Annotated in this window: 45 protein-coding genes and 5 pseudogenes; 19 read left to right on the forward strand and 31 right to left on the reverse strand. The window is 52.9% G+C overall.

Going from position 1 to position 50,471, the window contains the following annotated elements; all coding sequences use genetic code 11:
• Positions 1–437 precede the first annotated feature (437 nt).
• The 8 genes and pseudogenes from IQ22_RS20150 to salA form a co-directional block, all read right to left on the reverse strand.
• The gene (locus IQ22_RS20150; RefSeq protein ID WP_145145368.1) at positions 438–1,775 is read right to left on the reverse strand and encodes an MFS transporter; all 1,338 of its coding nucleotides are present in this window, start codon (positions 1,773–1,775) and stop codon (positions 438–440) included.
• Positions 1,776–2,145: 370 nt separating this feature from the next.
• Positions 2,146–2,589, reverse strand: a pseudogene (locus IQ22_RS23655) (SUMF1/EgtB/PvdO family nonheme iron enzyme).
• A complete protein-coding gene (locus IQ22_RS23660) occupies positions 2,514–2,840 on the reverse strand; it encodes an SUMF1/EgtB/PvdO family nonheme iron enzyme (protein ID WP_244309316.1) in 327 nt (108 codons plus the stop codon). The pseudogene IQ22_RS23655 and the gene IQ22_RS23660 overlap by 76 nt, the downstream one beginning before the upstream one ends.
• Positions 2,821–3,189: a hypothetical protein gene (locus tag IQ22_RS20160; RefSeq protein WP_145145370.1), complete on the reverse strand. Its 369-nt coding sequence runs from the start codon at positions 3,187–3,189 to the stop codon at positions 2,821–2,823. Before IQ22_RS20160 ends, IQ22_RS23660 begins: the two co-directional genes overlap by 20 nt.
• Before the next feature lie 309 nt (positions 3,190–3,498).
• Positions 3,499–4,950, reverse strand: coding sequence for an aldehyde dehydrogenase (locus tag IQ22_RS20165; RefSeq protein WP_145145372.1), 1,452 nt, complete (start codon positions 4,948–4,950; stop codon positions 3,499–3,501).
• 28 nt (positions 4,951–4,978) lie between these two features.
• Entirely contained in the window at positions 4,979–6,127 is a 1,149-nt protein-coding gene (locus IQ22_RS20170) for an NAD(P)-dependent alcohol dehydrogenase (RefSeq protein WP_145145374.1), read from the reverse strand.
• A gap of 45 nt (positions 6,128–6,172) precedes the next feature.
• Positions 6,173–7,111: a catechol 1,2-dioxygenase gene (gene catA / locus IQ22_RS20175; protein WP_145145376.1), complete on the reverse strand. Its 939-nt coding sequence runs from the start codon at positions 7,109–7,111 to the stop codon at positions 6,173–6,175.
• 60 nt (positions 7,112–7,171) lie between these two features.
• The gene (salA, locus tag IQ22_RS20180) at positions 7,172–8,455 is read right to left on the reverse strand and encodes a salicylate 1-monooxygenase (RefSeq protein WP_145145378.1); all 1,284 of its coding nucleotides are present in this window, start codon (positions 8,453–8,455) and stop codon (positions 7,172–7,174) included.
• Positions 8,456–8,599: 144 nt separating this feature from the next.
• Between salA and IQ22_RS20185 the strand changes: the two genes are divergently transcribed.
• Positions 8,600–9,499 (forward strand): LysR family transcriptional regulator, encoded by a 900-nt coding sequence (locus tag IQ22_RS20185; protein ID WP_145145380.1) that lies wholly within the window; start codon positions 8,600–8,602, stop codon positions 9,497–9,499.
• Between the two features lie 58 nt (positions 9,500–9,557).
• Here IQ22_RS20185 and IQ22_RS20190 read toward each other — a convergent pair whose 3' ends face one another.
• The 3 genes from IQ22_RS20190 to IQ22_RS20200 all read right to left on the reverse strand — a co-directional run bounded on the left by IQ22_RS20190 (position 9,558) and on the right by IQ22_RS20200 (position 12,324).
• The gene (locus IQ22_RS20190; RefSeq protein ID WP_145145382.1) at positions 9,558–9,938 is read right to left on the reverse strand and encodes a cupin domain-containing protein; all 381 of its coding nucleotides are present in this window, start codon (positions 9,936–9,938) and stop codon (positions 9,558–9,560) included.
• A 73-nt stretch (positions 9,939–10,011) separates the two neighbouring features.
• Positions 10,012–11,382: an MFS transporter gene (locus tag IQ22_RS20195; RefSeq protein ID WP_145145385.1), complete on the reverse strand. Its 1,371-nt coding sequence runs from the start codon at positions 11,380–11,382 to the stop codon at positions 10,012–10,014.
• 39 nt (positions 11,383–11,421) lie between these two features.
• Positions 11,422–12,324 carry a LysR family transcriptional regulator gene (locus IQ22_RS20200; RefSeq protein ID WP_145145386.1) on the reverse strand — a complete coding sequence of 301 codons (903 nt, stop codon included), beginning with the start codon at positions 12,322–12,324 and terminating at the stop codon, positions 11,422–11,424.
• Positions 12,325–12,543: 219 nt separating this feature from the next.
• Between IQ22_RS20200 and IQ22_RS20205 the strand changes: the two genes are divergently transcribed.
• The 5 genes and pseudogenes from IQ22_RS20205 to IQ22_RS23665 form a co-directional block, all read left to right on the forward strand.
• Entirely contained in the window at positions 12,544–12,741 is a 198-nt protein-coding gene (locus tag IQ22_RS20205) for a tautomerase family protein (RefSeq protein ID WP_145145388.1), read from the forward strand.
• A 69-nt stretch (positions 12,742–12,810) separates the two neighbouring features.
• The gene (locus IQ22_RS20210; RefSeq protein WP_167654196.1) at positions 12,811–13,164 is read left to right on the forward strand and encodes a putative quinol monooxygenase; all 354 of its coding nucleotides are present in this window, start codon (positions 12,811–12,813) and stop codon (positions 13,162–13,164) included.
• Between the two features lie 81 nt (positions 13,165–13,245).
• Positions 13,246–13,860: a nitroreductase family protein gene (locus IQ22_RS20215; RefSeq protein WP_145145392.1), complete on the forward strand. Its 615-nt coding sequence runs from the start codon at positions 13,246–13,248 to the stop codon at positions 13,858–13,860.
• 77 nt (positions 13,861–13,937) lie between these two features.
• On the forward strand, positions 13,938–14,732 hold the full coding sequence (locus IQ22_RS20220) for an SDR family NAD(P)-dependent oxidoreductase (protein ID WP_145145394.1): 795 nt from the start codon (positions 13,938–13,940) through the stop codon (positions 14,730–14,732).
• Positions 14,733–14,781: 49 nt separating this feature from the next.
• Positions 14,782–15,043: pseudogene (locus tag IQ22_RS23665) on the forward strand (alpha/beta fold hydrolase); the annotation flags it as partial.
• Positions 15,044–15,148: 105 nt separating this feature from the next.
• Here IQ22_RS23665 and IQ22_RS20230 read toward each other — a convergent pair.
• Entirely contained in the window at positions 15,149–16,048 is a 900-nt protein-coding gene (locus IQ22_RS20230) for a LysR family transcriptional regulator (RefSeq protein WP_145145396.1), read from the reverse strand.
• Between the two features lie 108 nt (positions 16,049–16,156).
• Between IQ22_RS20230 and IQ22_RS20235 the strand changes: the two genes are divergently transcribed.
• Genes IQ22_RS20235 through IQ22_RS20250 form a run of 4 tightly spaced genes read left to right on the forward strand, consistent with a single transcriptional unit; the run spans position 16,157 to position 18,732 of the window.
• Positions 16,157–16,786, forward strand: coding sequence for an NADPH-dependent F420 reductase (locus tag IQ22_RS20235; RefSeq protein ID WP_145145398.1), 630 nt, complete (start codon positions 16,157–16,159; stop codon positions 16,784–16,786).
• Between the two features lie 20 nt (positions 16,787–16,806).
• Positions 16,807–17,640 (forward strand): DODA-type extradiol aromatic ring-opening family dioxygenase, encoded by an 834-nt coding sequence (locus IQ22_RS20240; protein ID WP_145145400.1) that lies wholly within the window; start codon positions 16,807–16,809, stop codon positions 17,638–17,640.
• Between the two features lie 2 nt (positions 17,641–17,642).
• Positions 17,643–18,314, forward strand: coding sequence for an alpha/beta hydrolase (locus IQ22_RS20245; RefSeq protein ID WP_145145402.1), 672 nt, complete (start codon positions 17,643–17,645; stop codon positions 18,312–18,314).
• A gap of 16 nt (positions 18,315–18,330) precedes the next feature.
• Complete coding sequence (locus IQ22_RS20250; RefSeq protein ID WP_145145404.1) at positions 18,331–18,732, forward strand: DoxX family protein; 402 nt, start codon at positions 18,331–18,333, stop codon at positions 18,730–18,732.
• 50 nt (positions 18,733–18,782) lie between these two features.
• Here IQ22_RS20250 and IQ22_RS20255 read toward each other — a convergent pair whose 3' ends face one another.
• Positions 18,783–19,664: a LysR family transcriptional regulator gene (locus IQ22_RS20255; protein WP_145145406.1), complete on the reverse strand. Its 882-nt coding sequence runs from the start codon at positions 19,662–19,664 to the stop codon at positions 18,783–18,785.
• Positions 19,665–19,810: 146 nt separating this feature from the next.
• Between IQ22_RS20255 and IQ22_RS20260 the strand changes: the two genes are divergently transcribed.
• The 5 genes from IQ22_RS20260 to IQ22_RS24175 all read left to right on the forward strand — a co-directional run bounded on the left by IQ22_RS20260 (position 19,811) and on the right by IQ22_RS24175 (position 23,901).
• Positions 19,811–20,827: an LLM class oxidoreductase gene (locus tag IQ22_RS20260; protein WP_145145408.1), complete on the forward strand. Its 1,017-nt coding sequence runs from the start codon at positions 19,811–19,813 to the stop codon at positions 20,825–20,827.
• On the forward strand, positions 20,824–21,624 hold the full coding sequence (locus IQ22_RS20265) for a TIM barrel protein (RefSeq protein WP_145145410.1): 801 nt from the start codon (positions 20,824–20,826) through the stop codon (positions 21,622–21,624). The genes IQ22_RS20260 and IQ22_RS20265 overlap by 4 nt, the downstream gene beginning before the upstream one ends.
• Positions 21,625–21,641: 17 nt before the next feature.
• Entirely contained in the window at positions 21,642–22,442 is an 801-nt protein-coding gene (locus IQ22_RS20270) for a sugar phosphate isomerase/epimerase family protein (RefSeq protein ID WP_145145412.1), read from the forward strand.
• Between the two features lie 45 nt (positions 22,443–22,487).
• Complete coding sequence (locus IQ22_RS20275) at positions 22,488–23,471, forward strand: LLM class flavin-dependent oxidoreductase (protein ID WP_145145414.1); 984 nt, start codon at positions 22,488–22,490, stop codon at positions 23,469–23,471.
• A 229-nt stretch (positions 23,472–23,700) separates the two neighbouring features.
• Positions 23,701–23,901 (forward strand): ArsR/SmtB family transcription factor, encoded by a 201-nt coding sequence (locus IQ22_RS24175; RefSeq protein WP_425298885.1) that lies wholly within the window; start codon positions 23,701–23,703, stop codon positions 23,899–23,901.
• Between the two features lie 74 nt (positions 23,902–23,975).
• On the opposite strand, the pseudogene IQ22_RS20285 reads toward IQ22_RS24175, so the two are convergent.
• The 4 genes and pseudogenes from IQ22_RS20285 to IQ22_RS20300 form a co-directional block, all read right to left on the reverse strand.
• Positions 23,976–24,714 (reverse strand): annotated as a pseudogene (locus tag IQ22_RS20285) (IS5 family transposase).
• A gap of 59 nt (positions 24,715–24,773) precedes the next feature.
• Positions 24,774–25,718 (reverse strand): cation diffusion facilitator family transporter, encoded by a 945-nt coding sequence (locus tag IQ22_RS20290; protein ID WP_145145416.1) that lies wholly within the window; start codon positions 25,716–25,718, stop codon positions 24,774–24,776.
• A 44-nt stretch (positions 25,719–25,762) separates the two neighbouring features.
• On the reverse strand, positions 25,763–27,196 hold the full coding sequence (locus tag IQ22_RS20295; RefSeq protein ID WP_145145418.1) for a heavy metal sensor histidine kinase: 1,434 nt from the start codon (positions 27,194–27,196) through the stop codon (positions 25,763–25,765).
• Positions 27,193–27,867, reverse strand: a complete 675-nt coding sequence (locus tag IQ22_RS20300) for a heavy metal response regulator transcription factor (RefSeq protein WP_145145420.1) — start codon at positions 27,865–27,867, stop codon at positions 27,193–27,195. The genes IQ22_RS20295 and IQ22_RS20300 overlap by 4 nt, the downstream gene beginning before the upstream one ends.
• A 593-nt stretch (positions 27,868–28,460) precedes the next feature.
• On the opposite strand from IQ22_RS20300, the gene IQ22_RS20305 reads away from it, so the two are divergent.
• From IQ22_RS20305 to IQ22_RS20315, 3 genes are read left to right on the forward strand one after another with little or no spacing between them, the layout of a single operon-like run.
• Entirely contained in the window at positions 28,461–29,699 is a 1,239-nt protein-coding gene (locus tag IQ22_RS20305) for a TolC family protein (RefSeq protein ID WP_145145422.1), read from the forward strand.
• Positions 29,700–29,746: 47 nt separating this feature from the next.
• On the forward strand, positions 29,747–31,042 hold the full coding sequence (locus tag IQ22_RS20310; protein WP_145145424.1) for an efflux RND transporter periplasmic adaptor subunit: 1,296 nt from the start codon (positions 29,747–29,749) through the stop codon (positions 31,040–31,042).
• 24 nt (positions 31,043–31,066) lie between these two features.
• Entirely contained in the window at positions 31,067–34,213 is a 3,147-nt protein-coding gene (locus tag IQ22_RS20315; RefSeq protein ID WP_145145426.1) for a CusA/CzcA family heavy metal efflux RND transporter, read from the forward strand.
• Between the two features lie 208 nt (positions 34,214–34,421).
• Here IQ22_RS20315 and IQ22_RS20320 read toward each other — a convergent pair whose 3' ends face one another.
• The 10 genes and pseudogenes from IQ22_RS20320 to IQ22_RS20360 all read right to left on the reverse strand — a co-directional run bounded on the left by IQ22_RS20320 (position 34,422) and on the right by IQ22_RS20360 (position 44,452).
• Complete coding sequence (locus IQ22_RS20320) at positions 34,422–35,159, reverse strand: S-4TM family putative pore-forming effector (protein WP_158635468.1); 738 nt, start codon at positions 35,157–35,159, stop codon at positions 34,422–34,424.
• Between the two features lie 350 nt (positions 35,160–35,509).
• A complete protein-coding gene (locus IQ22_RS20325; RefSeq protein WP_145145430.1) occupies positions 35,510–35,707 on the reverse strand; it encodes a DUF2790 domain-containing protein in 198 nt (65 codons plus the stop codon).
• Between the two features lie 187 nt (positions 35,708–35,894).
• Positions 35,895–36,810: pseudogene (locus IQ22_RS20330) on the reverse strand (OprD family outer membrane porin); the annotation flags it as partial.
• A complete protein-coding gene (locus IQ22_RS23670) occupies positions 36,810–37,241 on the reverse strand; it encodes a dehydroquinate synthase/iron-containing alcohol dehydrogenase family protein (protein WP_244309319.1) in 432 nt (143 codons plus the stop codon). The pseudogene IQ22_RS20330 and the gene IQ22_RS23670, both read right to left, overlap by 1 nt.
• A 123-nt stretch (positions 37,242–37,364) precedes the next feature.
• Positions 37,365–37,868 carry an iron-containing alcohol dehydrogenase gene (locus IQ22_RS23675; RefSeq protein WP_244309321.1) on the reverse strand — a complete coding sequence of 168 codons (504 nt, stop codon included), beginning with the start codon at positions 37,866–37,868 and terminating at the stop codon, positions 37,365–37,367.
• Positions 37,869–37,930: 62 nt separating this feature from the next.
• On the reverse strand, positions 37,931–38,713 hold the full coding sequence (locus IQ22_RS20340) for a (S)-acetoin forming diacetyl reductase (protein WP_145145432.1): 783 nt from the start codon (positions 38,711–38,713) through the stop codon (positions 37,931–37,933).
• Between the two features lie 114 nt (positions 38,714–38,827).
• Positions 38,828–40,159, reverse strand: a complete 1,332-nt coding sequence (locus IQ22_RS20345; protein WP_145145434.1) for a carbohydrate porin — start codon at positions 40,157–40,159, stop codon at positions 38,828–38,830.
• Between the two features lie 114 nt (positions 40,160–40,273).
• Complete coding sequence (gabD, locus tag IQ22_RS20350) at positions 40,274–41,722, reverse strand: NADP-dependent succinate-semialdehyde dehydrogenase (protein WP_145145436.1); 1,449 nt, start codon at positions 41,720–41,722, stop codon at positions 40,274–40,276.
• A 104-nt stretch (positions 41,723–41,826) separates the two neighbouring features.
• Positions 41,827–43,497 (reverse strand): flavin-containing monooxygenase, encoded by a 1,671-nt coding sequence (locus IQ22_RS20355; protein WP_145145438.1) that lies wholly within the window; start codon positions 43,495–43,497, stop codon positions 41,827–41,829.
• Between the two features lie 154 nt (positions 43,498–43,651).
• Positions 43,652–44,452 carry an SDR family NAD(P)-dependent oxidoreductase gene (locus IQ22_RS20360; RefSeq protein ID WP_145145440.1) on the reverse strand — a complete coding sequence of 267 codons (801 nt, stop codon included), beginning with the start codon at positions 44,450–44,452 and terminating at the stop codon, positions 43,652–43,654.
• A 317-nt stretch (positions 44,453–44,769) separates the two neighbouring features.
• On the opposite strand from IQ22_RS20360, the gene IQ22_RS20365 reads away from it, so the two are divergent.
• Positions 44,770–46,638 (forward strand): sigma-54-dependent Fis family transcriptional regulator, encoded by a 1,869-nt coding sequence (locus IQ22_RS20365; protein ID WP_145145442.1) that lies wholly within the window; start codon positions 44,770–44,772, stop codon positions 46,636–46,638.
• Positions 46,639–46,681: 43 nt separating this feature from the next.
• On the opposite strand, the pseudogene IQ22_RS20370 reads toward IQ22_RS20365, so the two are convergent.
• The 4 genes and pseudogenes from IQ22_RS20370 to IQ22_RS20385 form a co-directional block, all read right to left on the reverse strand.
• A pseudogene (locus IQ22_RS20370) lies at positions 46,682–47,626 on the reverse strand (electron transfer flavoprotein subunit alpha/FixB family protein).
• Positions 47,627–47,642: 16 nt separating this feature from the next.
• Positions 47,643–48,392 (reverse strand): electron transfer flavoprotein subunit beta/FixA family protein, encoded by a 750-nt coding sequence (locus tag IQ22_RS20375; protein WP_145145443.1) that lies wholly within the window; start codon positions 48,390–48,392, stop codon positions 47,643–47,645.
• A gap of 56 nt (positions 48,393–48,448) precedes the next feature.
• On the reverse strand, positions 48,449–49,687 hold the full coding sequence (locus IQ22_RS20380; RefSeq protein WP_145145445.1) for a CaiB/BaiF CoA transferase family protein: 1,239 nt from the start codon (positions 49,685–49,687) through the stop codon (positions 48,449–48,451).
• A 98-nt stretch (positions 49,688–49,785) separates the two neighbouring features.
• The coding region (locus IQ22_RS20385) for a 3-hydroxyacyl-CoA dehydrogenase family protein (protein WP_244309323.1) at positions 49,786–50,471 on the reverse strand (686 nt) is incomplete at its 5' end.

Below are 50,471 nucleotides of genomic sequence, written 5' to 3' on the forward strand. Positions count from 1 at the left end.
ATGTCTGTCTTTGTTGGTAGTCATAAACACGACCGTTTGCCTATCCCTTATGGTAAGGGGAAAACGGTGTCCGGTGTTTCAGGGGGCTTGTTCAGTCATGTATTACTACAACAGATTAGATAAGCCTAGTATCTGCCTCGATTCAACTCTTTTACCAGAAGATACAGGCTATACCAGACAGCATAACGACACCGGAACTCGCTTAAGCAGCACCTCTGTTCACGCTTTGCTATCACCGCCCAGTAATCAAGACGTTTAGTTAGAGTAAAAGTAGAATTATGCATAGCAGGGCACGCTTAGGACTGATTATTACTGCATTTCCCGGATGATTAACGCTGCGTTGCAATTGAATGATAGTAAAGACATCACAATTCCAAATATTGCTGAATGGCGTTGTACACCAAATGCAAGACCTAGCGATGCTAACAGGCCCGCCATTAGGAAGTTGCTTGCGCGCTCACCTGCAAGGACTGCTGCACCTTGCGGCGTCTTAAAAATACCAGGATCGCTGCTGCGCCAATGACACCGGGTACGGCAAAGACCAGAAAACTGGTCTGCAACGGTAAGCTGGATCCGTGCAAGACGCCTCCAAGCACTGGTCCGATAATTGCCCCAGTCCGGCCTATACCCATCGCCCACCCCAACCCTGTGGAGCGTACATGCGGCGGGTAATACTGCACAGCGCAAGCATTCGCCAGAATCTGGGTACCGATGGTGCAGGCCCCGGCAATGGCAATAAGCAGGTAAAGCACCGCTAACGGTGCCCTGATTGCCAGCAGGCTTAGAGACAACGCACCGCAGGCAAAGAACAACAGTAAGACCCTTGTGATGCCCACACGGTCGCCGAGCCAGCCACCTGCGATAGCGCCCACAATGGCTCCACAGTTGAGGACCATTAAAAACGCCAGGCTCGAATTAAGGCCGTAACCTGCGCTATACATGATCTTAGGCAGCCACGAACTCAATCCATACACCATCAACAAACAACAGAAGAACGCGACCCACAAAGCCAAGGTACTGACTAGGCGGCCATCACGAAAAAGCTCACTGATCGAAGCGGTTGAACCTCGCGAAACAGCGTGGGCCAGCTGGTCGTTTGCTTCGGGCAGGTACGTTGGCGTCGTTTGCGCCAGCAAGGATTTGGCTCGCTCGATTTTTCCGCTACGCAACAGATAGTCCATTGACTCCGGTAACTGCCGGATCAGCAGCGGGAGCAGCAGCAGCGGTATCAAGGCGACATAAAACACCGCCTGCCATCCCCATTGCGGGATGAACAGCATACCCAGACCTGCGGATAACATCCCACCCAGTGAATACCCGCTGAACATGATCGCAACCAAGGTGCTTCGGGATTTTCGTGGTGCGTACTCATTCATCAAAGCAACGACATTCGGCATCACGCCACCGATCCCAAGCCCCGCAACGAAGCGACACAGCGCAAAGACTTCAGGGCTGGATGCGAGGCCGTTCAATGCTGTGACGCCGCTAAACAGCAGTACGCACACCATAATGGTCTTGCGGCGGCCGATTCGGTCTGAAATCGACCCGAAAAACAAGGCGCCGAACATCATCCCGACCAGCGCACAGCTACCCAACGCACCCGCTTGCAATGCACTGAGACCCCATTCGGCCATTAACGACGGCAACACTACGCCGTAGATGACCAAGTCATAGCCGTCGAAGATTATGATAAGTGCGCACCAGGTCAGGACACGCGCATGAAAGGTATTAAAGCGGGCCTCGTCTATCAGGGCCGAAACATCGATTGTTCGCATGGCATCGCTCATTCTTGTAATTGTTATGGCCGGGGTTGCATACCCGCTTTTTCGCCCTCAGTTAGGATAATGACCGCCGGTCTGAGGTGCGCTCCATGTCATCATGACCAAGCCAACAAGCGCCTTACATGCCGTAAAACGAATAATTGGTATTTCCAGCCTGAATATTCATCATCGCCTTACACACCGGAAATTAACATGAGAATTTGTGGTGTTTGTCGATTGAGGTGACCGTGCCGGGGGCGCGGTATCGCCGACAGTAGTTGGGGCGCACAGGTGTGACCTTCATCTCTAACGAGTTATTAATGCTTAAGCAACATGATTTGTGAGAACTGGTGCGCGTGGGCTGGAAGACGGAGGTCATCCACTCTCAGACATTACCAATCATGTCGAACAAGCCATAACCATTCGCAGGAAAAGCCCTTACGGGTGAAGTGCGGCCATAACCATCGGTCTCCTGACTCTTAATAGGAAAGTTACCCTGCCAGGTATTGGCCATGTGTCTGCCATCAGGCACCAATCAATGCCCCCATACGAACTCACTGCCCTGGCGGCCACCCCACGATGCATATTCCCACTCCTGCTCGGTGGGTAAGTCACAGCCTGCCCATTGCACATAAGCCCTGGCATCCTCAAGGCCCACATGCATGACCGGATGGTGCTCCATGCATTGCTGATCCGACCCCGGTCCGAGCGGATGCTGCCAGTCAGCACTAGGAACTAATGACCACCACCGGCTTACATCATCCAACTGCAACGCACCCGAAGGAGGAGTGAAAGCCAGTAACGCACGCTGCAATTGAGCCAGTGCCACACCGGGGTAGTGCTCCGGCTCAGAGCGAGTTCGGCCTGCATGACGTAGCCTGTACAAGCCACGAATTCGGCAAACATGGCATTGGTTACAGGCGCATCCTGAATCCAGAGGCCGTCCACCTGCTCCCAACGAGCCGGGGCTTCCTCTGGAGAATGATCGCTTGATCCCATGAGAAACCGTCCAGGCTCGATCCTCACCCAGACGGCACTGCGCCGGCCTAGGTCAGGGTGGCTACTTGTCGGCAGTTTCATAGTACTTGACCTCGTTACCGAAACGGATTTTCTTAGCCAACTGCTCATCCCATTCAATGCCGTTGTGGGCTTGACACTCCTGCCAGTGCGCCAGCATGCGCTGGACGACCTTAGGATTCCGATCAGCCGTAGGGTCTTTACGAATATCCAACAGTAATGGACAGGGGAATGTAATGGATCGATCCGAAAAATCCTGGCGTTGAGCTTTCTTGTTCGCTAGGTATATCGGGTTGTCCATCCACGCAATAGTTGCAGTGGGAGATAGTTTCAGGTTTGCATCCTGAGCAGCTGCTATAGATATAGGACTGAGCGAGCACGAGTACAGCATAGGCTTGGAAGCAGTTTTCATATAAGGCCTTTCTTATTATTGTTTAAGCGGTTCAAAGCCGGTTATCCGCACCGTCCTTTGTATCGGTTTTTGGGAGATGGCAATGATTTTCCGTTCTTCTTTGCATCACTCCCGGTTAGGTGGTTCTCCGCCTCCATCAGATACAAAGAACTTCCTCTTTTATAGCCTGAACGCCTAGGAGGAGGGCTACCAAGGCAGCCCTCTCAGGGTGAACGATGATCTGGCGATAAAGCTGACTGGCTTACGGACTTTTTTATTATTCATTGTCGCAACCATTAAGTAGTTAAAGGCATGCAGACATTATGAGAGTTAGAACGGATAAGGCTGATCGGAAGGTTCGACTGTTACCCATTTCACCTCAGTGAACTCTTCGAGCACAGCGCTACCGTCAAAACGGCCATAACCACTGTTTTTCATACCGCCGTAGGGAGCCTGGGGTTCGTTTTGTACCGTGGCGCCGTTGATGTGCACACAACCGGCGTCTAGACGGCTGGCGAGATCCAACGCACGACTGACATCACGGCTGAAAATGGCGGAAGACAATCCATAAGCGGTGTCGTTGGCAACCTCGAGCGCTTGCTCGGCGCCCTTTACACGCACAATGGTGGTCACAGGACCAAAAGTTTCTTCGTCATAGATAGACATCTCGCGTGTCACCCGATCGACCAACGTCGGGGCCATCAACGCCCGATCACTCAAGCCACCGGCAACGATTTCAGCACCTTTGCCAATGGCGTCATCGAGCAGTTGGTTGATTCGCTGCACGGACCCTTGGGCAATCACTGGCCCGACGACGCACGACGGAGCATCAACGGGGTTGCCCTGCTCCAGCTTGCGAACACGATCTGCAAACTTGGCGACAAACGCATCGGCGATGGCCTCGTCCACAACGAAGCGCTCGGTCGACATACAGATCTGACCTTGATAGAGGAACGCACCGAAAATCGCCGCGTTGACCGCGCCATCCAAATCAGCGTCATCCAGCACCACGAAAGGCGCCTTACCACCTAATTCCAGTAAGCAGCGCTTGAGGTGCTTGGCACTGGTTTGCGCAATCATGCGGCCAACGTGAGTCGAGCCGGTGAAGTTCACGCGACGCACCGTATCATGGGCGATCAGGACTTCGGTAACTGCCGCCGCGTCTTCTGGCGCGGTGATCAGGAAATTCAGCACTCCCGCTGGCAGGCCCGCCTCGATAAAGGCCTCGGCGAGTAACTCATGGGTTCTCGGGCTGCTCTCTGAACCTTTGAAGATCACTGTGTTGCCGCAAGCCAGTGGATAGGCGATAGCGCGAGCGCCGAGTAGCACCGGACCGTTCCACGGTACGATACTGAGCACTGTGCCTACCGGCTGGCGAAGCGTCATTGACAAGGTGCCGGGTTTGTCGGTGGGAATGGTTTCACCTTTGATCTGGCTGGTCAGTCCGGCGGCTTCACGCAGTAGGTTCGCTGAGCCAGCAACATTGAACTGAGCCCAGAGTTGTGACGCGCCAATCTCCTCGGCCATCACGCTGCAGAATTGCGACATCTTGCTTTCGAGCACATCGGCGGCCGCTAACAAAAGGCGGCGCCTTTCAGTCGGGCCAGTCTTTGACCACTTTTTAAAAGCCTGCTGTGAGGATTGAGCAATTTTCAACGCATCCTCTAATGACGCGGCAGCACCGGTGGTGACTGTCTTGCCACTCAAAGAGTTATTACGTTGGTAGGTCTTGCCGTTTGATGCAGGTTGCTTGACGTTATCGATAAGCAGTTGAACATTCATGCTGATACCTTTGATTGAATCGCAAAAATCAGGCCTGGTCGGCCGAAACGGGCATACGCAAGATAGGCTTGATTGTGACACCGCTTTCGCTGTCGGCCATCGCTTCGTTTACCTGGTCGAACGAATAGAAGCGGCACAGCTTGTCAAAGGGAAAGCGGCCCTGCAGATACAGATTGACCAGGGTCGGAATAAATGCATTGGCGACCACGTCTCCCTGCACAATGCCCATGATGCGTTTGCCAGGAATCATGACGTCGTTGATGTTGAAAGCAGCCTCCGTGCCCATCTTTGTAGCACCTACTATGCCGCAGGTACCCAGTGTGGTAATGGCGTCGATGGCCTGGCGAAGCACCTGTGCGCGGCCCGAGCATTCGAGGCTGTAATTCGCCCCACCTGAGGTAATCTCACGTACACGTTGCACGGGATCCTCCTCGCGGCTGTTGATCACATGAGTAGCTCCAAGCTCTAACGCCAACGCCAAGCGACTAGGCGTGACGTCCACCGCGATGATGGTGGTCGCTCCAGCGACTTTCGCTGCCATCACGGCCGCCAGCCCTACCGCGCCGGCACCGAATGCGACGAAGCTGGCACCGGCCTCGACCTTCATGGCCTTGAGTACGGAACCTGCGCCGGTCTGAATGCCGCACCCCAAAGGACCTAGCAGCTCGAGGGGAGCACTTTTGGGAACCTTGACCACGTTGCGCTCATTAGCCACAACATAAGTCGAAAACGAAGACTGGCCAAAGAAGTGATCATGGATGGGCGTATTGTCTTCACAGCCACAGGTGGAGGTACTGCCGTCTAGGCGACTACCACCGAAGTTGAGTGGATGCATGTGTGAACAATGCGCAGGATGACCGGTTTCGCAAGGCAGGCAAAGGCCACAAGACATGTAGGTCATCACCACATGGTCGCCCGGCTCAATGGTGGTGACCGAGGCTCCTACCGCTTCCACTACCCCTGCGCCTTCATGGCCAAGGACGATAGGCATAGGAGTCGGAAACAGCTGATCGCGTACGACCATGTCGGTATGGCAAACGCCCGTTGCGACGATACGCACACGCACTTCATCAGGGCGAGGTGCACCAAGGGTGGCACGCTCAAGTCTCAACGGGGCACCAGCCTCGCGCAGTACAGCGGCGGTGATTTCGATAGGTCCAAGTTCAGTTACGGACATGCCATGATCCTCTTTATTGGTGATCTGCACTTAGTGAAATGCTGATCAGGCCTCCTGCAAGGCACGTGGGCGATTGCTACGATGCTGTGCCTTATCAGTGGCAGCCGGACGCAGATGAAAATCGAACGTCATCTTTGCAAAGCGGCCATTGATGCCATGCTCTGTTGCCGCAGTGGAATCCTCGATAAAATGTACATCGCCAATCAAACCGTCACGGGTCGCGAAAGCGAAGTCGTCCCACAGATAGGCGTCGTTTGAGAGATTAATCTGCGTTGTCAAATGCTCATATCCGGAGGCGGATACAAAAAAATGGATATGTGCTGGTCGCTGGCCATGACGGCCGAGTTGGTTCAGGCATTCCTGAGTAGGGCCGCTGGGGTTGCAGCCATAGCCGGAGGGTACGATACTGCGTACGCGATAGCGACCTTCTGCATCGGTTACGATCCGACGACGAAGGTTGAATTCTGACTGGCTAGGGTCGAAATGGGAGTAGTTACCCTTGCTATCAGCTTGCCACAAGTCTACCAGTGCGCCTGCTATGGGTTGACCTTCAAGGTCAAGGATTCGACCATCTAGAAACATCGGAGTAGCAATACCGTCCTCGCAGCCATCGTCCATACGGTCATAGCCGTCTCGCAGCGGTGCACCTGCAACATACAGCGGGCCTTCGATCGTACGCGGTGTGCCTCCTGTGTGGCCGTCTACGGCATGCTTGGCTTCATGCAGCAGATCCATAAAGTGTTCTACGCCCAGCCCCGCCACTAGCAATCCGGCCTCATTGTTTTTGCCGAGCCGATTGATGTACTCAACACCGGCCCAGAACTCATTGTCACTAATGTCCAGCTCTTCGATGAGCTTTACGGTTTCTTGCAGTATACGCAGCACGATCTGCTTGTGTCGTGGGTTGCCCTGCTCGCTGTTATAACCTGCTGCATCACGCAGTAACTCTTGAACTTCCAAAGAATTTGTAATTGTCACGTTCATGAGTAAACCCTTTTTATTGTTAGTTGCACGCAACAGCACCGGGCTGTTGTGAAATCCGACTTAAGCGGTTTCGGTCCAGCCGAGCCGAGTGTGGGCGTTGGCTAGGTCGGCAGTCATATCGTGGTTCCACAGCCAGTCGAAACGACTAGCTAAGGTGCTTGAGAGCAGCGCTTCATCGCTCCCAACCTGCTGGTCTCGATACTCGTAAAGTTCTCCGGCCTCGTATGAGGTCCGCTGCACTCGACAAGCCCGCGGGCGGCGAATCTCGTCATATACCTTAAGGACATCTGTTGGGCTGGCCTGGCTCACTCTGGGATCAGCCAGCAGTTGAGCCAACAGCCAGGCATCTTCGAGACCTTGGCCTGCGCCGGCTCCCTGGTGGGGGAGCATGGCGTGCGCGGCGTCGCCGATAAGCCCTACGCGGCCATGTACATAGCAGGGCAGCTCGTCCAGATAGTGAAGCGCCCAAAGCGTCGGAGCAGGAATACATTGGAGCAGGACACGTACCGCATCGCCCCAATGCGCAAAAGCCTCGAGCATCTCGGCCTGTGAGGTGTTTCTCACCCACGGTGCACCCTGTGGCCATACAGGATCTGGAACACTACGATCCGAAATGAAAGCGACCACATTGATCAGCCTGCCCTGCTTTACTGGGAAAGTCAGGATGTGAGCATCGAGGCCGAGGAACATTTGAGGAACGTTAATCAGGTGTTCGTCGATGCCAGCGGCCTGGTACGCCGCACGAAGCTGCTCGCTGTCGATCATCCCGCGGTAGGCACAAGTACCGCTGAATCGGGGGGCAGCCAGGGGTTGTCCTTGCCCTTCAAGCACATAGTCACGAATATTAGATTTGATACCGTCGGCTGCGATCAATAAGTCGCATTCATGCACAGTGCCATCCGCAAAGTGGACACGGACACGCTCGCCTTGTTCTTCTACACGGATGGCACGTTTGTCGAAGCTAGCAACGCCCCTGGGCAAGCGTGTGGCCAGCGCGTCCAGAAAGTCGGCACGATGAACAGATGATTGACCTACGCCTTTGGCTACACTGGCGCCTAGATAACTAGAGTCTATACCCCGGCGCCACTCGAACCAAATGTCTTGCCATGGCGCCGCAGTACGGTCGGCAATGAGTTCGTAGGGCTTACCTAGTCCAAGCCCTTCGATAGCCCGTACCGCGTTGGCACCAAAGGAAACACCTGCACCAACCTCGCCGAATGCAGGCGCAGCCTCGAACAATTGAACATCAAGATGAGAATGACGGCATAGATCAAGCGCCAGCGCGACACCAGCGATACCTCCGCCCACAATACCGACTTGCAGTTTGGAATAAGGGCTGCTCATGGGTAAACCTTATATGTTGTTTTTGGAATACCGCCGATGATGACTATTCATGACTAGTTGATAAATGGCCTTAACTCTATAGACACTATTACCAGCATGAATAAACCTATGTGTGGTCTTGTCCTATAACCTGAGAGAACTCCCATGCATTTACGCGAGCTAGATTTAAATTTGCTTGTGATCTTTCACCAGTTACTGATCGACCGGAGTGTGTCCAAAGCGGCTGAGAACCTAGGAATGGCACAACCGGCAGTAAGTAATGCACTAAAACGCCTGCGCAACGCACTTGCTGATGACCTGTTCGTGCGCACTTCGCTAGGCATGGACCCAACACCCTATGCAGTCCAGCTGGCCGAACCGGTGTCTCATGCAATTACCACATTGCATAGTGCCCTTAACCGACACGACCACTTTGATCCCGCCACAGCGCAAAAACGCTTTACGGTGGCAATGACCGACATCGGCGAGATCTATTTCATGCCGCGGCTGATCAAGCGGTTACTGGTCTCAGCTCCAGGTATTTCGGTCAGTACCTTGCGCAGTCATGCTAGCTTATCTGAGGGGCTAGCCAACGGCGATGTTGACCTTGCAGTAGGCCTGCTTCCAGACCTGCAGGCAGGATTCTATCAGCGACGGCTGTTCCATCATCGCTACGTTTGCCTTTGCCGCAAAGGGCATCCGATTACTCGCAGTGCCATGACTCAAGCACTTTTTTGCCAATATGGCCATGTAAGGATAGTGGCCGCCAGCACAGGGCATGGAGAAATAGACACATACATGCAGCGCGCCGGGCTTGTACGTGATATTCGGCTAGAAGTCCCACACTTCGTTGCTGTAGGCCATATACTGCAAAACACTGACCTGATCGCTACTGTACCCGAACGCTTCGCCCAGAGCTGCGTTGGTCCGTTCGGGTTGACTACCGTAGCATTGCCGTTGCCTCTGCCCGAAATAGCCATCAACATGTTCTGGCACATGCGATTCAATCGTGATCCGGCTAATATCTGGTTTCGCAACTTGATGTTCGAGCTGTTCAGCGATTAGTGGCCAGCGGCTGCACCAGCAACACTTGCGCAGCCTGTTTTATCGGTTGAGCTGTTGCTTAAACGTTATCGGCCGTTTGCACACTCAACGGCAGTCCAGCAACCGAGGCGTACGTGACAATAACAATGGTCTCTTCGTCACCAGTGGTGCCCCGGTGAGTATCATTCACCGACTCTGGGAACGCTTCCCCAGCCTTGATGGTTCTAGAGCGCCCGGTGGCAAGCTCCTCCACAGTCATCTGCCCAGAAAGGATATAGGCAGCATTTGGCATCGGATGAGTATGCCATGGCAGTGACGTATGTGCTGGAATGGTCATGCGTACTACGGTCAGTTGCGGAACGCCCTCTGGATATTTTTCATACCTTTTACCATTCCAGGACTCCTCACTCTGGACCAAGGTCTCAGCGTACGGAGCACATGCACAGCTGTGTTTAGTCATCTCAGTGTTTCTCCAGTCGGTAAATACAAGTCCCTGACGATAAGGCTCAGGCTATTAGCTGCAAACCTGCTCTTTATTGCGTTGCGACAAATGCTTGCTTTGCTGCAAAGAGATTCACACTAATACTGAGCAGTAGTGCCAGCACCGCGAGCAGCATTGCCTCGGACATACCTTTGGCAAATGCTGCCGGATCGGCATGTCCAATCAGGGCACCAAAGATCGCGACCCCCACCACCCCACCTAATTGCCTGGCCGATGCCATGAACCCGGAAGCAATACCTGCATCATGCTGGCTCACGGAAGACAACATGGAATTAGTGATCGACGGTACTGAACTGGCGCTACCGATACCAACTAACATGAGTGCGGCATTAAGCAGCCACGGGGAGGAGCTGTGCAGGTTCATCTGGGAAAGCGCCACGAAGCCCATGATCTGTAGGCTGAACCCCGTGGTGATGATGTGTAGAGCGCTTACACGTCGTGCTATTCGTGAGGACACCATGGTTGAAATCGTCAGCACTGCCGTCAATGGAATGAATGACAGGCCAGTGGTAAAGGCGTCGTAGTGAAGAATGTTCTGGAAATAAATACTGAAGACGAATACCGTGCCAAAAAAGGTGAAATTGATCACCGCGCCCGCCAGCGACATAGTCATTAACACCCTATTAGTTGCCAGCCTTGGTGGCAACATTGGATCCTTGACTCGACGCTCGATCCCCATAAATAGCCCGGCACAAATGATCGCTACGGTAATCGCTGACAACGTCTGTATATTCCAGCCCTGAGCACCCGATTCGGTCAATGCAAAGGTTAGGGTTGCCAGGCATATCACGATGCAGATCTGCCCTGCCACATCAAATTTCTTGTCGACGCGGGGCGAGGCCGGCGCGAAGCGCATAATCAGACCGATAGCAAGTAGCCCAAGCGGGACGTTGATCAAAAAGACACTGCGCCACCCCAAATATTGGATAAGCAAGCCGCCAAGGACTGGCCCCGCGGCCAAGGCAATCCCACCGCAGGCGCCCCACATGGCGACAGCCGACTTGCGTCTATCCGAATCTTGAAAGGATAAACGAATAAGAGTCAGGGATGTCGGGACCAATAGAGCAGCACCCGCCCCTTGAACGGCACGCATGGTGATCAGGGTCGTCATGTCGTTTGCCAAGCCGCATCCGACCGAGGCTGCGGTGAACACTGCAAATCCTGTAGCAAAGGTAGACTTGGCGCCGAACTTGTCACCAAAGGCACCGCCTAGTATTAACAACGCGGAAAAAACCAGGGCGTAACTATTGACCACCCATTCAAGGCCGGTCAGATCGGTATTGAAGGCTGTCTTGAGCGCCGCAAGGCCAACATTGACAACGCTTACGTCTAGCTGCACTACAAGAAATCCCATGCAGGTAGCCACTAGAATGGCAGGAAGTGAAGGACTGTTCTTGACCATCGGGGATTCACGAAAAATGTTTAGTAGGATTCATGCCTATCATGAGCAGTGCTGGCAAAGCTTGACTAGCTCATCGACCACATAGCGGACCTTGGGTCTTAAGTGCGAAACCTTCGGCCACACTGCATGCACATCCACCGCCTCTGGTTCAAAGCCCTGCAATACCTCTACCAGCCTACCGGCATTGATGTCCTCCTCGAGCAGGCTACGTGGCATCTGGCACAACCCTATTCCAGCTACAGCAGCTGTAATCATGACCTCACCGTCGCCGATCTGATGGGTCGAGGGCGGCGCATACCGCACCGTTTCGCCCTCAAGGTTTACTCGCCAGCTCAATGGCTGACCTCGTCTATGCCCGACAATGCAATGATGGTGGGCTAGATCCGTGAGGTTTTGCGGCTCCCCGGCCCGAGCCAGGTAACTAGGAGACGCACAGATCACCCAACGTTGGCGGGTCAGCAGACGTGCTACCAGACCACTGGTGTCCTTGAGTTCCCCAAAGCGCACCAGCAGGTCAATGCCCTCTTCGATCGGATCGACCAAGTGATCCGAAAAGGTAATGTTGAGTTGCAACGCTGGGTATTTATGAGCGATCTGGAACAACAGCGGCGCCCCCATACGACGACCAAAGGCCACTGGCATATCAACCCGTAATCGCCCGGACGGCTCGTGATCTCCTGGACCGAGTCCTCGTTCGGCAGCGCTGATCTCTTCGAGGCCTGCCGAACAAGCCGAGAAATAGGCCTCGCCGTCGGCGGTAAGACTGATGCGACGAGTTGAACGGTGAAAAAGCTGCGTGCCCAGACGCTCTTCCAGTCGCGCAATGGATTTGCCGACGGCTGATTTGGAAATACCAAGGCGCTCGGCAGCTTCGGTGAAACTGTGAGCTCGTGCAGCTACGACGAAGGTTAAAACACCTTGCAAGGTATCAGTGGGAAGCATGATGACAGGCTACTGTAGATATTAAGTCTACCCATATGAGAACTATAGGCTGTTTATCGATTAAGATTTCTACACTAGCATGAATTATTCTCGAAAGGGGCCCCACTTTTATAGGGCAACTCACTACGCAGTGCTTTGTTCACCTAGCAAGCGAGAAACCGAGCGAAAAGGCTACGGACTTCTCTACCCTTTTAAACCTTTATCAAAGAGGAATATTCCATGCCTGTAGTACGTGTCAGCTGGTTCGAAGGTAAAGAGCACGCCGCTAAAGAAGCCGTTGCTAAAGAAATCACCGAAAGCATCGTCAAGAACACCGGTACTGATGCAAATTATATCTATGTCATTTTTGAAGACATCGCGCCAGCCGACTGGGCAGGTGCTGGCAAGCTATTCGGTAGCGCACCCGACAAGCCCTGATTTATCTGTGCATCAGCTGATGCATCATCCCGCTCGTCTGCTGACGGCATCATCAAAGGAGACCTTCTTATGCATCCCTATATTTCCTGCTTGTTCACCCTTGCGGTAAAACCTGAGAAATTCGCAGAGTTCAAAGCCTTAATTGCTCAGATCGTTCCTGCCACACAAAGCGAGCCTGACACTCTGGTCTACGAGTACAGTGTCAATGAAGACAACAGTACGGTGCACATTCTGGAGCGCTACAAGGCCGATGCCATAGTGAGCCATGTCGACAATACCTTTGCCCCTTTCGGCAAGCGTTTCCTTGAACTGTGCACTATCACCAGCCTGACCGTTTATGGCACGCCCGACGCAGAAATCCGCAAACGCCTGGACCCGTTCGGTGCCGTGTACATGACGCCGTTCGACGGCTTCAGCCGCTAATAGCTGCAACGTGCGCAGACCCGAATCTACTCATCGGGCTGTGCCGAAGTCAGCTCTTCACCTGTTTTTCAAGAGATAGCTATGTCTGCCATTGCCGAAACCATCAAAACCCGAATTTCCGCCAACAGCTATGACCCGGAACGTACATTATCGGATAAGCAGATCGTTGAACTGATCGAGCTGGCCACTCACGCCCCGTCAGCGTTCAACCTGCAGAACTGGCGGTTCGTGGCCGTGCGTAGCCAGGCGGCCAAGGAGCGCCTGTTGCCTTTGGCATATGGCCAGCAGAAGGTTGTGGATGCAGCGGTCACCTTTATCGTCTGCGGCACTTTGAAGCCCCATGAAACCCTACCTGCCTCGCTCAAACCCTCTGTCGACGCTGGCATTCTCGACCAGCTCACCTACGATAGCTGGGTTGGTGCGGCGCACGGCATGTACAGTGAAAACCCAGTGCTGCAACGTGACGAAGCTATCCGCTCCGGTTCACTGGCCGCCATGACGTTGATGCTGGCTGCGGCAGGACAAGGCCTGGTCTCGACTCCAATGATTGGCTTTGACCAAGGCGCAGTGGCAGAAGCCTTCGGCCTGTCGGCGGATGAAGTCCCTGTGATGATGGTTACCATCGGCTACGCTGGCTCAGTCAACTGGCCGCAGAAGCCGCGTAAGGCTGTTCAAGACATACTTGAGTTCGTTTGATCACAGCTCAGGTCTGGAAGGAACGGCTAGTCTGAATAGGGCTCGAACCTTCTACATACGTTCTTGAAGGAGTCATAATGAAAATCGATTTGAGCGGTAAACGTGCGCTAGTTACCGCCTCAACCGGCGGTATTGGCTATTCCATTGCCAAAGGCCTCGCTAAGACCGGTGCAATGGTCATTATCAATGGCCGCAGCGACAAATCCGTCAATGACGCAGTTGTGCGCCTGCAGACAGAATTACCAGGTGCTTCGATCTCTGGCATCGCTGCTGATCTGGGCAGCGCACAAGGCGCAGCAGCCTTGGTCAGCAGTGCAGGTGAGATCGACGTCTTGGTCAACAACGCTGGCATTTATAGCACCCAGGACTTTTTCGAAACCAACGACGAGGTTTGGGACCAATACTGGGATACTAACGTAATGTCCGGCGTGCGCCTGAGTCGTGCGCTGTTGCCGGCCATGATAGAAAAAGGTTGGGGACGGGTCGTATTCGTCGCCTCCGAGTCGGCACGCAATATCCCTGCCGACATGATTCATTACGGCGTCTCGAAGACTGCTCAACTGGGTCTGGCCCGCGGCCTAGCCAAGCGGGTTGCGGGCAGCGGCGTGACCGTCAACAGTGTACTGCCGGGGCCGACTTTGTCTGACGGCGTGTCCAGAATGATGCAGGCCGAGGTCGAACGTACCGGCAAGTCATTAGAGGCTGTAGTGGTAGATTTCATCAAGGAGCACCGCCCTACCTCAATCATTCAGCGTGCGGCGACCACCGAAGAGGTGGCCAACCTGATCGTCTATGTCTGCTCGCCTCAGGCCAGCGCCACTACCGGCGCCTCGCTGCGGGTCGACGGTGGCGTGGTTGACGACATCGTCTGATGTGTCGGGGTAGCGTAGCCCGCCGCCCCGACCTTTTCTCAAGGGAATCCTGGCTCAGGCCGTAGTCGAGGACGATATGGCGTATGCTGCGCAGGTGCTTTTCGATCACGCCACCAATAACTGGCGAGATGTCATTTTACCAAGATTGATGTACCGACCTTTATCTTTACCGATGAGTACAGTAGCCAGCACTGGATGAACTCGGTCATCGTGCAATCCATGCCTACATCCATAGAAAGGCGATCACTTTTTGGCGTTCAAGAATCCAGAAATTTGCCGTCGACCTGAGCCGTTTTCTCGATAATGCCTGAGCGCATTCACCGATCAGGGAACGCTACGAATCCAACAGTTCCATAAACTCTTGCCCGGCCGACTGTTTCGCTCCTTCCTCGGTCGGGCTTTTTCCAGTATCCACATCACTGCCCCCAACTGGGACGTGCAAATCGCTCAGACAGAAAGTTAACCAACGCCCTTACCTTCGGTGGCAAATGTTTACGTGAGGGATAGACGATATAGACCCCCAGTTCGATCGAGCGAAACTCAGGCAGAATCTCCACTAGCGCTCCGGTGCGCAAGTCTTCAGCCACCATAAAGCTAGGCTGCAAGGAAATCCCTCCTCCTGCTAGCGTGATACTGCGGCAGGTATCGCCGTTATTACAGCGAACGACCGAACGCGTGCGTACGCTCTGTACCCCATTGGGACCTTCAAACGACCAGTCATTGCCACTGGAGAAGTTGGTATAAGCCACCACGCCATGTTCCGTAAGGTCTGCCAATGTTGTCACGGGGGGATGTTGCTTCAGATACTCTGGTGATGCACATAGACACATTCGCGTACTGGCCAGGCGGCGTCCAACCAGAGAAGAGTTTTCCATTCGCGCGATGCGGACGGCTGCATCGAACCCTTCCTCCACAAGGTCCACTAGCCGATCATTAAGGCTAATGTCCAGCTCTATCTTGGGAAATGCCGTCATGAAATCGGCCCAGATAGGACCCAAGTGCAGAACGCCAAAACTAACCGGCGCATTGACCCGTAGCACCCCGGTGGGCTCAGGAGCCGCAGATGATACCGCCTCCTCCGCGGCATCCATCATTGCCAGTACATCCTTGGCTTGATGATAGAACTGCCGCCCTTCGTCTGTTAGCGACAAGCGGCGTGTGGTTCGGTGCAGTAGCCGTGCACCTAGTCGCTCTTCCAGTCCGCTGACGTAGCGCGAAATAGCTGCCTTGGACATCTCTAGTGCCTGCGCTGCGCTGACGAAAGTGCCCTTATCGACCACTGTGCAAAACACCTGCATTTCTAGAGCACGATCCATGACTGTCTCGGTTAGTGGAACTATTAATCTTATTTACCTTTATTTATCTCATTTTTCAAATCTATAAACTGAGCCCATCGAAACGCAAACCAATCAAACGAGGTAGCTATGAAAATTACAGTAATCGGTACCGGTAACATGGGTTCGGCGTTTGCAAAACAACTGGATGCAGCTGGCCATACCGTACGCATTACCGGTCGGAACATGGCAAAAGCTAATACTCTGGCCGAATCGCTTGCTAACGTCAGCGCCTATGCTGCTGCGGATGCCCTAGGCGACAGTGATGTGGTCATCGTCGCGACGGCTTACCTGGACGCTGTTCCTGCCTTGCAGAGCTTGGGTGACCTGACCGGCAAGGTCGTCATTGACATTACCAACCCCCTAAGCGCCGACTACATGTCGCTTACCATTGGCCATGTAACCAGCGCTGCGGAAGAAATATCCAAGGCAGTACCGGCAGCTCATGTCGTCAAGGCATTCAACACCTTATTTGCTCAGGTGTTGGCTGATGGCCCGCTGTTTGCGGATAACCAGCGCGGTAGCGTATTTGTTGCCGGTGACAGTGAACATGCTAAGCAGACTGCGGTTTCGCTGGCGCAAAGCCTTGGCTGGAACACCATTGATGCTGGCGATCTGGTCAATGCACGTTATCTGGAGCCACTGGCAGGCCTCAATATCTATCTTGGTTACGGTGCGGGCCTAGGTACTTTGGTCGCACCGGTCTGGCTGAACAAGTAATTCAATTCGGAGTATTCACCATGAACAAATCGTTCCCTCTGCTGTTTGTGTCTCATGGTGCTCCCATGTTTGCAATCGAGCCCGGTCTGGCTGGTAAACATCTGGCCGAGCTCGGTCGCGAACTGCCGCGACCCGACTCGATTGTCATCCTGTCACCGCACTGGATGACCCGTGGCGAGGTTAGCGTTACGGCAAGCACCGCACCCAGCACTATTCACGACTTTGGCGGTTTTCCAGACGCCTTATACCAGATTCAATACCCGGCGCCCGGCGCCCCGGCACTGGCAGCGCAGATCGTCGACATGCTTCATGCAGCCGGCTGGAAGTCGAGCCTAAACGCCAGTCGTGGTCTGGATCACGGTGCTTGGGTACCGCTGCTGTATCTAGCACCTGAAGCCGATATTCCAGTAGTACAGGTATCGATGCCCTCATCGCTCGATACTCACTCAGCCTGGAAATTGGGTCAGGCACTTAAGCCGCTACGGGATATGAATGTCCTGATTGTGGCCTCTGGCAGCTTGACCCATAACCTGTACGAGTTTCGTGGTGCTACGTCCCATGGCGCCCAGTATGTCAAGGAGTTTGCCGCCTGGACCGCCAAGACCTTGGCGTTAGGCAATCTGGAGCAACTGCTAGACTACAAGCAATACGCACCTTCGGCGGAGCGCGCCCATCCAACGGACGAGCATTTCCTGCCATTATTTATCGCGCTTGGCGCTGCCGGTGAACAGTATGAAACACGAGTTCTGGAAGGTGGCATAACCTATGGCGTGCTGGCCATGGACAGCTATCTATTTTCTTCGAACGATGCTCATCTACTCGGCTCGACTGCAACTGCACAAGGCGGTAATTGATCATGGCTAGCATCGCTTTTTCCGAACCAGCTCGCGAGCCAGAATCCGGGATTTTCTTCCGTAAGACCTGTAACACGTCGACGCCGAAGGCGCGTCTGATGCTGTTACATGGCATTGGTTCAAACGAGGCCAATCTGATCTCCCTCGCCGCCTCGCTACCGGAAGATCTGGAGATACTGCTGCTGCGTGGCCCCTTGCAGGTCGGTCCGCAAGGCTTCGCCTGGTATCAAGTCACCTTCACCAACAACGGCCCATCGTTCAATTACGTGCAAGCCGAAGCTAGCCGTAAACTGCTGCAGAGCTTTATCAACGCCCAGTCCAAGCTGCCGACCGTAATCGCAGGCTTCAGCCAGGGCGGCATCATGAGCTCTAGCCTTGGGCTCACCGAGCCAGAGCTGGTCAAGGGTTTTGCTTTGTTGAGTGGGCGCATGCTCCGCGAAATCGAGCCGCAAATTGCCTCTACGGAACGGCTGCAATCGACTTCAGCATTCATCGCTCACGGTCAGCGTGACGACGTTTTGCCAATCGATTGGGCTAAGGAAGCTGATGCCTGGCTAGATCGGATTGGTGTTGCACACGAAACACATTTCTACGACATGGCCCACGAAATGGTCGCTGAAGAACTGGCTGACTTTTCGCAATGGCTAACAAAAACACTGTCACTTACTAATTGATAATAGGATTCATGCCATGATCGATTCACGCACTGCCCCTTATGCCGCCTTTATCATGCGAGTCGCACTGGGCATTATGTTTTTGGCACACGGCTTGACAAAGTTACTGGTATTTACGCCTGCAGGCACTGCTGGTTTTTTTGAATCTGTTGGCTTTCCCGGCTTTCTGGCTTTTCCGGTCATAGCATTTGAAGTCTTTGGCGGGTTGCTGTTGATATTCGGTATATATGCACGCTGGGTAGCGGCAGTAGCTGTGGTGCAACTCTTCGTTGCTGCGACCGTGCACTTTGGTAACGGCTGGAGTTTCACCAATGCCAACGGTGGTTGGGAATACCCGATCTACCTGTCAATCACTGCGCTGGTTGTGGCACTGCTAGGCGATGGCGTGTTGGCAGCAAAACGTTCCAGCCGCATCTGATAACATCAATAAATACGTCCCCTTTAGGGGACGTATTGGGGCCGCTCGGCTCAGCCGAGCCGAGCGGCCATGAACTCTACGAACGCCTTGATCTTGGGTAAAGGCTGGCGACTCCAGGGCCACAAAATACTAAAGGTGCGGTAGTCACGCACATGCTCTTCAAGTACAGATACCAGTCTCCCCGCGGCCACTGCTTCTTCCACGAAAAAGTCAGGCAGGCAGGCAATGCCCTGCCCCGCTTCGGCCATTGCCAGCAAGGGCTCGATGGCATTGGCAGTGGCCGAGCGGGGAACATCAGATACTGCCCCTTCAGTGCCACTGATCAATGGCCATGAATCAAGCTTGCCGCTGCTCGGATAGCGATAACGAAGGCATGAATGAGTGCCCAGCTCACTTGGGTGGGTAGGCACTCCTCGGATAGCAAAATAATCTGGTGAGCCTACCAGCCGGTGGCTGTAACCGTTGAGTTTGCGCATTACTAACCTAGAATCTTCGACCTCACCGATGCGCATCACCGCATCGAACCCCTCCTCAATCACGTTCACCAACCGATCGCTAAACTCAAGCTCGAGCTCTACTTCAGGGTAGGCCTGCTGAAAGGCAATCAGATGGGGCATGAGTTTCATCCCTAACTGTGGTAGCCCGACTCGCAGCTTACCCTGCGGCTTGCCCGCCGCAAGAGTCAACTCGTTTCTCGCGACCTCATATTCCGCGAAGATTCGATTACAGCGCTCAAGGAACAAGCCACCCTCGGCGGTCAGCGTGATCGCACGGGTGGAACGATGAAACAAACGCACCCCTAGGTCCGCTTCCAGCCGAGCCACCGCCTTGCCGACTGCTGAAGCAGACAGCCCGAGGCGCCGCCCTGCTTCGGTAAAACTACGGGTCTGCGCGGCGAGCATGAAAGTGCCCAATGCGCCAAAGTGATCCATACAATTCACCATTTTAGAATTTAATTCCTGAATGTTAGGAACTGTATCCTGTTTTTCTTCCGCAGCTATCCTCCTATAGTCGGTCTACTAGAGAAGCACGCAGGTAGCGCACTGATGCCAGTGTGTCTTTTATAAGAGGCTTATCGATGAATCCCAATACTTCCCTCCCCTCTCTCAGCCCTGACTTAATGGCCCACCACGGTTATTCCCGTATTTTTCAACCCGGCCGCCTGACATTCGGCTTTATCGCACCATTGGAAAGCTATCCCAACAGCCCGGGGCCGACCTTAGAGGACCACGTGGTTATGGCGCACAAGGTTGACGAAGCTGACTTCGCTGCCATTTGGCTGCGCGATGTACCCTTCTATGACCCCGATTTCGGTGACGTCGGGCAGATCCTCGATCCATTGGTGTATGCAGGCTACCTGGCCGCCGTGACCAAGCGCATCACTCTCGGTACCGCCGGAATCGTTTTACCGTTGCGCGATCCCCTGATTGTGGCCAAACAAGCCGCTAGCGTCGATCAACTGTTGGGCGGTCGATTTATCCTAGGCCTGGCTACTGGGGATCGCCCTGTGGAGTACCCGGCATTTGGTCTTGATTTCGAAAACCGCGCCGAACGCTTCCGTGATGCTTTGGCGCTCTTACGCGCCGCCACCGAAGAGAACTGGGGCGTCTATTCATCAAAATTCTACGGACGCCTGGATGGCTCGCTCGACCTGGTGCCCAAACCGGTCGCATCAAGGATGCCCACTATAGTTATCGGTCAATCGGGCCAGTCGCTGGAATGGATTGGCGAAAAAACCGACGGCATTCTTTCTTACATTGCTAATCCGGCACTTATCCCCCAGATCATCGATCGTTGGCGCACAGCCTGTGGAGTCAATAGCTTCAAGCCATACGGCTATGGCACCTTGTTCGACCTGGATAAAGATCCTAATCATCCTGTACAACCCGGGCGGGTGCTGCGCGCTGGTCGTAATGCGCTGATCGAATTGTGGAAGCGTCAGCAGGACCAAGGCGTCAACCACGTGGCACTACACTTCAAGCCGCAACGACGCCACGCCTCGGAGGTAATAGACGAACTGGGTGAATACATACTTCCGCATTTCCCAAGCCTGACCTCTACATCCGCCCGATTGCGCATGGAGCAGCACACATGAAACATCCTCTCCATCATATGGACTTCATTTTCCAGACCCGCCTGGGTACTTACCCGCTGCAGGCTCAGTGCGAAATGCTTGCTGAAATCGGCTATCAAGGCATGACAATGTCGGCCTGGAGCAAGGATCTGACTGCCATACCTCAGATCAAGGCGCAGTGGGGCTTGGACGTAGGCGCGGTTTACCTAATCTACCGCGAAGGGCTGGAGGCATTTGTCACCAATATCTTTGAAAGCCTAGAGGGCTGCTCAACGATCGAGCTGGCGCTGCACTCAGGTAATACGGTCACCGACCTGGATCGGATGATGCTAGAAAGGCTGCTGCCGATCTGCGAGCGGCGTAATCTTCAGATAGCCCTGTATCCCCATGCACGATACGGCATGCAGACTACCACCGAGGCCGTCGCTCTTTGCGAAGCCTTCAACCATCCGCACTTGGGCATCGTTTTCCATGGTTACCATTGGTACGCCAATCAGGAAAAACACCTGGAGCAGCGACTCGATGCCGTATGGCCCTGGTTGCGCAACGTAAACATCGCCGGTAGCCGCCTATCACCCCTGGGCTGGGGTGGACTGGCGACCATCGAGCCTCTGGACGAAGGCGAAATGGATAACTTTGTACTATTGGGAGCACTGCAACGTCGCGGCTTTGAAGGGCGAGTCGGCGTGCTCGGCTGGGAGAGTATGGGCGGTGATGTCTATGGCAACCTGCGGCGCTCCATGATCGCGTTTCGCTCCATGGAGCAGCGTCTGGCAGCTCATCCGGAGTGGGCCGTGCTCGACCCACTGCCCTATTGATTGTGCAAGGTCCTTCCATGAATCATTCTGTCCATGCACTCGACTCTTTTTTCTATTCATCAATGGGCGTTTACGCCTTCGAGACCCAATGCGCGATGCTTGCAGAAATCGGCTACAACGGCATTACCGTGGCCGCGTGGGGTGGAACACCGCTGACTGACCTGACCCTTTTGCCCCAAGTGCCGGAGCGCCATGGACTTAAGGTCGAAGGACTCTACCTAGTGCTGCACGAAGGGCGTAACGATCACCTGTTGCGCAACATTGTAGAAACTGTCGAAGGGGTCGAGTTAATTGAGCTGGCGGTACAGACATCCGTCAATGGCGAGGCGGCGATTTTACGCTTCATTGAATCCTTACTGCCGATTGTCGAACGCCGCGGCTTGCGCATCGCGCTCTATCCACACCTGCATCATGTAACCCAGACTACCTCGCAAGTTGTGCAAATTTGCGAGCACTTCAACCATCTTCGCCTCGGTGCCTCGTTTAACGCCTACCACTGGTACGCCAGCCAAGAAGGCCAGCTGGAGAAACGGCTGCAAATGATGAAACCCTGGCTAATGCAAGTGGTGACCTCTGGTAGCGCGCTGTCGCAACTGGGCTGGGGCGGGGTTGCCACCATGGAGCCAGTCGATAGGGGCGAAATGGATAACTTTGCGGTAATCGACGCTCTGAACCGTGTCGGCTACACCGGCAGCATTGGGGTGCTGGGCTGGGATTACGGCGGTGATATCTATCTCAAGCTGCAACGTTGCCTTGCTACGTTGCGTGATATCGATCGACGTTTGCAGGTCCATCCGACCTGGGCGGCGCTGCGCTGAAATGCCTGATTTTAACCATTCAACACTTTGCCGTAGGAGCTTCTAATGACTGCTTTGTCTGTACTAGACCTGATGATGATCGGCGAAGCCAAAACTTTCGCTGATACACTGACTGATGCCGTGGCGCTAGCTCGGCACGTGGAAGCCCATGGCTATAAGCGCTATTGGGTGGCCGAGCACCATGATTTGCCAGGTATCGCCTCCAGCGCTACAACACTACTCATTCAGCACTTGGCTGGGGCAACTACGACGCTGCGGGTAGGGTCAGGCGGCATTATGCTGCCCAATCACTCGCCCCTTGTCGTGGCCGAACAATTCGGTACATTGGATACGCTGTTCCCCGGCCGTATCGATTTGGGTGTCGGACGCGCGCCTGGCTCCGCAGGTGCTGCGATTCGCGCCCTGCGCGGCGATGCTTCGGAACGCGACTTCAACCGCGACCTGGAGCAATTAACCCACTACCTCGCTGATGATGGCAGCGAGCCGGTTCGGGCAATTCCGGGCAATCACAGTTTACCAATATGGTTGCTGGGGTCGAGTCTATACAGTGCTGACATGGCGGCGAAAAACGGTCTGCCTTATGCGTTTGCCTCCCATTTTGCCCCTCGCTTTCTGATGCAGGCGATTGAGCATTACCGAGCGACATTTCGTCCCTCTGCAGTGCTAGGCAAGCCTTACGTCATCGTTGGGGCCAATGTCTTCGCTGCCCGTCATCGAGCAGAGGCTGAGTTTCTGGCCAGCTCTCACCAGCACTGGGTCCACGATCTCTATACGGGTAAGCCCGGGCTGCTTCCTCTTCCCACAGAAGGCTTCATGCAAAGCCTGTCCGATTACGATCGTCACAGCCTGTCGCAAGCTATGTCCTGTACCGCCGTAGGTAATGCCGAGGACGTCGGTAATTGGCTCCGGCAGTTCATTGCCGCCACTCAGGCAGATGAAGTAATCATAGATGCGCGAATTCACGACAGCGCCGCCCGTAATCTTTCCTATCAAATCGCAGCGGAGTCAATCAGCGACTTGCTCGATTGAACCTAGTTATACGATCAACTGCCCTTAGCTCATGGGATACCTGCAAAGGGATCTGTCGGTGATGATAGAAAATCAGGATCGCACAGCAGCAAGCACTATTTGTCAACTCGAGCTAGAAACCTTGATACGTGCAATCGCGCACGTATCAAGGCGCAACATTCTTCTCTGGCTCAAGGAACCACTAACGAATTTTCCAAATCAACAATACGGCCAGAATCTGGGTATCTGTATGAGTGAAATCACTCGGCGCTGTGCACTGTCGCAATCTACGGTTTCACGTCATCTGGCTCAACTCAAAGAGGCAGGCTTACTTGATATGAAACAAGTAGGCACGTTCCGCTTCTTCAAACGTAATGAAAAGTCGATTAGGCGATTTCAGAGCATGCTAGCAGAGCATTTGGGAATACCATGGTATCTGAAGCGTTCCTAACGATTAGGTACAGCTACCTACTTGAAGTTTGTCGATTTTTTATCTAATTCTTTGATTATCGAATTCCATATACATCAACTATCACGTTGTTCCTGCCTTCGACTTGCTAGGGGTTTGTCTGAAAAGGCGACACGCCAACACCGGTCGATACAGGCCAGGGTTGTCATTACTTTTAAGCTGCAGGTCAGCTTGTCAAAGCGGGTGCAGAGCCTACGTTTCTCCTTGAGCCACCTGAACAAGCGTTCTATCGCATTGCGCTGACGGTACTTGGGTCGATCAAACAGTCGAGGCAAGCTAAGACGCTGCTTGCGATGCATTTCGCGTCGGGTAATGACAGGTTGGATACCGACACGGTCGCAATAATGTCGGAGTGCTACACTGTTGTAGCCTTTGTCAGCCACTATCCGACAGCAACACCACGCCTACGGTCCAGCGCATCATGGTCTAGCGGTTCCTCTAGGCCCCCTTTTTTTCGCCTCCCGAGGCGGCACGAGTGGCGCGGACCGTGGTGGAGTCGATCATCCAGGTGTCCAAATCCAGATAGCCATCCTGGCGAAGCTTGAGATGTAGACGAGTCAGGATACGCTCGAAGGTACCGCCGTCACGCCACTGTCGAAAGCGCTGGTAGACCGTTTTCAAAGGGCCATAGCGCTAAGGTAGATCACGCCATTTAGCTCCGGAGCACAAGATCCAGAAGATGCCATTAAGCATCTGGCGATCATCACGGTGCGGACGACCCATCGTCTGAGGCGGAGAACCGACGTCTTCGATCAATGCCCAATACGAGTTCGAAAGCTCGTGCCGCCTCGTCATGCTTACCTCCGCTTGCCATCGCGAAGTCAAGCTTGCAAACACTACTTTTCAGACAAACCCTAAGTCAATTCACACTCATGATGAGTATGCCCTTGCTCTATTTGTATAGTGCTGTGATGAATTGCGTACTGACTTTTGAGCGTATGCACAACCTCATCCATGAAGTTGTCTCCAGGATAGCCTTCAGGGAGAACCAAGTGTACTGTAAGCGCATTTTCTGTAGTGCTCATACCCCAGATATGTAGATCATGCAGATCTGTGACGCCTGCTAGTTTCCGCAAATATGACTCTATAGCGGAGCGATCCACATTGCCGGGTACGGCATTGAGAGCCAGCTCAACAGAGTCGCGTAACAATGACCATGTCCCTAGCATGATTACAGCAACGATGATGAGACTCAGGATCGGGTCTATCCAGTGCCAGCCGGTATAATAAATAGCTATACCGGCCAATACTACTCCGAGAGATACAGCCGCATCGGCTGCCATATGCATAAAAGCTCCACGTATATTCAAGTCACCTTTGCTGCCTTTGACAAACAGCATAGCCGATACACTATTGATAAGAATACCTACACCCGCTACAACGGAAACGGTAAGTCCCGATACGGTTGCTGGTTCTGAAAATCGGTGCACTGCTTCCCAGGCAATGGCCCCACAGGCAACCAGCAATAACATTGCATTACCAAGGGAAGCCAGTATCGAAGATCCACGCAGTCCATACGTATATTTGCGGGTAGGAGACTTACGGCTCAGCAGTGCCGCTCCCCAAGCAAGTATCAACCCAAGTACATCTGACAGGTTATGTCCGGCATCAGCAATTAGTGCGGTTGAATTGGCCATGACACCGTAGGCGAACTCGACGATTACAAACCCTGCATTCAGGATTGTAGCAATCAGGAACGCTCGATTATGGGTATCAACGGCTCCGTGAGAATGATGCCCTGCATGGCTGTGATTATGGCCAGCATGTGTTTCTTGACCATGCGCATGATGTTTTTCCATAAAGGTAATCCTTATTCCAACTAAGACCAAATCAGCCAGGTTGTTCAGTGCTTGGCTAATATCAATGTGGAGCCAACTCGAGCTGACTTGGTTCGACCTTTCGGGAAGTAGAGACAAAAGACAGTGTTATGGCCCGGTGTGCTGTTGGCTCCAACGGAACCCTGATGCAGGCTCATGATGGAGCGAACAATCGCAAGGCCCAATCCGGTCCGCCGCTGATCGTGGACTCTTTCACCATCGACTCGATAGAAGCGTTCAAACAAATGTGGAAGATGCTCTGGGGCGATACCCGCGCCAGGGTTCTCGACACAAAGGCTGACGGTATCTTCCTGGTGAGATATTTGAATAGAAACCCTGCTTCCAGAAGGGGCGTGCCGAATAGCATTGGAGAGCAAATTGGAAATGGCGCGTTGCACCATGATTCGGTCCCCTTCTATCTGAGCCTCTCCTGTAATATCTAGATGAACGCCGTTCTCCTCGGCACTAAGTGTAAACAGGTCGGCTACACGAAGTGCCTCATCTTTAAGTGAGATCAGCTCAAAAGGTACTTGCGAAGCGGGATGGCTGACGTTAGCCAGGAAAAGCATGTCAGAGACAATCTGGCTCACCCGCTCAAGCTCTTCCATGGAAGACTCCAGAACTGCCCTGTATTCATCATTGGAGCGCTCTCGTGTTAGCACCACTTGGGCTTTCCCCATTAGATTAGTGATGGGTGCGCGCAGTTCATGGGCAATGTCATCCGAGAACTCAGAGAGCTGCTGAACACCGGTATCCAGTCGATGCAACATGAAATTGATACTGCGACCCAATTCCTCAAGTTCTCTAGGCAGCTTTTCAGTCCTGATTCTATGAGTGAGATCTTCTGTTGAAACCCTGGAAGCAACACTTTGGAATTGTCTTAAAGGCCGCAAACCTTGCTGAGCTATCCACCAAGCTCCCATTCCAATAAACAGCAATAAAATGGGAATAGCCATTAATGAGGATTTCACAAAGGCGTTAACAAGATGCTCGTCCTCTGAACGGTTTAAGGTTAGAAACACCTTAACCATCTGTCCTTGTTTCGTTTTTACATCTTGCGAAAGGGTGAGCATGTTGGCCCCTTCGCGTGAGATCCAGGGGTGAAACGTAGCAGTAGTGCCGGAGGGCAGATTCTGAAGAAAAGTATCCAACGACTTATTACCAATAGTTAGTAACGGCGCGGTGCGTTGGGCATGATTAAAGATAGTTAGGGTCAGATTATCATGTCCCAAGACGAGATCTTGAAGTACATGGGTCCTTTGCCCTATTTCATTAGGTGTTACATCAACATTCAAGGCATGCTCGATACGCTGAAACTTGTTGCTTAGGTTTTCCCTGGCAAGCACATCAAGTTCTCGGTTTAAAGTCCAGTACGCGAGTATGATCAGTAGGAGCACAAGAACAGCTCCCATCCAGACGACCTTGATGCCTAGACGAAGCGACAAACTGGCAGAACTCATCCACGCTCCTCAAGTACATAACCGACGCCACGAATGGTATGGATGAGCTTTACATCAAAGCCATCGTCGATTTTTGCTCTTAATCGGCTGATGGATACTTCTACTACGTTCGTGTCACAGTCAAAATTGATATCCCAGACCAAGGAAATGATCTGTGTACGTGTCAGTACTTCACCTGATCGACTCATAAGCAGCTGTAGTAAAGCAAACTCCTTGGTCGTGAGGTCGATACGCTTGTTTCCGCGAAAAGCTCGATGCCGGCCCGGATCAAGCTCCAGCTCTGCTACCTTTATGACGTCAGGGACATGAATCGCCTCGCTTCTACGCAACAGCGTCCGAATCCTGGCAAGCAGTTCTGGAAACTGGAACGGTTTGACCAGATAGTCATCTGCACCAAGATCAAGCCCTCTAACTTTTTCATCCAAACGACCACGTGCGGTCAGCATAATGACTCGTGTCTGTTTTCGCTTTCGAATAAGTTCAAGAACCTCCCACCCATCCATCTCGGGTAGGTTTACATCTAGTAGTACAAGATCATAACTATGCTGATGAACAAGATAAAGTCCATCAATGCCTGTGTTTGCGCAGTCAACAATATAACCACTTTCGCTCAGGCCTTGATGTAAGTATTCGGCAGTTTTTGGCTCGTCCTCAATTACAAGGATGCGCATATATCACCTAAAACAAAATATAATTTCCATTTCTTTTTAGCTAATTCATAAATATGTTTGAATTAGTCAGAATGGCCTTATCCAAGTTAACGGGAACCTACGAAATAAAATCCTTTCCAGAGCCTCACACTAGAGTCTGTAGTAGCTACAGGGTCAAGAAATTTATGCTGTGAACTCAAGTACTTGCTGATAGCTCTATGCGACGAATCGCCACGCCATATACGCTGCAGGGCATATAGGGCCTAGCCCTGAGCCCTTTTTGCCTACGTTTTTATTAACTGACCTTAATGTTACTAAATCTTGCATTCGACCGAAACCTTAACTCTACGGTACCAGAGTAGTACAAACCGTAACGAATACTGCCAACATTACAGTTTTGTAATGTTCTAGTCACTTTTATGATAAGAGCGCGCTCTTACAGTAACACTAGAACAAAAGCGCGGAAGACTTATTGCTGTTGCTATTAATACTTGCCACTAAACACATAAACGTCTGACGCAGATATTAGAAACTAACTACTTGGCATATTTATTATTGAGGGCGCTGTTGTCTCGGCGTTAATAAAATTGGATAGGATGTTAAAGCTCAGTTCAATGAGACTTGTAGTTTTTTTGATTTGTTTGGGCAGCACTGGATTTATTTCCGCATACGCCGCTGATCCTAATCATTCATTAACGCTCGCTCAGGCAATCTCAACGGCCTATGAAAAAAACCCCGGGCTTTCTGCTGCACAATGGGAAACGGGCGTTGCTCAAGGGATACATCAACAAGCCAGCCTGATACCTAATCCTGAGCTCGCCTGGGATGTGGAAGACACTCGTTCAGGCAGCCAGATCAATAGCATCACCATCACCCAACCTTTTGAACTGGGCGGTAAACGTCAGGCTCGGATGAACGTGGCAGAAGTTGGGAAATCCCTAGCATCAGCTGAAATTGTTTTAAAACGGAACAATTTACGAGCCGACGTGATTCAGGCGTTCTATTTGGCGTTACGAGCACAAGAAGGTCTACGGCTGGCCAACGAGTCATTGCAATTAGCCGAGCGAGCAGTAACGGTAGCAAAATCCCGTGTGGTCGCGGGTAAGACCTCTCCGGTCGAAGAAACGAGAGCCGAAGTGCTGTTGTCGTCAGTCCGCCTGGAGGTAAGACGCGCTCAACTTGAGCAGGACAACGCCTATAAACAGCTTGCTTCATATTTAGGTAGCACCTACCCCACCTTTACTTCAGTGATAGGAAATCTGGAATATCTGCCCCGACTCCCTCAAAAGGCTGAGCTTTTAGCGCGTATCAGAAACAGCCCGGAGTTATACAAAGCCCGTCTTCAGATAGACCAAAGCGATGCAGAGCTAAACCTGCAGCGTACCCAACGAATCCCTGACCTGCGGGTAAGCATTGGTAGTCAATACGATGAGCAGGAACGTGAACGGGTAAATCTTGTGGGCGTCTCCTTGCCGTTGCCACTGTTTGATCGCAACCAGGGCAATGTTCTTGCGGCCTCCCGCCAAGCGGGTCAGGCCATGGACCTACGCAACGCTACTGAGCTGCGCTTGATAAGCGAGACACAGCAGGCTTTTGAGCAATGGCAGGCCGCTCAGGCAGATCTTAATGAGATAAGAAATGCAATTCTGCCCGCAGGCCAAAGCGCTGTAGAAAGCGCAACGCGTGGTTTTGCCATGGGCAAGTTCGGCTTTCTGGATGTACTAGACGCTCAACGGACCCTTATTTCGGCCCGAGCCCAATATCTACAGTCATTAGCAGATGCTATCGACGCCTGGGTTCGTATAGAGCGCATCTACGGCGATACCACATCTATTACAGACAGCCAGGAATAAATGGCGCCTTGTACTAACGAGACGCACAGTTGTGTATGGGAGTTTCCATGAGTAAGAAGCACAAAACTAAGGTTGCTGCTGTCGTTGCATTAATGCTGGGGTTAGGTCTTAGCGCAGGTATCGACGGTACCTTTTCCAGTAACGCAGTACATGCCGAGGAGCACGGCCATGATGCAGACAGCCAGGCCGAGGAAGGTCATGAGCATAGCGATAGTGGCCATGACAAGGCATCTAAACGGAAAAAGGACGACTCTGAAAGCCACAGCGATAAGGAACATGATGAGGCCGAAGAGCATGGGCATGAAGAACATAAAGAGGGCGAGCTAGAACTCAGTGCAGAGCAGATCAAAACTGCCGGCATTACGCTTGCCCAAGCTAAATCTGGCGTTGTTAACAGCTTGTTGGAGCTGCCTGGAGAAATAACCTTCGATGAGGACCGGACCGCACATATCGTTCCCCGTGTGGCAGGCGTAGTCGAGGCCATAACAGTAGGTTTGGGGCAACATGTTAAGAAGGGCCAATTGCTCGCTACTATTTCTAGTCAGCAAATCTCAGAACAACGCAGCGAGCTAGCAGCGGCTAAGCAACGCGCGGCGCTGGCCAGAACACTTTTCGAACGGGAGCGTACGCTTTGGCAGGACAAGATTTCGGCTGAGCAGGACTACCTGGAGGCACGGCAGGCTTTGCAAGAGGCAGAGATTTCTCTAAAAAATGCTCAGCAAAAAATGGTGGCCTTAAGTGGAAGTAGTAAGCCTACAGGGGGTAATCGCTATGAACTTAGAGCACCCTTTGATGGGATGATTATTGAAAAGCATATCGCACTCGGAGAGGTCGTTAACGAAAACAGTAATGTTTTCATCATCAGCGACCTGGCCAAAGTATGGGCGACCTTTAACGTGTCAGCCAAGGACTTGGCCAAAGTAACCGTTGGAAAGGCGGTCGAGGTCAGTGCGCCTGAATTAGAAACTCAGGTCTCAGGAGTTGTCGCCTATGTGGGAAGTCTTCTCGGTGAGCAAACACGGGCTGCAATGGCGCGAGTCACACTTCCCAACCCTGAAGGCGCCTGGCGACCCGGCCTATTTGTCACGATCAAGATTGCTACCAGCAGTCAGCGGGCAGCGGTCACAGTACCAGCACAGGCGATCCAAACCATTGAGAATAAGCCTACGGTATTTATACGTACCGCTGAAGGGTTTCAAGCTCAGTCTGTAAAAGTCGGAGCACGTGACGGCCAAGTCGTGGAAGTTGTCCAGGGGTTGACCGAAGGAACTCAGATCGCTGCGGAAGGCAGTTTCATTCTTAAGTCCGAGCTGGGCAAAGGCTCAGCCGAGCATTCCCATTAATCGCCCCTCGTATCGAGAACTTCAATGTTCGAACGTATTCTACAATTTGCCATTATGCAGCGATGGTTGGTGCTGCTTGCCGTCTTGGGCATGGCTGGTCTCGGCGTCTTTAGTTACCAGCAACTGCCGATCGATGCCGTTCCTGATATCACTAATGTTCAGGTGCAGATCAACACTGCGATGCCGGGTTTCTCCCCGCTCGAAACTGAACAACGTATTACCTATCCAATCGAGACTGCCATGGCAGGGCTGCCTCACCTGCAGCAAACACGCTCGCTCTCACGCTCAGGCCTGTCACAGGTTACGGTAATTTTCGAAGACGGGACGGATCTGTATTTTGCTCGTCAGTTGGTCAATGAGCGTCTACAAGGTGCTCGTAATCAACTGCCCGAAGGTGCAGAGGCGATGATGGGCCCCATTTCGACAGGATTGGGTGAAATCTTCCTCTGGACGGTGGAGGCACAAGAAGGGGCGCTCAAGGAAGACGGCACGGCCTATACTCCAACTGACTTACGAGTCATTCAGGACTGGATTATCAAGCCGCAACTGCGCAATGTGCCTGGCGTAGCTGAAATCAATACCATTGGGGGCTTCAACAAGGAGTACCAGATTGCGCCAGACCCCAAGCGACTAGCGGCCTATAAGCTTACGCTTGCTGATCTTATTACGGCCTTGGAACGTAACAATGCCAATGTTGGCGCGGGCTTTATAGAGCGTCGGGGTGAGCAATTGTCCATCCGCGCACCCGGACAAGTTGCCTCGGAAAAGGATATTGCCAATATTGTACTCACGACCATTGACGGCTCGCCCATCCGCGTACGCGATATTGCAACAGTTGGCATTGGTCGAGAGCTACGCTCTGGAGCGGCTACCGAAAATGGTCATGAGGTCGTTCTGGGAACGGTCTTTATGCTTGTGGGTGAAAACAGCCGCACAGTAGCGCAAGCAGTCTCCAAACGACTTGAGGAGATCAACCGATCATTACCCAAGGGCGTCGTTGCTGTAACCGTTTATGATCGCACTATCCTTGTCGATAAGGCAATTGCCACTGTTAAGAAGAACCTGACCGAAGGAGCAATCCTCGTCATTGTTATTCTCTTTTTGTTCCTGGGCAATATTCGAGCAGCCTTGATTACCGCAATGGTGATCCCGCTTTCGATGCTTTTTACCTTTACAGGCATGTTCACAAATAAGATCAGTGCCAATCTGATGAGCCTTGGGGCGCTCGACTTTGGGGTAATTGTAGATGGTGCGGTAGTCATCGTTGAGAATGCTATCCGCCGCCTGGCTCATGCGCAGCAACATCATGGCCGAATGCTCACTCGCTCTGAGCGCCTACATGAGGTATTCGCCGCAGCTAAAGAGGCACGTCGTCCGCTGATTTTTGGTCAGCTCATCATCATGGTGGTGTATCTGCCCATCTTTGCGCTAAGCGGAGTCGAAGGCAGGATGTTTCATCCCATGGCCTTTACCGTAGTGATTGCATTACTTGGGGCAATGATCCTTTCGATTACCTTTGTGCCTGCTGCCATAGCCTTGTTTGTTACAGGAAAGGTTAAGGAAGAAGAGAATCTAGTGATGCGCTCTGCCCGGCGAGGCTATTCGCCGGTACTGGAGTGGGTCATGAAACACCGTCCATTAGTATTTATCGCTGCGCTGATTACGGTAGGACTGTCTGGACTCCTGGCTACTCGTATGGGTAGCGAATTTGTTCCCAGCTTAAGTGAGGGAGATTTTGCCTTGCAGGCCCTACGTGTGCCTGGCACAAGTCTGTCCCAATCAGTTGATATGCAGGAACGTCTGGAAAAGACTTTGGTGACCCGCCTACCTGAGATAGAACGTGTTTTTGCTCGAACCGGGACAGCAGAGATCGCATCGGACCCCATGCCGCCTAATATTTCTGATAGCTACGTCATGCTCAAGCCAAGAGAGCAATGGCCTGATCCAGACAAGCCTCGCGAAACGCTTATTGAAGAGATCCAAAAAGCTAGTGCAGCGGTACCAGGGAGCAATTATGAGTTATCTCAGCCCATTCAGCTTCGTTTCAATGAGCTTATATCCGGTGTAAGAAGCGATGTGGCAGTCAAAGTTTTTGGTGATGATATGGATGTTCTTAACCAAACGGCCGCAACAATAGCCACGAGCCTGCAAAAGGTACCAGGTGCCTCAGAGGTCAAGGTTGAGCAGACCTCTGGCCTGCCGTTGCTAACCATTAATGTCGATCGGGAAAAGGCTGCCCGCTTCGGCCTGAATGTCGGGGATGTCCAGGATACTATTGCCATAGGGATAGGTGGCCGGCAGGCAGGTACGCTGTTTGAGGGTGATCGACGCTTTGACATGGTAGTGCGCTTGTCAGATCAGTTACGCACTGACATTGAGGGGCTGTCACGCTTGCTGATCCCGGTTCCTGCGCTTACAGGAAGCAATAGCGGGCAGATAGGATTTATTCCATTATCTGAGGTAGCGAGCCTGGATCTGGTAATGGGGCCCAATCAGATCAGCCGTGAGAACGGGAAGCGTCTGGTCATCGTTAGCGCTAACGTACGTGGCCGAGATATCGGATCGTTTGTCCAGGAAGCCTCTACACGTATCGAACAAGAGGTAGAGATTCCAGCCGGTTACTGGACGAGTTGGGGCGGTCAGTTTGAGCAGCTGCAATCGGCTGCCCAGCGACTACAAATAGTCGTGCCTGTAGCGCTGCTGCTGGTATTCGTTCTGCTCTTTATGATGTTCAACAACATCAAGGATGGCTTGCTCGTTTTCACAGGCATTCCCTTTGCACTGACCGGCGGTATTCTAGCGTTATGGTTAAGAGACATACCGCTCTCAATCTCTGCAGGAGTAGGCTTTATCGCTCTATCTGGAGTAGCCGTACTTAACGGTCTGGTCATGATTGCTTTTATTCGGACCTTAAGGGAGCAAGGCAACCCATTGCAGCACGCTGTTACCTGTGGAGCATTAACACGCCTGCGCCCCGTTCTAATGACAGCGCTTGTTGCATCACTTGGCTTCGTGCCGATGGCTCTAGCGACTGGGACTGGCGCTGAGGTTCAAAGACCACTGGCCACAGTAGTTATTGGCGGGATTTTATCATCCACTGCCTTGACCTTACTGGTCCTGCCAGCACTGTATTTTTCTACACATCGTCGAGAAGAGGAGCAGGTGGCTTAAGTAAAGCGTGTATGCGCAGTAGCGCCTAACTACTGCGCATGTTCTACATACTCAAAGAGACTGAATCCTTAACGCTCAATCCTACTCAATGACAACATAGAAAGGAGCTGATTTGCCTACCATACGACTGTCGCGTTTGCGTATTACGAAAGCCTCCATAAGGTGTACCCCGCAAAAGATGAGCCTCTCGGTACGACCCATTGAAGAGTCACTGGAAACGGGGTAGAACCCTTCTGTCGACTTGAGCGCATAAATAATCCCAAAGCTTTTGGGTTTCGTTTTTGAGCGTTAGCAGAGCTATAGCCGTATCGGCTTGCTTTCGATGCTCACGAAGCGCCCAGTTCAAGGCAGGTATAAACGGGACAATGACACTCAAAAGCAGACCGCCCAGATGCAACTGAAATATCATGCCATAAACTACAAGTACGGCAGTTAATCCAAGGCCAAAGCCTAGAAGCCAACTCCCATATCGTCTGCGCAAACGTGAGTCGTAACTTATATTGGTGCGCTGACAAATCAGACAGCCTAAAGCAATCGGAGCCCCCGCTACGACTGGCTCATACCAACAGGTAATTTCAGCCTCCCGTTTTTTGGGCGTCAACAGCATGGCTGAAGCGCTACGCTTATCCTCTGGATCAGCAGGGGCCGCAGCGATAAAACTGTTCCAGGGAAGTTGCAACACCTGGGTATCAAACTCTTCAAGGAACTTTGCACCGCGCTTCATCCAGTCCTTTTGCAGCCGTTCCAGATGTGCGATATCCAAAAGCAACAGTCCTAACAGTGCAAATATCGGGCGTAGGTGAGGATGAATAGAGGCAAGAAACATACTGGCTATGGGGAGTTCAACTGAGATTGAGACGAAACAGCCTTGTATGATTTTGAGAGTGCTATAGGTGCGCTCCCACGCCCGGATCAGATCAATCAGCTCGGAGTCAGCCTGTTTTATTTACCGGTATTGCGTTATGCATCGTGTCTGGAGGCATTTATTGTTATCTCCTTCGAGAAGCGGGGCCTTTGCATCGTGCTATCATCAGGTGCCTACAGTTGTAACAACGCGCAGGCGTAATGGCACTTTGACTATCCGCTGCGCTTCCAATTCATGGCTTGACCAGATTATTTGCGTGTTGCGCTAATTGGTTCTGATACCGATATGATGACGACTTAAACAGCACCTCATGCAGTGAGGAAGAAATGAAACTTTCAGTATATAAAAAAGGCGCCTTGTTAGGCGCCTAGGGCACATCTTCCAACCAAAGGATAAACACGAAGATGCACAAAAAAATGGATGTTTAGAGCTTAATTATCATTTTCACTTCTTTTCTCAGCTGCCTGTTTTTGAATTTCCTTCACGTTCAAATTTTTTTGACGTAATTCCTGCTGCTCTTTACGAAACTGGTTATTACGTTCCATAGAGCGCTCACTTCCGTCTTCAGCCAGAGTTATGGTAGAGCTAAAAGCCAGGCAGCATGCAATAACTAAAGAAAATAATTTCATTATTACCTCGATCAATAATTATTCCACTGTGAGAGCTAGGAAAAGTTTTAGCCTCAGCGAGTGAATTAATTATATAGAGGGCAGACTTTCATCAGCGTGAGGGTAACATTACATTATTGAAAGATTTCTTATGTTGTTGATAATTGGGATAAGAGCAGCAAACCGCTGCTCTTCATTGATATTAGCTTTAAAGTATTTTTAAAGGATACTCAACAATCAGGCGGTCCTCATCGAGCTCTGACTCAAAGCTGGTCGCGCGGATCGTTGCCTGACGCATTCTAAAGGACATGTCTTTTAGCGAGCCCGACTGAACAACATACTTGACTTCGACACTGCGCTCCTACCGCTTCTGGTCTGTGAGGGGGGCCACTTTCGTCCGCGCGCATGTAGACATCATTGGCATCTGAATAGTCAGCATCCCAGTCTCGCGCATATCGAGTCATGAACGACAGGCCTGGAACGTCAAAGGTCGTCATGTCAAGGTCGTGACGGAGTTGCCATGAACGTTCTTCTGGCGAGTTAAAGTCACTATACTGGACAGAGTTGCTTAAATAAACCGAGTCAGATTGACGAAATAATAAAACCATTATTTTCGTTATTTTTCTGATAAACAGCAGTAACTGTATGTGGGCCGAATTGAGTCCCTGTCGCCCCGCTTCATATATTAGTATCAAAGCTTCCTAAAGGCTTATCGCCGTCATCAATGAACTTGTAATAATTGAACGAACCGATCAAAGCCACATTATCTGATAGCGGATAGCTCAGTGATGTGCCAGCGTATTGCCGCCAAGCATCTTTTAATTCACTTGAATAAAGACTGAATTTTACATAATCACTTCCTATATACCCTCTCCAGGGAGATCAACTCGTCCAGCATAAAAGGTCACAAGATCGTCGCTCGTGCTGCTTTGCGGCTGGCTCATGGCATAGAGACGACCTGCCTGAAGCGTCAGGCCATCAAAAGATGAGCTTTAAAGGTAATACCTTTAAAAACTCTCCGGCAGCAAACGTGAGTCGCCATATTGGACAACCGGAGTGATTAGGAATACGTCACCGACTTTAACCACGGTATCAAGAAGGCGCATCTTGGCAGCACCGCCTACTACACCAACTCGGACGTTACCGTGAATGGCATATTGTGAATCGTGTCATTTTTTTCGCATGCCGCCTCAGCAACCTTCCGCCACTCATCTTCTATAAAGGATTTCACACCCAAATCTTCAAGCGTTAAAGGCAGCCCTACTGCAATGGGGATATCAACCACTTCATCGATTTCCTCAACAGAAGTCACCTCCATCACCAATTGGGTGAACAAGCCAAACACTACCTTTTCACCATGCTGGGCGCCATGCAGGTCATGGACCAGTGTCATTCCGTTGTGGATCGCGTGCGCCACGGCACAGCCACCCGATTCAGCCCCAACGGCAGACATATAAATGGTGGCCTTGATAGCATTCTCCAGCGCGGCCGTAATGACTTTATTTTCGACAGCATACGTCGCTTGTGCGGCGTATTTGCGGATCGTTCGTAGCACGTCTGGGCAATGGCAAGGCCTATCAAGGTAGGCTTAAGCATTTTCCCATTATTGCCCAGGATCAGATTATCGCGCTGTGCCGCAAAACAGGCCCGTGCCTCAAAATACGTTGCCAGGCATCACCTACGCCTGCGGCAAAAACATTGGCGATTGTTCTGCCAGGATTCGAGTATTTGCCAGAACGACGTCCGGATTCTTTGATAAAAACAGGTAACGATTGAACGTATCGTCGTCATTGTAAATGCCTGAAATCGCAGTACACGGCGCGTTGGTCGAGGCCAGTGTCGGCAAAATCAATACCGGTTTTCCCGGAAAGTGAGCTGTTGCCTTAGCCGTGTTCAATGTCTTGCCACCGCCAATGCCCACGATATAGTCAAAATCACGGGCAGCCTGGACATGCTTGTCGATCTTGCTATCGGAGCACTGCCCACCAAACACGACTAACTCGCCTTGCTGTTCTTTGATAAAGTTGGGCAAGGCCTTTTGCCGGACCCTCTCGACAATAAATTGATCGCAAATTATATAGGCAGCTGCCCCATAAGCCTTGCCATGGGTGGCCAAATCGTTAATGGCATTAGCTTGAACGAGAAACTTGCCTGGAGATGCAATACCTTTAGTAATATTCATACCAAATCTCTTGTTATTTTAATCGGTTACATCAGGTCATTAGAGAAAAAGCAGCATCAGCATTAATTGAACACCATCCCCCCATCAATGATTACTGCCTGGCCCGTCATATAATCAGAGTCAGGACCCGATAAAAATGAAACGCAAGCAGCGACATCCTCTGGCTGAGACAGCCTCTTCAATGTAATGTGCTGGGCAAATTGTTCCATGCCCCACTCTATGCTTTGATTAGCATTGTCCGCCACGTCCTGGGCAACCTTGCGCATCATCGGTGTATTCACAATACCTGGGCAGTACGCATTCACTGTAATACCTAGGTGGGCCAGCTCCCTTGCTGCTGTCTGAGTAATGCCACGTACCGCAAATTTAGTCCCACCATAAACCGCCAGGTCGGGATTTCCGATATGACCTGCCTGCGAGGAGGCACTGATGATCTTCCCACCATGGCCAAGCACCTTAAACGCCTTGACTGCCGCCTGTATACCCCATAAAACACCCCCTACATTGATATCAAACGTTTTCCTGTAGACCTCTGGCGTAATGCTTTCAATTGGCGCAATCGGCGCGATACCCGCGTTATTGATGACCACGTGAAGATCACCCAGATCATTTACCGCTTCCTGCACGGCCTTGAAGACATCATCGCGGTCGGCCACATCAACCTTTATCGCCAAGGCTCTCCCACCCTGTTTGTTGATTTTTTCGGCAACCTGACTGGCTGCTTCAATGTTAGTGTCAGCACACGCCACGGAAAAACCATCTGCCGCCAATCGTAAGGTGATTGCCTCGCCGATGCCTTGACCCGCACCGGTGACAAAAGCAACCTTTCCCTGAGATCTACTCATTTTATTTGTCCTTTTCTGTTGTTAAAGGAGCTAGACAGCTCGTACTTATTGGTTAGACATCCATACCATTCTGTTGATAAAGCCGCTTTAGCTGGCGTCCAAGGAAGCAGGCGCTCAGAAGCTTGCCTGGAGCTTTACACCGGCTATCAAGGCGTTGTCCACTTCGTAAACACCGCCGGGATGACGGACATACTGCAGGTTCGGGCGTACGGTCAGCCAGTCAGTGACATGTACCCCGTAGTTAAGCTCGATGTTGTACTCACTATGCTGGACCGGGGCGTACAGTGGATTGTGGTAGTCATCGATACCGGTGCTGTCATTGAGCAGCTGCTGGCGCTTGGTCACAGCATCGTTGACTTTCAGGCGAGCTACGCCCAGGCCTACGTCATCCTGGGGCCGTGAATCAAGCGGGCCTTTATATATCGCCCCAATATTCTGAAAGCTTTCAATGGCGCTGGTAGCTTTGTCATGCACGGTTAGACTGGCAAAAATGCTTAGCCCTCGTGAGGGATTACCGTAATGAGTGGTGAGCTGTTGTTGACCCATGAGCCACGCGCCATGCTTGCTGTTGCGTAACTTAGGCGCTTTCCCAGTGATTACATGCGGCGCGCCGTTGACATCGCTGTACAGGTCATTGGCGTTTGCGCTGCTGTAGTAATAGCCCAGCCGGTATTCACCCGGCAAAGACGCACTGCCCAGGCTAGGCTTCCAGATGACCTCCACCGGTACCAGTGTGCCCCGGGTACCACTGCCGCTCAGCTTGAAGCCGTTGTTAGTGTCAAGATTGGATGGATTTTGCTCATATGCCCCGACTTGTACCGCCCATTGTTCATTAATGTTGTAACGAACACGCAAGCCCCACTGACTGACAGGACCGCTGTACCAGACATCACCTGCTACGTTGCCAATTGGTGCGCTGCAAAACGATAGGCTTTGAAAGTCACAAGGGAAGCTATTAAAGTCTTCGTTAACCCCCAGACGCCCCAGCTTGAAGTCCAATGCATCGTCAAAAAACGTCTGCCTGTACCACAATTGCGTCAGCCGCCAGGTTTGCCCCCTACCCCACACTTCTTGCACTGAACTGAGCTGCGGTGTACGCGGGTCGGAAACTCGTTCGTAGGACAGGTTATTGCCATTGCGCTCGGTTACCAGCAGTTGGAACTCTGCATCATGCCAACCCAACAGCTTTTGTAGATCCAGGTGGGCACCCAAGGCCCACTGCGCTGTGTAGCGCGCTGTACGGTCATGGTTGTAGCCCCCCTGAACATTGCTAGCGCCTTCGCCAACGTAGCCGACGAAAACGTCTACGCCCTCTTCCAGCAGTTTGCTACGCGCCCCTCCCCAGTCTCCCAATCCCCATTGCGATAAAGAATCGGCTGCGGATACCGGTAAAGCGCTGCACGAAAGGAGTCCAAGCCCCAACGGCAGTTTCCAGATGGTGTTCATGTCGATTTCCTTATTTTTATGTTTTACGACACAGCGCTGACTGAACCGCAAGGCACTGCCTTGCGGTCACGAAAAAGTGATCGGTTGAAAAATAGAAATGATAATCAGTAAAGGTCAGATGCCCGCCAAACACAGATATTTGATCTCGAGGTAGTCCTCCAGGCCATACTTGGAGCCCTCCCGGCCGACACCAGATGCCTTGACTCCACCAAAGGGCGCCGCCTCGGAGCTGATGATGCCAGTGTTAACGCCGACGATGCCGTACTCTAGCGTCTCACCAACGTGGAATACTCGGCTCAGAGTCGTGGTGTAAAAATACGCTGCAAGGCCGAATTCGGTATCGTTGGCTTTCCTGATAACCTCGGCATCATCAACGAATCGAAATACTGGCGCCAGCGGGCCGAAGGTTTCTTCCGTGGCAACCCGAGCGTTGTCTGGTACATCAACCAGAATGGTGGGCTCAAAGAAGTTACCGCCAAGGGCATGCGATCTGCCTCCCCGGACGACCTTGGCTCCCTTGGCCACTGCATCCTCGATATGTTCGCGAACTTTGGCCACAGCCTTACTGTCGATCAGTGGCCCAAGAGTGACGCCGGTGGTAAAGCCGTCGCCAATCTTGAGCGCTGCCACTGCCGAGTCAAGTTTGTCGATAAAGGCGTCGTACACCTTGTCATGGACGTACAAGCGATTGGCACAGACGCAAGTCTGTCCGGCATTTCGAAACTTGGATGCTAGCGCCCCATCAACCGCAGCATCCAGATCAGCATCTTCAAATACAATGAACGGCGCATTGCCCCCCAGCTCTAAAGAGACTTTCTTGATGTCATGTGCGCATTTCTCCATGATCTGTCGGCCAATTTCGGTCGAGCCAGTGAAGGAGATCTTGCGTACTGCCGGGTTACTGGTTAGCTCTTCGGCAATTTCTATAGCCGCGCCAGTTACTACTGACAGCACACCTTTGGGAATGCCTGCCTGTTCAGCCAAGTAGACCAACGCCAATGCCGAGAACGGTGTCTGGGAGGCTGGCTTAATAACCATAGTGCAGCCGGCCGCTAGAGCGGGTCCGGCTTTACGCGTAATCATTGCACTAGGGAAGTTCCATGGTGTAATCGCTGCGCATACGCCTACCGGTTGCTTCATGACCAGTAGGCGCTTGTCCATGGCGCCCGGAATGATATCGCCATACACACGCTTAGCTTCCTCCGCGTACCACTCGATATAGGAAGCGCCAAAAACTATTTCTCCCAGCGCCTCGGGTAGCGGCTTGCCCTGCTCAAGGGTCATGATGTGTGCCAGGTCCTGCTGATTTTTGATGATCAAGTCATACCAGCGGCGTAATACAGAAGCGCGTTCTTTCGCCGAGAGTTCACGCCAAGCGGGCAATGCGCGTTCGGCGGCCTCAATCGCACGGCGGGTCTCGGCCTTGCCCATGCGCGGGACCTGACCAATGGTGACTGCGGTCGAGGGATTGACCACGGTGATTGTAGTTTCGTCATCGGCGGCTTGCCATTGACCGTCGATATAGGCTTGATGGCGCAGGAGTTGGGGATTATTCAGATTCATAGGAGGTTCTCCATAGTGGGGCGCGATTCGGCTGTTTAACATTTGCCTACACGTCAGCTCGCCGGACGAATGCAACTTTTCTAATGCTGTCGCGTGGTGCTGGATCAGTGCAGTGCTTGTTGCACGTGCTTGTCCATTACACTCGTACCCGTGAACTTGAACCCGCGGTAACAGTCATTTTTTACCGCTGTTAGCTCCTCACTGAATGCACCCAGACCGCCCATGTAGAAATAGACTTTATTAGTCTTGCCCGGAATGTTTGCACCGAAGATCCATGAATCGGTCTTGGCAAAAAGGGTCTGGTCAGCGATCTTCTGACAAGTCACCCCCCATTCATGCTCGCTGTGCGCATCGGCCTCCACACATGCCAGTTCGTTTTCTTCCATGAATCCAATCAGGTCGGATACCCATTCGACCTCAGTTTCGATGGTCGGCGGCAAGTTGGTGAATGGCCCGTTGGGACCCAGGATCATGAACATATTGGGAAATTGGCTAGTGGCCACCGACAGGTAACTTGAGGGTCCCTCAGCCCAATGATCTTTCATCGAAACATTGTTGCGCCCGCGGATGTCTATGCGCTTATAGTTGCCATCCACGGCGTCGAAACCGGTGGCAAAAATCAGTACATCCAGTTCGTGTTCTACTCCGTCGGCAGTGCGAATACCCTTGGCGGTAATCTCTTCGATCGGGTTGGCCTTGACGTCAACCAGTGACACGTTGTCCCGGTTGAACGTGGCGTAGTAACCACTGTCGCACAGTGGGCGCTTGGCATAGAGGTCACGAGGCATCAACTTTCTGGCGGTTTCCGGATCCTTGACGATCTCAGCGATTTTTTCCCGCACGAAGTCTTGCGCGGCAATGTTTGCCTCTTCATTGGTAGCGATGTCGCTGAAAGTCTGAAACATGTAACGGAAACCGCCACCATTATCCCAGGCGCGCTGGAAGATAGCTTTGCGCTCGGCCGCATCGACACTCATGGTGGGAATATCACTTTCCTTAAAACCGAAAGCTAGCCGAGAGGAACGCACTTCTTTCCAGATCGTATCGTAATTGCGCTTGATTTCATCAACGTATTCGCGATTTACCGGGCCGTTACCAACTGGAACCGTGTATTGTGCGGAGCGCTGGAAAACAGTTAGGTGGCCTACCGTTGGCGCGATTGCAGTGATCACCTGGCAGCCCGTGGAGCCAGTGCCGATGACGCCTACCCGCTTGCCTTCCAATACGGCATCGGCTGGCCATTTGGCCGTGTGATACATGTTTCCTTCGAATTGATCGAGGCCTTTGATCTTCGGCACATTAGTGGCTGATAGCAGGCCCAGCGCGGTAACCAGGTACTTGGCACTGTATTGATGACCGTCGTCAGCGATGACCAGCCAGCAGCAGCTTTGTTCATCGAACACTGCGGAAGTGATTCCGGTTTCGAGTTGAATATCGCGACGTAGGTCATGTCGATCAACTACGTGGTTGAGGTAAGACAAAATTTGTGGCTGGGTGAGGTAACGCGTGGTGATATTCCACTCCTGACATAGTTCGCGATCCCAAGAGAAGCAATAAACAAAAGACTCCGTGTCGGATAAAGCCCCAGGGTAGCGGTTCCAAAACCAGGTGCCGCCAATGCCACCTGCCTTGTCAAAGGCACGGACTTTCAACCCTAGTTCATCGCGTAACTTCTTGAGCATGTAAATGCCGCCAAAGCCTGCGCCAATCACGATAGCGTCGTAGTTGATGATGTCAGTACCAACGGAACGTTTGGCCAGAACTGTTGTTGTCATTATGTTCTCCTGTTTCAATCAGTGCGCCACAGGTATCAACGGCCTGCGCTATGCCAAGCAGCAGTCAAGCCGTGTTCGGCCCCCTTAACTCGGTATCAAGGGGAAGTCATCAGAAAATGTTCCTTAGCGGGCTGGTGCATCCCAGCTGGTTCAACTAAAGCGAGAAGCCACCGTCGACTGCAATGGCTTGGCCGGTGACGTGGGGTGCGCACGCTAGGTAGACCGCTAACTGACCCATGTCCTCCACCGTCTGCGCTTCGCCCTGAGGCAGCAGGCTGGATTGATGTCGCTCCCAGGACTTTATTTCCGATTCTCCAGGCTGGGCCCAGCGTGCAGAAAGACCTTGATCACCACGCCACATGCCAGTGCCAACTATGCCGGGGCAAAGGGCGTTAACGGTAATACCTTCACGAGCAACCTCTTTAGCAAAGGCGTTGGTAAAACCGATCACTGCAAACTTGGAGGCGCTGTAATGAGACAGATCAGGGAAACCAACTTTTCCGGCAATTGAGGCGAGGTTGATGATGCGGCCGGATTTATGCTCGCGCATCAGCTTGAGTTCGGCCTGGCAGCAGAGAAATACTCCCCGCACGTTAATGTTCATGATCCGATCCCACTCACTGACCGGGAGCTCATCAACTCGGCCAAGGCTGACCACGCCGGCGTTGTTCACAGCTATATCCAGACGGCCAAAAGCTTCTTCAACCTGCTTGATCATGGCCGCTACACTGTCGGCCTGACTGACATCCACCTTTAGGGCAGTTGCATGCCGCCCCAAGGCGCGCACGCCAGCAGCAGCTTCCTCGGCAATGCTCAAGTCATAGTCAGCGAGTATCAGGTCGGCGCCAGCCTGAGCGAGGCTTAGTGCAATCCCCTGACCAATACCACGTCCTGCACCTGTCACCAGCGCTACTTTGCCGGTGAGGGAGAAATCCATAGCCTTGAATTCCCTCATTTGCTACCTCTGTCGTTATCATTATTTTTATTGGGATGCGGCCTTTTAATACGGCCTGCTGAGATAGCTAGAGCAAGTCGAATGCCAAGATACTTGTAAGTGGCTATAAAGCCTGGAGTAGAGCCACTAAGCGCCTGAAAGTGCAGCTGATAGGTCAGGCAATTACAAGACGTAACGTCTCGTCCCTTTTGGAAACCTTGCGAATACTGAGCGGTTATGTCTCACAGGAGCTGGGTGACAAATTAGGCTTGAAGGGAATGGTTAAGCCGCCTTTAATGGCTGTTACATAAAAATAAGAACTAACCTTCGGAGGTACTATGTCCTCTGGTTTTTCCAAGACTCACCTGGAACACGTAACCCGAGTATTACGCACTGCCGAAAATGCCCCGACCCTGCCGGTGCCTAACGTTATCCTCGATTCCTGGCGCCGCTCGGTCCAGCAACACAAACTTGACCCTGCTTCTCTGCAGGGCCCTAGGATTCTCGAGGCTCACCAATTGCATGAACATCGTGAGCGTGTCGACGATTTCCTGCACTTGGCAGGTGATGAAATGTCACGCCTGCACTATCGCGTGCGTGATGCCGACTATTGCGTGATGCTCACTGACCCCTTGGGCTGCACCGTCGACCTACGCATCGAATCGACCATCCGTAGCGAGTACCGCCGTGCCGGGATGGATGTAGGAACCTGCTGGTCGGAAAGTGAAGAAGGCACGACAGGCGTCTGCGCTGTATTGATCGACAAGCAGCCGGTCACCGTACACAAGCATGATCATTTCCGCGCAGCGTTCATCGGTATAACTTGCTCCGCTGCGCCAGTGTTTTCTCCAACTGGTGAGATAATTGCTGTGCTGGATGTATCCTCGGTCCGTGCGCCCGATAACCGCCGCAGCCAGCACCTGATTCGGCAAATGGTCATCCAAAGCGCTACCGACCTCGAAAATGCATACTTCATGTACAGTACCCAAGACTTTTGGGTCCTGCGTGCGCACCCGCTGCCAGGCTACGTTGACAGCCAGCCGCAATGCCTGTTTGCTTGGGATCGAGATGGGCGTATCCAGGCCCTCAACCCTGCGGCGCGTCGTCTGTTGTTGCAGCGCTGTGGCAGGATTCCCAGCCACATCGAGGAAGCCTTCGCCGGCGCGCGGCTTCCTGCCTTCGGTGACGACAACCTTTACTATCTGCAGTCGATGGGCCTGCACGTGCGCCTTAAGGCGCCAAGGCGCAACACTGCCGCGCCGCAGGCGACGCCGGTCGCATCGGCACTTGACCCCAAGGTTGCTCAAGCACTGGAAATGGCGGTACGGGTCAAGGATCGCGGGTTGCCGGTGCTAATTCATGGCGAGACGGGTGCTGGAAAAGAACACTTTGCCCTACAATTGCACGCTGCAAGTAAACGTCGCGACAAGCCTTTTATCACGATCAATTGCGCAGCTATTCCAGAAAGCCTGATTGAGAGTGAGCTGTTTGGTTATGCCGCCGGTGCCTTTACCGGCGCTTCGGCCAAAGGCATGCGTGGTTTGTTGCAACAAGCCGACGGCGGTACGCTGTTTCTAGATGAAATCGGTGATATGCCACTAACACTGCAAACCCGTCTGCTCAGAGTGCTCAGTGAAGGTGAGGTTGCCCCCTTGGGAGGCGTCCGCCCCCAGCCCATTGATGTCCATGTCGTGTGTGCCAGCCATCGCGATCTTGCGGCACTGGTAGAAGCAGGCAGCTTTCGTGAAGATTTATTCTTTCGCTTGAGCGGTGCCCGCTTTGAAATCCCGCCCTTACGGGAGCGTAAAGATAAACTAACGTTGATCAATACATTGCTGGATGATGAGTGCCACCGTACGGGAGAACGCCTGGAGCTCAGCGAGACTGCGTTGGAACTACTTCTGAATTATTCATGGCCAGGAAACATGCGGCAATTGCATCATGTGTTGCGCTATGCGTGCGCCGTTTGTAAAAGTCAGATAATCGGGGTACGAGACCTGCCAAAGCCGCTTAGCGCCAGTGCTCCAATGATAAGTGTGGAGACGGTATCCGGCAGTCCTGAGCGTCAGGCATTAATCGACGCCTTGGTTCGCAATCGCTGGAAACCCCTGTTGGCAGCACAGGAACTGGGGATATCGCGTGCGACGCTGTACCGGAAAGTAAATCAGCACGGGATCAAAATGCCGGGGAAGGGATCATATAACTAGACATGTGCCAGGCGCCCCGCTCGGGACGCCTGGCACTCTTACATCAAAGGGCTTGTTGCAACTGCGGTAACGCTTCGAACAAGTCCGCTACCAAGCCGTAATCGGCAACCTGGAAGATCGGTGCCTCTTCATCCTTATTGATCGCGACGATCACCTTGGAGTCCTTCATGCCCGCCAAGTGCTGGATCGCACCAGAGATTCCGACGGCGATGTACAGCTGCGGCGCGACGATCTTGCCGGTCTGGCCGACCTGCATATCGTTTGGCACAAAGCCCGCGTCGACGGCGGCTCGTGAGGCACCGACTGCAGCGCCGAGCCTGTCGGCAAGACTGTAGAGATGCTTGAAATTTTCGCCGTTCTGCATGCCACGACCGCCGGAAACGACGATGTTGGCAGCAGTCAGTTCCGGACGGTCGGATTTAGCCAGCTCTTCACCAACGAAAGACGACTTGCCAGCATCGTGCGCGGCACGCACCGCTTCAGTTGCGGCCGAACCACCTTCGGAGGCAACGGCATCGAAGCCGGTGGCACGGACGGTAATGACCTTGATGGCAGCGCTCGATTACACGGTAGCAATGGCGTTGCCGGCGTAGATCAGGCGCTTGAACGTGTCAGCCGATTCCACCGAGATGATTTCGGAGATCTGGTCGACATCTAGCTGCGCAGCGACGCGGGGCATGATGTTCTTGCCATTGGCCGTGGCGGCGGCCAGCACGTGGCTGTAGCCCGACGCCAGTTCAACGATCAGCGGCGCAATGTTTTCTGGCAACTGATGAGCGTAGGCGGCGTTATCCGCGACCAAGACCTTGCTCACGCCAGCGATTTTTGCGGCGGCTTCGGCCACGGTAGCAACGCCAGTACCAGCGACCAGCACATGGATATCACCGCCAATTTTCTGCGCTGCAGCCACGGTACTCAAAATTGAAGGAGCAACGCCGGTATGGGCCTGACCTTCGGTTATATAATCTGCGACGACCAGGATAGTCATTATATGCTCTCCATTATCAAAGCACCTTCGCTTCGTTTTTCAGTTTCTCGACCAGATCAGCCACCGACCTGACCTTGATACCCGCGCTGCGTATGGCAGGCGCCTCGACCTTGAGGGTCTTGCTGGTCGAAGCCATAGACACATCCAAAGCCTCAGGTAGGATGATTTCGAGCGGTTTTTTCTTGGCCTTCATGATGTTCGGCAGCGAGGCGTAACGCGGCTCGTTGAGGCGCAGGTCAGTGGTGACGATCGCTGGCAGTTTCAGCGCGACGGTCTGTAGACCATCGTCCACCTCGCGAGTAACGTTGACCTTATTACTATTGACTTCAACCCTGGAGGCGAAGGTTCCTTGGGGATAGCCGCTAAGCGCGGCAAGCATCTGGCCAGTCTGGTTGTTGTCGCTGTCAATCGACTGCTTGCCAAGGATCACCAACTCTGGCTGCTCCTTGTCGACCACTGCCTTGAGCAGTTTGGCGACGCCTAGCGAGGTGACTTCTTCAGCATGCTCGATGAGTATGGCGCGATCAGCACCCAGTGCCAGTGCGGTGCGCAGTTGCTCTTGAGCAGTGGCCGGACCGATAGTGACTACGACGATTTCGCTAGCCTGGCCCTTCTCTTTAAGACGTACCGCTTCTTCAACGGCAATTTCGTAGAAAGGATTCATCGACATCTTGACGTTCGCAAGATCGACACCGGAGTTGTCCGTTTTGACACGGACTTTTACGTTGTAGTCGACCACGCGTTTAATGGCTACAAGGACTTTCATGGATGACTCCATTGTTAGAAATTGACCCGCTCCGCATGGGGGCCGGGAACGGCAGTTCAGCGTTCACTCAGTTGCTCGATGACGCCGCTGGCCTTAAGGTGTACGAGGCGTTCATCACTGAGTCCCAACTGCCCCTTGAGCACCTCATCGGTGTGCTCGCCCAGCATCGGTGCCGGGCGCAGATACTCAACCGGTGTCCCGGACATCTTGATCGGGCTACCGACCGTGACGAAGTCAGGTTTGAGGCGGTGAGGAATGTTCACCAGCATTTCGCGCGCCTTGATCTGCGGCTCGTCCAGCGCCTGGGCGATGCTGTTGATGGCCCCGATAGGCACGCCACAGGGGTGGATACGGCTTATCCACTCCTGTGCGCGATCGCCGAGGAAGTGCCGAGACAGAATTTCAATGACAGCCTCACGATTGGCCACCCGATCTGCATTGCGCTTGAAGCGCGGATCCGTAGGTAGACCTGCTAGGCCAATGGCCTCGCACAGCGCAACAAATTGAGTGTCGTTGCCGCAGGCGATGATGAAATCCTGGTCACTGGCGCGAAACACCTGGTAGGGCACGATATTGGCGTGGGCGTTGCCGTAGCGCCCGGGCGGCTTTCCGAAGGCCAGGTAGTTCTGGCTTTGGTTACACAGTGTGGCGACCTGAACGTCCAGCAAAGCCATGTCGATATGCTGACCCACCCCTGATTTTTCCCGACTCAATAATGCTGCTTGAATCGCCACTGTAGAGTAGAGCCCGGTCATCAGATCCGAAAACGCCACGCCGACTTTCTGCGGTCCTCCACCGGGAAGGTCATCGCGCTCACCCGTGATGCTCATCAGTCCACCGATCCCTTGGACGATGAAGTCATAACCAGGCTCGGCGGCACGCGGCCCCGTCTGGCCAAAGCCGGTCACCGAGCAGTACACCAAGCGTGGATTGAGTTCGGACAAGGACGCATAGTCCAAGCCGTACTTAGCCAATGAACCCGCTTTGTAGTTTTCGATCAATACGTCGCAACTAGTGGCCAACGCACGCACTAATTCCTGACCTTCAGGGGTGGCTAGGTTTAAGGCAACTGATAACTTGCCGCGGTTGGTCGACTGATAGTAGGAGGACTCGCTCGTGCGTTCATCGTCCTGGCTTTTCATCCATGGTGGCCCCCAGCCACGCGTATCATCACCCACGCCTGGCCGCTCGATCTTGATTACTTCGGCACCTAGGTCGGCCAAAGTCTGGCCACACCATGGGCCCGCAAGCACGCGGCTCAAGTCGAGTACGCGGTATCCCGTCAAAGCACCCATTTCATATCACCTTATTGTTGTATGCGTTTATGCATGTTCGCTAACTATCGTCAGCACCGGGCCTATGCCGCGACACAGGCTGTATCCCCATGGAGGAATCAGGCAAATGACGGCTCGGTATGGGCAAGCGACAGGCCCAGGCTCGCGCGTCGACGCAACCAAGGGCCAGGACGATAGCGGGGATCGCCCGTCAAACGGGTCATGCGCTCTAGGATAGTCAGCAACCGAGCAGCGCCAATGCTGTCACCCCAGGCCAATGGGCCCTGCGGGTATCCCAAGCCACGACGTACGCCCTCGTCCAGATCACCCACGCTGGCAATGCCTTGCTGGACGATATCACCGGCCAGGTTGACGATCATCGCCAGCACTCGCTGCGCGACAAATCCCACACTGTCATTGATCACACCGACACCAACTCCATCGCGGGCCAGCAGCGCATGGGCCGCGTTGCGCATGTCAACCCTAGTGGCCGGGTTCAACATCAGCGAGCGATAGCGAGTGCAGTCGAGCAGTGGATCGATACACACCGTACGGGCGGCATCCGTGGAGAAGCGCTGGACCGCGCTGGTAGCGTCTAGTCCATAAGGCGCCAATAGGCACAAGGCCTCGGCAGTGGGCTCGATGCCCTCCTCCATGTGGGCGCCGAGACGATGCAGCAAGGCGGTGAGCGTCGCGCGGTCCGATTCGTTCTCGGTACCCAGCCACACCGGCGGTATTGCCTCTACTGCCGGTACTACTTGCGGCATGGGTGGATCTACCCTCTGGCCATCGGCATATCGATAAA

The organism is Pseudomonas duriflava (assembly GCF_007830155.1).
Lineage (GTDB): Bacteria > Pseudomonadota > Gammaproteobacteria > Pseudomonadales > Pseudomonadaceae > Chryseomonas > Chryseomonas duriflava.

Excerpts from the sequence above, each read along its gene's own strand:
- IQ22_RS20150 (WP_145145368.1), bottom strand. The coding sequence starts at position 1,775 with ATGCGAACAATCGATGTTTCGGCCCTGATAGACGAGGCCCGCTTTAAT.
- IQ22_RS23660 (WP_244309316.1), bottom strand. The coding sequence starts at position 2,840 with ATGAAACTGCCGACAAGTAGCCACCCTGACCTAGGCCGGCGCAGTGCC.
- IQ22_RS20160 (WP_145145370.1), bottom strand. The coding sequence starts at position 3,189 with ATGAAAACTGCTTCCAAGCCTATGCTGTACTCGTGCTCGCTCAGTCCT.
- IQ22_RS20165 (WP_145145372.1), bottom strand. The coding sequence starts at position 4,950 with ATGAATGTTCAACTGCTTATCGATAACGTCAAGCAACCTGCATCAAAC.
- IQ22_RS20170 (WP_145145374.1), bottom strand. The coding sequence starts at position 6,127 with ATGTCCGTAACTGAACTTGGACCTATCGAAATCACCGCCGCTGTACTG.
- catA (WP_145145376.1), bottom strand. The coding sequence starts at position 7,111 with ATGAACGTGACAATTACAAATTCTTTGGAAGTTCAAGAGTTACTGCGT.
- salA (WP_145145378.1), bottom strand. The coding sequence starts at position 8,455 with ATGAGCAGCCCTTATTCCAAACTGCAAGTCGGTATTGTGGGCGGAGGT.
- IQ22_RS20185 (WP_145145380.1), top strand. The coding sequence starts at position 8,600 with ATGCATTTACGCGAGCTAGATTTAAATTTGCTTGTGATCTTTCACCAG.
- IQ22_RS20190 (WP_145145382.1), bottom strand. The coding sequence starts at position 9,938 with ATGACTAAACACAGCTGTGCATGTGCTCCGTACGCTGAGACCTTGGTC.
- IQ22_RS20195 (WP_145145385.1), bottom strand. The coding sequence starts at position 11,382 with ATGGTCAAGAACAGTCCTTCACTTCCTGCCATTCTAGTGGCTACCTGC.
- IQ22_RS20200 (WP_145145386.1), bottom strand. The coding sequence starts at position 12,324 with ATGCTTCCCACTGATACCTTGCAAGGTGTTTTAACCTTCGTCGTAGCT.
- IQ22_RS20205 (WP_145145388.1), top strand. The coding sequence starts at position 12,544 with ATGCCTGTAGTACGTGTCAGCTGGTTCGAAGGTAAAGAGCACGCCGCT.
- IQ22_RS20210 (WP_167654196.1), top strand. The coding sequence starts at position 12,811 with ATGCATCCCTATATTTCCTGCTTGTTCACCCTTGCGGTAAAACCTGAG.
- IQ22_RS20215 (WP_145145392.1), top strand. The coding sequence starts at position 13,246 with ATGTCTGCCATTGCCGAAACCATCAAAACCCGAATTTCCGCCAACAGC.
- IQ22_RS20220 (WP_145145394.1), top strand. The coding sequence starts at position 13,938 with ATGAAAATCGATTTGAGCGGTAAACGTGCGCTAGTTACCGCCTCAACC.
- IQ22_RS20230 (WP_145145396.1), bottom strand. The coding sequence starts at position 16,048 with ATGGATCGTGCTCTAGAAATGCAGGTGTTTTGCACAGTGGTCGATAAG.
- IQ22_RS20235 (WP_145145398.1), top strand. The coding sequence starts at position 16,157 with ATGAAAATTACAGTAATCGGTACCGGTAACATGGGTTCGGCGTTTGCA.
- IQ22_RS20240 (WP_145145400.1), top strand. The coding sequence starts at position 16,807 with ATGAACAAATCGTTCCCTCTGCTGTTTGTGTCTCATGGTGCTCCCATG.
- IQ22_RS20245 (WP_145145402.1), top strand. The coding sequence starts at position 17,643 with ATGGCTAGCATCGCTTTTTCCGAACCAGCTCGCGAGCCAGAATCCGGG.
- IQ22_RS20250 (WP_145145404.1), top strand. The coding sequence starts at position 18,331 with ATGATCGATTCACGCACTGCCCCTTATGCCGCCTTTATCATGCGAGTC.
- IQ22_RS20255 (WP_145145406.1), bottom strand. The coding sequence starts at position 19,664 with ATGGATCACTTTGGCGCATTGGGCACTTTCATGCTCGCCGCGCAGACC.
- IQ22_RS20260 (WP_145145408.1), top strand. The coding sequence starts at position 19,811 with ATGAATCCCAATACTTCCCTCCCCTCTCTCAGCCCTGACTTAATGGCC.
- IQ22_RS20265 (WP_145145410.1), top strand. The coding sequence starts at position 20,824 with ATGAAACATCCTCTCCATCATATGGACTTCATTTTCCAGACCCGCCTG.
- IQ22_RS20270 (WP_145145412.1), top strand. The coding sequence starts at position 21,642 with ATGAATCATTCTGTCCATGCACTCGACTCTTTTTTCTATTCATCAATG.
- IQ22_RS20275 (WP_145145414.1), top strand. The coding sequence starts at position 22,488 with ATGACTGCTTTGTCTGTACTAGACCTGATGATGATCGGCGAAGCCAAA.
- IQ22_RS24175 (WP_425298885.1), top strand. The coding sequence starts at position 23,701 with ATGAGTGAAATCACTCGGCGCTGTGCACTGTCGCAATCTACGGTTTCA.
- IQ22_RS20290 (WP_145145416.1), bottom strand. The coding sequence starts at position 25,718 with ATGGAAAAACATCATGCGCATGGTCAAGAAACACATGCTGGCCATAAT.
- IQ22_RS20295 (WP_145145418.1), bottom strand. The coding sequence starts at position 27,196 with ATGAGTTCTGCCAGTTTGTCGCTTCGTCTAGGCATCAAGGTCGTCTGG.
- IQ22_RS20300 (WP_145145420.1), bottom strand. The coding sequence starts at position 27,867 with ATGCGCATCCTTGTAATTGAGGACGAGCCAAAAACTGCCGAATACTTA.
- IQ22_RS20305 (WP_145145422.1), top strand. The coding sequence starts at position 28,461 with ATGAGACTTGTAGTTTTTTTGATTTGTTTGGGCAGCACTGGATTTATT.
- IQ22_RS20310 (WP_145145424.1), top strand. The coding sequence starts at position 29,747 with ATGAGTAAGAAGCACAAAACTAAGGTTGCTGCTGTCGTTGCATTAATG.
- IQ22_RS20315 (WP_145145426.1), top strand. The coding sequence starts at position 31,067 with ATGTTCGAACGTATTCTACAATTTGCCATTATGCAGCGATGGTTGGTG.
- IQ22_RS20325 (WP_145145430.1), bottom strand. The coding sequence starts at position 35,707 with ATGAAATTATTTTCTTTAGTTATTGCATGCTGCCTGGCTTTTAGCTCT.
- IQ22_RS23675 (WP_244309321.1), bottom strand. The coding sequence starts at position 37,868 with ATGAATATTACTAAAGGTATTGCATCTCCAGGCAAGTTTCTCGTTCAA.
- IQ22_RS20340 (WP_145145432.1), bottom strand. The coding sequence starts at position 38,713 with ATGAGTAGATCTCAGGGAAAGGTTGCTTTTGTCACCGGTGCGGGTCAA.
- IQ22_RS20345 (WP_145145434.1), bottom strand. The coding sequence starts at position 40,159 with ATGAACACCATCTGGAAACTGCCGTTGGGGCTTGGACTCCTTTCGTGC.
- gabD (WP_145145436.1), bottom strand. The coding sequence starts at position 41,722 with ATGAATCTGAATAATCCCCAACTCCTGCGCCATCAAGCCTATATCGAC.
- IQ22_RS20355 (WP_145145438.1), bottom strand. The coding sequence starts at position 43,497 with ATGACAACAACAGTTCTGGCCAAACGTTCCGTTGGTACTGACATCATC.
- IQ22_RS20360 (WP_145145440.1), bottom strand. The coding sequence starts at position 44,452 with ATGAGGGAATTCAAGGCTATGGATTTCTCCCTCACCGGCAAAGTAGCG.
- IQ22_RS20365 (WP_145145442.1), top strand. The coding sequence starts at position 44,770 with ATGTCCTCTGGTTTTTCCAAGACTCACCTGGAACACGTAACCCGAGTA.
- IQ22_RS20375 (WP_145145443.1), bottom strand. The coding sequence starts at position 48,392 with ATGAAAGTCCTTGTAGCCATTAAACGCGTGGTCGACTACAACGTAAAA.
- IQ22_RS20380 (WP_145145445.1), bottom strand. The coding sequence starts at position 49,687 with ATGGGTGCTTTGACGGGATACCGCGTACTCGACTTGAGCCGCGTGCTT.